53 protein-coding genes, 3 pseudogenes and 2 riboswitches (1 of these 58 running past the window's edge) are annotated in these 57,671 nt (G+C 39.8%); of the genes and pseudogenes, 35 read left to right on the forward strand and 21 right to left on the reverse strand.

Features of this window, described 5'->3' with window-relative positions; genetic code table 11:
- A pseudogene (locus KP78_RS08145) lies at positions 1 to 192 on the reverse strand (iron-containing alcohol dehydrogenase); the annotation flags it as partial.
- A gap of 179 nt (positions 193 to 371) precedes the next feature.
- On the opposite strand from KP78_RS08145, the pseudogene KP78_RS20630 reads away from it, so the two are divergent.
- The 3 genes and pseudogenes from KP78_RS20630 to KP78_RS08155 form a co-directional block, all read left to right on the forward strand.
- Positions 372 to 692, forward strand: a pseudogene (locus KP78_RS20630) (winged helix-turn-helix transcriptional regulator); the annotation flags it as partial.
- Positions 693 to 698: 6 nt separating this feature from the next.
- A complete protein-coding gene (locus tag KP78_RS20635) occupies positions 699 to 1,049 on the forward strand; it encodes a winged helix-turn-helix transcriptional regulator (RefSeq protein WP_041088078.1) in 351 nt (116 codons plus the stop codon).
- Between the two features lie 43 nt (positions 1,050 to 1,092).
- Entirely contained in the window at positions 1,093 to 1,377 is a 285-nt protein-coding gene (locus KP78_RS08155; protein ID WP_041087983.1) for a hypothetical protein, read from the forward strand.
- Positions 1,378 to 1,469: 92 nt separating this feature from the next.
- Here KP78_RS08155 and KP78_RS08160 read toward each other — a convergent pair whose 3' ends face one another.
- The 3 genes from KP78_RS08160 to fdhF all read right to left on the reverse strand — a co-directional run bounded on the left by KP78_RS08160 (position 1,470) and on the right by fdhF (position 6,052).
- Positions 1,470 to 2,534 (reverse strand): P-loop NTPase, encoded by a 1,065-nt coding sequence (locus KP78_RS08160; protein ID WP_041087985.1) that lies wholly within the window; start codon positions 2,532 to 2,534, stop codon positions 1,470 to 1,472.
- 89 nt (positions 2,535 to 2,623) lie between these two features.
- A complete protein-coding gene (locus KP78_RS08165; protein ID WP_041087986.1) occupies positions 2,624 to 3,100 on the reverse strand; it encodes a helical membrane plugin domain-containing protein in 477 nt (158 codons plus the stop codon).
- 15 nt (positions 3,101 to 3,115) lie between these two features.
- Positions 3,116 to 6,052 (reverse strand): formate dehydrogenase subunit alpha, encoded by a 2,937-nt coding sequence (gene fdhF, locus KP78_RS08170; RefSeq protein ID WP_041087988.1) that lies wholly within the window; start codon positions 6,050 to 6,052, stop codon positions 3,116 to 3,118.
- A 321-nt stretch (positions 6,053 to 6,373) separates the two neighbouring features.
- Here fdhF and KP78_RS08175 point away from each other — a divergent pair, with 321 nt between their 5' ends.
- On the forward strand, positions 6,374 to 6,718 hold the full coding sequence (locus KP78_RS08175) for a Na-translocating system protein MpsC family protein (RefSeq protein WP_041088080.1): 345 nt from the start codon (positions 6,374 to 6,376) through the stop codon (positions 6,716 to 6,718).
- 321 nt (positions 6,719 to 7,039) lie between these two features.
- On the forward strand, positions 7,040 to 8,302 hold the full coding sequence (locus tag KP78_RS08180) for an L-lactate MFS transporter (protein WP_041087990.1): 1,263 nt from the start codon (positions 7,040 to 7,042) through the stop codon (positions 8,300 to 8,302).
- Positions 8,303 to 8,733: 431 nt separating this feature from the next.
- On the opposite strand, the gene KP78_RS18590 is transcribed toward KP78_RS08180, so the two are convergent.
- Positions 8,734 to 8,982: a nitrilase-related carbon-nitrogen hydrolase gene (locus KP78_RS18590; protein ID WP_157841472.1), complete on the reverse strand. Its 249-nt coding sequence runs from the start codon at positions 8,980 to 8,982 to the stop codon at positions 8,734 to 8,736.
- Positions 8,983 to 9,015: 33 nt separating this feature from the next.
- Positions 9,016 to 9,933, reverse strand: coding sequence for a PAS domain S-box protein (locus tag KP78_RS18595; protein ID WP_052474708.1), 918 nt, complete (start codon positions 9,931 to 9,933; stop codon positions 9,016 to 9,018).
- 313 nt (positions 9,934 to 10,246) lie between these two features.
- Positions 10,247 to 10,443: riboswitch (cobalamin riboswitch) on the forward strand.
- A 148-nt stretch (positions 10,444 to 10,591) separates the two neighbouring features.
- Here KP78_RS18595 and metE point away from each other — a divergent pair.
- Complete coding sequence (gene metE, locus KP78_RS08195) at positions 10,592 to 12,886, forward strand: 5-methyltetrahydropteroyltriglutamate--homocysteine S-methyltransferase (protein WP_041087992.1); 2,295 nt, start codon at positions 10,592 to 10,594, stop codon at positions 12,884 to 12,886.
- Between the two features lie 105 nt (positions 12,887 to 12,991).
- Here the strand turns inward: metE and KP78_RS08200 are convergent, their stop codons facing one another.
- On the reverse strand, positions 12,992 to 13,537 hold the full coding sequence (locus KP78_RS08200) for a cupin domain-containing protein (protein ID WP_041088084.1): 546 nt from the start codon (positions 13,535 to 13,537) through the stop codon (positions 12,992 to 12,994).
- A gap of 213 nt (positions 13,538 to 13,750) precedes the next feature.
- Here KP78_RS08200 and KP78_RS08205 point away from each other — a divergent pair, with 213 nt between their 5' ends.
- The 9 genes from KP78_RS08205 (at position 13,751) to KP78_RS08245 (ending at position 22,797) form a co-directional block, all read left to right on the forward strand.
- Positions 13,751 to 14,491, forward strand: coding sequence for a GTP cyclohydrolase II (locus KP78_RS08205; protein ID WP_041087994.1), 741 nt, complete (start codon positions 13,751 to 13,753; stop codon positions 14,489 to 14,491).
- Between the two features lie 193 nt (positions 14,492 to 14,684).
- Entirely contained in the window at positions 14,685 to 15,329 is a 645-nt protein-coding gene (locus KP78_RS08210) for an alpha/beta hydrolase (RefSeq protein ID WP_041087996.1), read from the forward strand.
- A 797-nt stretch (positions 15,330 to 16,126) separates the two neighbouring features.
- Positions 16,127 to 16,230, forward strand: a riboswitch (TPP riboswitch).
- Between the two features lie 105 nt (positions 16,231 to 16,335).
- Entirely contained in the window at positions 16,336 to 17,616 is a 1,281-nt protein-coding gene (locus KP78_RS08215; RefSeq protein ID WP_041087997.1) for an acetylornithine deacetylase, read from the forward strand.
- Between the two features lie 219 nt (positions 17,617 to 17,835).
- Positions 17,836 to 18,510: a thiaminase II gene (tenA, locus tag KP78_RS08220; RefSeq protein ID WP_041087999.1), complete on the forward strand. Its 675-nt coding sequence runs from the start codon at positions 17,836 to 17,838 to the stop codon at positions 18,508 to 18,510.
- Positions 18,503 to 19,279 (forward strand): ABC transporter ATP-binding protein, encoded by a 777-nt coding sequence (locus KP78_RS08225; protein WP_041088001.1) that lies wholly within the window; start codon positions 18,503 to 18,505, stop codon positions 19,277 to 19,279. Before tenA ends, KP78_RS08225 begins: the two co-directional genes overlap by 8 nt.
- Positions 19,276 to 20,028, forward strand: a complete 753-nt coding sequence (locus KP78_RS08230; protein ID WP_041088003.1) for an ABC transporter permease — start codon at positions 19,276 to 19,278, stop codon at positions 20,026 to 20,028. Before KP78_RS08225 ends, KP78_RS08230 begins: the two co-directional genes overlap by 4 nt.
- Entirely contained in the window at positions 20,025 to 21,062 is a 1,038-nt protein-coding gene (locus tag KP78_RS08235) for an ABC transporter substrate-binding protein (protein ID WP_041088005.1), read from the forward strand. The genes KP78_RS08230 and KP78_RS08235 overlap by 4 nt, the downstream gene beginning before the upstream one ends.
- A gap of 143 nt (positions 21,063 to 21,205) precedes the next feature.
- Positions 21,206 to 21,547, forward strand: a complete 342-nt coding sequence (locus KP78_RS08240; protein ID WP_041088007.1) for a nuclear transport factor 2 family protein — start codon at positions 21,206 to 21,208, stop codon at positions 21,545 to 21,547.
- 98 nt (positions 21,548 to 21,645) lie between these two features.
- Positions 21,646 to 22,797: a nitric oxide synthase oxygenase gene (locus KP78_RS08245; RefSeq protein ID WP_084219890.1), complete on the forward strand. Its 1,152-nt coding sequence runs from the start codon at positions 21,646 to 21,648 to the stop codon at positions 22,795 to 22,797.
- 126 nt (positions 22,798 to 22,923) lie between these two features.
- On the opposite strand, the gene KP78_RS20280 is transcribed toward KP78_RS08245, so the two are convergent.
- The 8 genes from KP78_RS20280 to KP78_RS08275 all read right to left on the reverse strand — a co-directional run bounded on the left by KP78_RS20280 (position 22,924) and on the right by KP78_RS08275 (position 30,476).
- Positions 22,924 to 23,061: a hypothetical protein gene (locus KP78_RS20280; RefSeq protein WP_162835582.1), complete on the reverse strand. Its 138-nt coding sequence runs from the start codon at positions 23,059 to 23,061 to the stop codon at positions 22,924 to 22,926.
- A 335-nt stretch (positions 23,062 to 23,396) separates the two neighbouring features.
- Positions 23,397 to 23,567, reverse strand: coding sequence for a hypothetical protein (locus KP78_RS20020; RefSeq protein ID WP_157841473.1), 171 nt, complete (start codon positions 23,565 to 23,567; stop codon positions 23,397 to 23,399).
- Between the two features lie 294 nt (positions 23,568 to 23,861).
- A complete protein-coding gene (mreBH, locus tag KP78_RS08255; RefSeq protein ID WP_041088011.1) occupies positions 23,862 to 24,869 on the reverse strand; it encodes a rod-share determining protein MreBH in 1,008 nt (335 codons plus the stop codon).
- A 357-nt stretch (positions 24,870 to 25,226) separates the two neighbouring features.
- Positions 25,227 to 26,897, reverse strand: a complete 1,671-nt coding sequence (locus tag KP78_RS08260) for a methyl-accepting chemotaxis protein (RefSeq protein ID WP_041088013.1) — start codon at positions 26,895 to 26,897, stop codon at positions 25,227 to 25,229.
- Between the two features lie 14 nt (positions 26,898 to 26,911).
- Positions 26,912 to 27,901: a BMP family ABC transporter substrate-binding protein gene (locus KP78_RS08265; protein WP_041088015.1), complete on the reverse strand. Its 990-nt coding sequence runs from the start codon at positions 27,899 to 27,901 to the stop codon at positions 26,912 to 26,914.
- A 347-nt stretch (positions 27,902 to 28,248) separates the two neighbouring features.
- Complete coding sequence (locus KP78_RS08270) at positions 28,249 to 28,758, reverse strand: acyl-CoA thioesterase (protein WP_041088017.1); 510 nt, start codon at positions 28,756 to 28,758, stop codon at positions 28,249 to 28,251.
- A 72-nt stretch (positions 28,759 to 28,830) separates the two neighbouring features.
- Complete coding sequence (locus KP78_RS20955) at positions 28,831 to 28,959, reverse strand: hypothetical protein (RefSeq protein WP_268747514.1); 129 nt, start codon at positions 28,957 to 28,959, stop codon at positions 28,831 to 28,833.
- A 287-nt stretch (positions 28,960 to 29,246) separates the two neighbouring features.
- On the reverse strand, positions 29,247 to 30,476 hold the full coding sequence (locus tag KP78_RS08275) for an aminopeptidase (protein WP_041088018.1): 1,230 nt from the start codon (positions 30,474 to 30,476) through the stop codon (positions 29,247 to 29,249).
- Positions 30,477 to 30,650: 174 nt separating this feature from the next.
- Here KP78_RS08275 and KP78_RS08280 point away from each other — a divergent pair, with 174 nt between their 5' ends.
- From KP78_RS08280 to KP78_RS08320, 9 genes and pseudogenes are all read left to right on the forward strand, one after another.
- The gene (locus tag KP78_RS08280; RefSeq protein WP_041088019.1) at positions 30,651 to 31,463 is read left to right on the forward strand and encodes a response regulator transcription factor; all 813 of its coding nucleotides are present in this window, start codon (positions 30,651 to 30,653) and stop codon (positions 31,461 to 31,463) included.
- Positions 31,464 to 31,603: 140 nt separating this feature from the next.
- A complete protein-coding gene (locus KP78_RS08285) occupies positions 31,604 to 33,139 on the forward strand; it encodes an FAD-binding domain-containing protein (RefSeq protein WP_235420880.1) in 1,536 nt (511 codons plus the stop codon).
- 282 nt (positions 33,140 to 33,421) lie between these two features.
- Positions 33,422 to 34,222 (forward strand): flagellar motor stator protein MotA, encoded by an 801-nt coding sequence (gene motA, locus KP78_RS08290; protein ID WP_041088020.1) that lies wholly within the window; start codon positions 33,422 to 33,424, stop codon positions 34,220 to 34,222.
- The gene (motB, locus tag KP78_RS08295; RefSeq protein ID WP_041088021.1) at positions 34,209 to 35,042 is read left to right on the forward strand and encodes a flagellar motor protein MotB; all 834 of its coding nucleotides are present in this window, start codon (positions 34,209 to 34,211) and stop codon (positions 35,040 to 35,042) included. Before motA ends, motB begins: the two co-directional genes overlap by 14 nt.
- Before the next feature lie 236 nt (positions 35,043 to 35,278).
- A pseudogene (locus KP78_RS08300) lies at positions 35,279 to 35,617 on the forward strand (IS5/IS1182 family transposase); the annotation flags it as partial.
- Between the two features lie 302 nt (positions 35,618 to 35,919).
- Positions 35,920 to 37,293 carry an alanine/glycine:cation symporter family protein gene (locus KP78_RS08305; RefSeq protein WP_041088023.1) on the forward strand — a complete coding sequence of 458 codons (1,374 nt, stop codon included), beginning with the start codon at positions 35,920 to 35,922 and terminating at the stop codon, positions 37,291 to 37,293.
- 134 nt (positions 37,294 to 37,427) lie between these two features.
- Complete coding sequence (locus KP78_RS08310) at positions 37,428 to 38,741, forward strand: FAD-dependent monooxygenase (protein ID WP_041088024.1); 1,314 nt, start codon at positions 37,428 to 37,430, stop codon at positions 38,739 to 38,741.
- Complete coding sequence (locus KP78_RS08315) at positions 38,738 to 39,730, forward strand: class I SAM-dependent methyltransferase (RefSeq protein WP_041088025.1); 993 nt, start codon at positions 38,738 to 38,740, stop codon at positions 39,728 to 39,730. The genes KP78_RS08310 and KP78_RS08315 overlap by 4 nt, the downstream gene beginning before the upstream one ends.
- 70 nt (positions 39,731 to 39,800) lie before the next feature.
- Complete coding sequence (locus KP78_RS08320) at positions 39,801 to 40,310, forward strand: type 1 glutamine amidotransferase domain-containing protein (protein ID WP_041088026.1); 510 nt, start codon at positions 39,801 to 39,803, stop codon at positions 40,308 to 40,310.
- 146 nt (positions 40,311 to 40,456) lie between these two features.
- Here the strand turns inward: KP78_RS08320 and KP78_RS08325 are convergent, their stop codons facing one another.
- Complete coding sequence (locus KP78_RS08325) at positions 40,457 to 40,681, reverse strand: DUF1128 domain-containing protein (protein ID WP_041088090.1); 225 nt, start codon at positions 40,679 to 40,681, stop codon at positions 40,457 to 40,459.
- Between the two features lie 196 nt (positions 40,682 to 40,877).
- Here KP78_RS08325 and KP78_RS08330 point away from each other — a divergent pair, with 196 nt between their 5' ends.
- The 4 genes from KP78_RS08330 (at position 40,878) to KP78_RS08345 (ending at position 43,968) form a co-directional block, all read left to right on the forward strand.
- Positions 40,878 to 41,360: a low molecular weight protein-tyrosine-phosphatase gene (locus KP78_RS08330; RefSeq protein WP_041088027.1), complete on the forward strand. Its 483-nt coding sequence runs from the start codon at positions 40,878 to 40,880 to the stop codon at positions 41,358 to 41,360.
- Positions 41,360 to 41,803 (forward strand): hypothetical protein, encoded by a 444-nt coding sequence (locus KP78_RS08335; protein ID WP_052474710.1) that lies wholly within the window; start codon positions 41,360 to 41,362, stop codon positions 41,801 to 41,803. Before KP78_RS08330 ends, KP78_RS08335 begins: the two co-directional genes overlap by 1 nt.
- A gap of 17 nt (positions 41,804 to 41,820) precedes the next feature.
- On the forward strand, positions 41,821 to 42,774 hold the full coding sequence (locus KP78_RS08340) for a YihY/virulence factor BrkB family protein (RefSeq protein WP_235420881.1): 954 nt from the start codon (positions 41,821 to 41,823) through the stop codon (positions 42,772 to 42,774).
- Positions 42,775 to 43,248: 474 nt separating this feature from the next.
- The gene (locus KP78_RS08345) at positions 43,249 to 43,968 is read left to right on the forward strand and encodes a YebC/PmpR family DNA-binding transcriptional regulator (RefSeq protein ID WP_041088028.1); all 720 of its coding nucleotides are present in this window, start codon (positions 43,249 to 43,251) and stop codon (positions 43,966 to 43,968) included.
- Positions 43,969 to 44,100: 132 nt separating this feature from the next.
- Here the strand turns inward: KP78_RS08345 and KP78_RS08350 are convergent, their stop codons facing one another.
- Complete coding sequence (locus tag KP78_RS08350) at positions 44,101 to 46,023, reverse strand: heavy metal translocating P-type ATPase (RefSeq protein WP_041088029.1); 1,923 nt, start codon at positions 46,021 to 46,023, stop codon at positions 44,101 to 44,103.
- A 247-nt stretch (positions 46,024 to 46,270) separates the two neighbouring features.
- On the reverse strand, positions 46,271 to 47,452 hold the full coding sequence (locus tag KP78_RS08355; protein ID WP_041088030.1) for an MFS transporter: 1,182 nt from the start codon (positions 47,450 to 47,452) through the stop codon (positions 46,271 to 46,273).
- Positions 47,453 to 47,571: 119 nt separating this feature from the next.
- Here KP78_RS08355 and KP78_RS08360 point away from each other — a divergent pair, with 119 nt between their 5' ends.
- Positions 47,572 to 47,952 (forward strand): OsmC family protein, encoded by a 381-nt coding sequence (locus KP78_RS08360; protein WP_041088031.1) that lies wholly within the window; start codon positions 47,572 to 47,574, stop codon positions 47,950 to 47,952.
- 507 nt (positions 47,953 to 48,459) lie between these two features.
- On the opposite strand, the gene KP78_RS08365 is transcribed toward KP78_RS08360, so the two are convergent.
- Positions 48,460 to 48,639: a YjzC family protein gene (locus tag KP78_RS08365; protein WP_041088033.1), complete on the reverse strand. Its 180-nt coding sequence runs from the start codon at positions 48,637 to 48,639 to the stop codon at positions 48,460 to 48,462.
- Positions 48,640 to 48,823: 184 nt separating this feature from the next.
- Positions 48,824 to 49,951: a radical SAM/CxCxxxxC motif protein YfkAB gene (gene yfkAB, locus KP78_RS08370; protein ID WP_041088095.1), complete on the reverse strand. Its 1,128-nt coding sequence runs from the start codon at positions 49,949 to 49,951 to the stop codon at positions 48,824 to 48,826.
- Positions 49,952 to 50,124: 173 nt separating this feature from the next.
- On the opposite strand from yfkAB, the gene KP78_RS08375 reads away from it, so the two are divergent.
- The 6 genes from KP78_RS08375 (at position 50,125) to rlmD (ending at position 56,994) form a co-directional block, all read left to right on the forward strand.
- Positions 50,125 to 50,304 carry an SE1561 family protein gene (locus tag KP78_RS08375; protein ID WP_041088097.1) on the forward strand — a complete coding sequence of 60 codons (180 nt, stop codon included), beginning with the start codon at positions 50,125 to 50,127 and terminating at the stop codon, positions 50,302 to 50,304.
- 454 nt (positions 50,305 to 50,758) lie between these two features.
- Positions 50,759 to 52,303 (forward strand): fumarate hydratase, encoded by a 1,545-nt coding sequence (locus KP78_RS08380; RefSeq protein WP_041088034.1) that lies wholly within the window; start codon positions 50,759 to 50,761, stop codon positions 52,301 to 52,303.
- Positions 52,304 to 52,461: 158 nt separating this feature from the next.
- Entirely contained in the window at positions 52,462 to 53,244 is a 783-nt protein-coding gene (gene pdaA / locus KP78_RS08385; RefSeq protein WP_041088035.1) for a delta-lactam-biosynthetic de-N-acetylase, read from the forward strand.
- A 161-nt stretch (positions 53,245 to 53,405) separates the two neighbouring features.
- Complete coding sequence (locus KP78_RS08390; RefSeq protein WP_041088036.1) at positions 53,406 to 54,614, forward strand: ATP-binding protein; 1,209 nt, start codon at positions 53,406 to 53,408, stop codon at positions 54,612 to 54,614.
- 101 nt (positions 54,615 to 54,715) lie between these two features.
- On the forward strand, positions 54,716 to 55,588 hold the full coding sequence (locus tag KP78_RS08395) for a DNA-3-methyladenine glycosylase family protein (RefSeq protein ID WP_041088099.1): 873 nt from the start codon (positions 54,716 to 54,718) through the stop codon (positions 55,586 to 55,588).
- A complete protein-coding gene (gene rlmD / locus KP78_RS08400; protein WP_052474719.1) occupies positions 55,561 to 56,994 on the forward strand; it encodes a 23S rRNA (uracil(1939)-C(5))-methyltransferase RlmD in 1,434 nt (477 codons plus the stop codon). Before KP78_RS08395 ends, rlmD begins: the two co-directional genes overlap by 28 nt.
- Positions 56,995 to 57,120: 126 nt before the next feature.
- Here the strand turns inward: rlmD and KP78_RS21065 are convergent, their stop codons facing one another.
- Positions 57,121 to 57,671, reverse strand: partial view of a methyl-accepting chemotaxis protein gene (locus tag KP78_RS21065; protein ID WP_084219894.1) — the 3' portion only. Its footprint extends 304 nt past the window's final position; only the last 551 of its 855 coding nucleotides appear in the window; the start codon falls outside the window, past its right edge — the gene reads right to left on this strand; the stop codon is at positions 57,121 to 57,123.

Raw genomic sequence — 57,671 nt, forward strand, 5'->3', positions numbered from 1 at the left:
TTCTACTCCTTCAATCAGCTGAATTTCAAAGCCAGCTTCTTTTAGATTCGATTCAATTTTATTAAGATAGCCTGATTTTTTAATCGATTCTCCTCCGATAACGATCGTAGCTTTTTGACCTTCAAGATCTTTCAGTGCTTCAATCGATCCTTCTCCATAAAATACGTCTCTAGGTATTGTAAAACGATTCATATGTTTAAAACTCCTTTTCTAAAATGTAATAAGTTACTTGTGATTCTTTATAAGTTTCGTGTCTCATATATGTTCAATCAATACAATCTATCATACATACTAGGATTATATTATGTAAGTAGGCACTAATTTTTGTTATAGTATCATAAAGTAGACTAATGGATGAGGAGCGGTTTGGAATGACAACAAAATCATTAACCAAAAAAATAAATAACCCTTATTATGAAAAAGAATTAACCCTTTCTGTCATTGAAGGGAAATATAAATTGATCATTTTATGCAACCTTGGATTAAAGGGAGCAAAACGATTTACTGAGCTGAAAAACCTAATTCCCAATATTACTCAGCAAATGTTAACGAATCAATTAAGAGAGTTTGAGAAAAATGGGCTGGTTCATAGGGAAGTATTTAAGGTGGTGCCGCCGAAAGTGGAATATTCATTAACGGAGCTGGGGAAAAGCCTGTTGCCGGTATTAAAAAAACTGGATGAATGGGGGAAGAATAAACTGACACCAGTAAAAGATAAGACGTTTTATTGTGAAAAAGAACTAACATTATCAGTAATAGAGGGGAAATGGAAGCTCCTCATTTTGTGCCATTTGGGATTAAAGGGGACAAAGCGCTTTTCGGAGCTGAAGAAACTAATCCCGAAGGTTACACAAAAAATGCTGACAAACCAGCTGAGAGAATTAGAGGGCAGCGGATTGGTACACCGCGAAGTTTACCCTGTTATCCCCCCTAAGGTAGAGTATTCTCTTACAGAAACAGGGCAGAGCTTAATGCCCGTCCTAGAACAGCTTGAAGAGTGGGGAAGGAACTATGGAAAGAATATTAAGAAAAAAGAGCAAATCGTATGATAGGGAATAGCAGGATTTAAATAATGGTGAGCAGGTGACGAAAATGGAAGCAAAACTAGATCAATATATTCAACGCTACCAGCATGAGAAGGACAAGGAAGCTCTTCAGTATTTGAAAGAACAGTGCTGGCCAATCGTGGAAGGTCTGATCATAGAATTAACGAAGGAGAAATACCCGGAAAAAGATGATCTGTTGCGGGAAAAAGGAATGAAACGTTTCCCTTTCATCATGAGCAAATATCAGGTAGAGGTTCAACTTCCGATCGAAACCTTTCTGCGAAATACCTACCGATTTTATTTTCAGCAGGTGCTTAGAAAACAAGGATGATTCATGTTTTAACATGCATAATAACTGGTATCCTATCAAAAATAAAAGGCTCAAGCATTGTTCGAACTAAACAATGCTTGAGCCATTTTCATTTATACTTTCTCAGCTTCCATTTTAAATGAGATATCCTCGGCTAATAATGAAAATACTTCGCTAATATATGATTCTTCATCAAACACAGAGGTTACTTTATTTTCCTTAGGTGAAGCAAAGGGAATGGTAGCAATCACTTGGCTATCAAGCTCTGTGGCTAAAGCATCACCGCCGCCTCGACCGAATAGATAGTTCTTTGAGCCGTCCTGTTCCTCGTAAAAGGCCATGTTTTCAACGACGCCTAAAATGGTGTGTTTCGTATGCTTCGCCATTACACCGGCTCTGGAAGCGACGAATGAAGCTACATTATGAGGAGTTGTTACAATAATTTCCTCTGCTTGCGGAATCATAGCCGCAACATCAATCGCTACATCGCCAGTTCCAGGCGGTAAATCAAGAAGAAGGTAATCTAATGGTCCCCAGTGTGTATTCACAAGAAAATTGCGAATCCATTTATTCAGCATAGGACCGCGCCACATAACAGGGTTATTATCGGCTGAGAAAAAGCCCATTGACATAACTTTTACCCCGTTGCTCACGACAGGAATTACCGTTTGATCGATCATCGTCGGTTTTTGTTTAATTTTCATCATAGCTGGAATACTGAAGCCATAAATATCGGCGTCAAGAATACCTACTCTTTTTCCCTGACGTGCAAGTGCCACAGCAAGATTAATCGTCACTGTTGATTTACCTACGCCGCCTTTACCGCTTGTAATAGCAATAAATTTTACGCCTGAATCAGGACGCAGCATATCAGGCATACCAGTATCAGTGGTTGCTTCTTTTTTAAGTGATTTGGTTAATTCAGCGCGCTCTTCCGGTGTCATCGTTCCAAAGGTAAGGGAAACAGATGTGGCTCCCGCATCTATTATGGCTTGCTCGACGTCGTCATGGATTTTTGCTTTCAATGGACAGCCTGAGATGGTTAATACCACTTCTAGTTCAACATTTGTGCCCTCAATAGCAATGTTGCGCACCATGTTTAGTTCCACGACGCTCTTATGCAGTTCAGGATCCTCTACATGTTTTAAAGCCTCTAGTATTTTTTCTTTTGTTAGCATCAAATGACGCCCCTTTCAAAATGATCAGCATAATGATATTCATAAATATATCCTAAAAACCGAAGTTTTTAGGATATATCAGGTGCTTATTATTTTAGTTCTTTACCCATGCCCTTTAGGAAATGAATTCCAAATCCAATGGCACGGTTTGCATCAGGATCCTTCAATACTTTCAAGAGATCCATTACGCCTATTTGTTTCTCGCTTTGTACGAATTCTTCACCATGCTGTAAGCCTGAAACCACACTGCCAACGAGCTTCGTTGTCACTTCGGCATCGACATTCGTTAATATACCAGCGGCGCCCATTAAATTGTTAATCATATTGGTAATCGGTTCACGGCCCACTTGATCAACAGCAATTTTTGCGATTTTTTCCTTTGATTGAAGCATCGAGCTTGCTGCCTCTAAAGCGCCTGAATTATTCAATTCACGAATAATATCAAGTGTCTTCGTTAATGCATCGTCATTTTGAGCTAGAAGAGCGGTTAATTCTTCTAGCTTTTGCTGTTTTATTTGTTCTTCAGTTTGTGCGTTTTTTTTGATCATTGTAATCGGTAATGCCATTGATAGATCCTCCTATCATTTATCCGTTAAATGTACATATCCTGGACGATTCCATTTTCGTTCAACTTCAACCCCGTTTTGCGGGTAGCGTTTTTTGCTGCGCGGACTTGTAGCAGGAATCTTAATTTCACCGTCGACATTAATTAATTCCATACGGACCTTCGTTTGCTTATATGCAGGTGTATTAGTACGTGTATCTACTGCTGGTCCTGTTAAGAAATTAATCGCTTTTTCTCTGTCTACAGAGTTCATAGGAAGGAATAATTCCTTCTCTTTGACGCGATCGGTAACGATAACGTTCAATTTAAGTGCTCCAAAAGGTGAGATGAGGCGGACCAAAGAACCGTCTTTTACACCACGTTCTTTTGCCAATGCTGGTGAAACCTCAACGAATACATCAGGCACCTTTTTTTGAATCCCTTTTGACTTGTTTGTCATATTTCCTTCATGGAAATGCTCCAATATACGGCCATTGTTAATGTTAAGATCGAACTCTTCAGGGAATTCAGCAGGCAGAACCCAATCTGAAAGGGCGAAGCGTGCTTTTTTATCAGCAAAGTTGAATCCATCTTCATAAAGAAGCGGAGTGCTTTTGCCGTCCAAGCTGCCCCAAAGGAAGCTGTTCCAGCCTTCAAGTACTTCATAATTTGCTTCACCAAATATTGGAGAAAGACTCGCCATTTCTGCAAAGATTTCACTTGGATGTGAGTAATTCCAGTCTGCACCCATACGGTTTGCAATATCCTGGACAATTCTCCAGTCAGCTTTTGATTCCCCAGTAGTAGGAAGAGCTTGATACAAACGCTGAACGCGGCGCTCCGTATTGGTAAACGTTCCGTCTTTTTCTAAAGAAGGAGCAGCTGGAAGAATGACATCTGCATATTGGGCTGTCTTCGATAGGAATATATCTTGAACGACAAGGAAGTCAAGGCTTGAAAGAACATCATGAACATGGTTTGCGTTAGAATCAACCAATGCCATATCTTCTCCTACGATGTACATCCCTTTCATCTCACCCTTATCAATGGCATGCAGCATTTGAATATTATCTTTACCAGGCTTGCCGCTGATAGGCACGCCGTATGCTTTTTCAAACTTCGTACGAGCAATGTCATCTGTAATATGCTGATAGCCAGGCAGCCAACCAGGAAGAGATCCCATATCACAAGCGCCTTGCACGTTGTTATGCCCGCGAAGAGGATAGGCACCAGCACCCGGACGGCGATAGTTGCCTGTTGCTAGAAGTAAATTCGAAATAGCAGCAGACGTGTCGCTTCCGCCTGTATTTTGTGTAACACCCATTCCCCAAAGAATACAAGTTCCGTCAGCATCACGGATCATTTTTGCCACTTCAATCATCGTTTCTTTCTTAATACCTGTAATTTCTTCTGCATATTCTAGTGTGTATTTATCTAACACTTGCTTAAAGTCTTCAAGATATAAAACATTTTCATCAATAAATTTTTGATCATGCCAGCCGTTATCGAACATGTATTTCGTAACTGCCATTAACCAAACCTGGTCTGTCCCTTGTTTTGGACTCATGAAAATATCAGAACGCTCGGCCATTTCATTTTTTCGCAAGTCAGAAACAATTAGTTTTTGACCATGCAATTTATGAGCGCGTTTCACGCGAGTAGCAAGTACAGGGTGACCTTCAGCAGGGTTTGCTCCTACAATAATAACGAGACCAGCTGCTGCAATATCTTTAATCGTTCCGGCATCACCGCCCATACCTACTGTACGGAATAAACCGTCTGTTGCAGGGGATTGGCAATAACGGGAACAGTTATCTACATTGTTTGTTCCAAATACTTGACGTGCTAATTTTTGGATCACATAGTTTTCTTCATTCGTAATTTTTGAAGAAGAAATGAAGCCTAGTGCATCGCTGCCGTATTCATTTTTGATCCCGCCCAATTTACTTGCTACTAGATCAAGTGCTTCATCCCATGTAGACTCAATGAATTCTCCATTTTTACGGATTAAAGGCATTGTCAGGCGTTCTTCGCTGTTGACGAAATCCCAGCCGAATTTTCCTTTAACACAAGTAGAGATCGCATTAACTGGACCTTCAGAAGGTTGAACTTTTAAAATTTTTCTTCCTTTTGTCCATACATCGAATGAACAGCCAACACCGCAGAATGTACATACCGTTTTTGTCTTTTTCGTACGGGTCTCACGCATAGCAGCTTCTACTTCAGAGACTGCAAAAATACCGGAGTAGCTTGGCTCTACTTTTTTAACTAGCTCTACCATTGGCTCAAGAAGATCCGGTTTGATCGCCGTCATAAAACCAGCTTCACCCAGCATAGATTTTTCCATCAGTGCATTACATGGGCAAACCGTGACACATTGCCCGCAGCTGACACAAGAGGAATTGTCAATGGAAGTTCCGTCATCCCAGACAACGCGCGGACGATCTGCTTCCCAGTCAATCGAAAGTGTTTCATTTACTTGAAGATTTTGGCATACCTCAACACATTGTCCGCAAGCGATGCATTGATTAGGATCATAGCGATAAAATGGGTGAGACATATCTACTTCTGTAGGATCCACTTTTGGTTTGTATTCGTATTTTTGATGCTCAATTTCCATCATTTCTGCCGTATTATGTACCTTACAATCTCCGTTGTTATTGTCGCAAACGGTACAATAAAGCAGATGGTTTTCTAGTAACCGATCCATTGCTTCTGTTTGTGCTTCTTTTGCGCGAGTGGAAGAGAGGTCAATATTCATATTCTCTATTATCTTCGTCGAGCACGAACGAGTAAGCTTTCCATTTACCTCAACCATACATGTATCACAGGTTTGAATAGGATCAACCTCTGGAACATAGCAAATTTGAGGGTGTGCGATCTCATTTTGATTGATCACTTCCAGGATCGTTGCACCAACCGGAGCTTCATACGATTGTCCATTAATCAGGACATTAACTGTTTTGTTGTCCATTACGATACCTTCCTTTCGAACATAAAAAATCCACCATGCTAACAACCTTTACTATAAAATAGAGAAAGGTGTTTTCATAGTGGAGTAGTTTAATAGCAGTTCTTACTATACGACCAGTCCAATAATTAACGATTCAAAAGTTTATAGAATCACAACAGATAATCACTATTTTGATTCCATCTACTATAACACTCCTATTATAGCGCTTACTTTACAAATAAACAATAAATTCTAAATAACTATTAAGTTAAAATTATAATAATGTTACTATATTTTATGGGATCATTAAGTACGTTAATTTAATTATTGGGGATGATTAGGATATCTGCTAAAATACACGGTTTCAACGACATCATTCGAAAATTGCGAAAAGATTTATTAGGAAAAGGTCCAGAGAGAATTCATACGGTATTTGTAGAAAACATGGCGATTTCCACCTTATATGGAAATTTAACACCGACTGAAAAATTTATCGGGCGAACAAAAGAAGGCAAGGAAATGGTTCACCTGGCAAGGACTAAATTAATTCAGGAAGTATATGCCAACATGCCCCCTGAAGGGTTAGAAGAAATAGTAGAAGCAAAGCTCGTTCATTTGTTTTCTGACTTTAAGGTAGAGGAGGATATCGCTGTTTCTGTATTCGTATTCGACAAACCAATCGAATAAATAATACGGAATGTATTTAAATAAAAGTGTTGCGGTCTTATTTTTCTTTTGATAAAATAGGAATCGCTTACAAGTGAACTTTCTGTGAACATACAGCTAATGAAAAATAGTATTCAAGTCCTGCTCATTTTTCATTTTATAAAACATGATGATTGACGTTCCTGCAACGAAAATGTGGGAAGGTTAAGCAACATTTTAAAGAGCTTATGACAATAGGCTTTTTGAATGTTGCTTTTTTATTTGAAGTTTTTGCAGCTGGATGATATGCCCCGAGCATTGCAGAATGGTTTGAAAAGCAAGATAAAAGGGGGAAGCTATAGTATGAAAAAGGGAAAGAATCGCTGGTTAATCGCTTTATCTGCAGTGGGAATCCATCTTTCAATTGGATCTGTTTATGCATGGAGTAACTTTACGAATCCATTGATTGAGGAATTTGGCTGGTCCAATCAGCAAGTACAGCTAACATTTAGTATCGCTATTTTATTTTTAGGATTATCAGCAGCGTTTTTAGGTCATTTTGTGGAAAAATACGGGCCGAGAAAAGCAGGTTTACTAGCAGCAGCTTTCTTTGGCGCTGGTATTACGGGTGCGGGATTTGCTGTTCAGTTAGGCTCTCTTCCGTTGTTATATTTATCCTATGGAGTGTTAGGTGGAATTGGTCTTGGAGTTGGATACATCGCTCCTGTCTCAACGCTAGTAAAATGGTTTCCAGATCGAAGAGGCTTAGCAACTGGGCTTGCGATCATGGGCTTTGGGTTTGCTGCCGCAATTAGCAGCCCGATTATGGATATGCTGATTAAATCTGTTGGTATTGCGAGTACGTTTTACATACTAGGTATCTCATACTTTATCGTTATGCTATTCTCTTCTCTTTACTTGGCAAAGCCGGAAGAAGGCTGGCTGCCTGAAGGCTTTAAAGATAAAGTGAACAGTGGAAAAGTTAAGTTGAAACAAGATTTAGCGCAATTAACAGCTAATGAGGCGGTCAAAACAAAACGTTTTTATTACCTTTGGATTATGCTTTTCATTAACATTACATGCGGGATTGCCATTTTATCAGCAGCTAAACCGCTTGCTGAAGAAACCATTGGGCTTTCGACAGCTGAAGCTGCTGCTCTAGTTGGTGTTTTAGGGATTTTTAACGGACTTGGACGAATCGGCTGGGCTTCCGTTTCTGATTATATTGGCCGTACAAATACGTACACTACATTCTTTGTCTTGCAAATCGGCTTATTTTTTATGCTTCCACAAACGAGTACAGCACTATTGTTTCAAGTAATGCTAGCTGTTATCTATACATGCTACGGTGGAGGATTTGCTTCAATTCCAGCATTTATTGGAGATATTTTTGGAACAAAGCAGCTTGGCGCCATTCATGGCTATATTTTAACAGCATGGGCAGCTGCAGGGCTTGCAGGTCCTTTGTTTGCCGCTTGGGTTAAAGATACGACAGGTACGTACGCAGCTAGCTTAACCGTATTTGGTGGATTATTTATCGCAGCATTAATTGTCTCAATTTTAATCCGATTCGATATTAAACGCTTGTCGGAAAAACAAAAACAAGAAGAAAAATTAGCGTCGTAATTTTGTTTATAACATTATTAGCATATAAAAGGGGCTGTGCTCATCTGTCAATTAAAAACGATAGATGGAACAGCCCCTTTTATTTATGAATTATTAAAGATGATAATTAACTAATTCCAGCCCCTCTGGATACGAATCACGCCCTGTCGTATCGATGGAGGCTTTTCGTTTTGGGATTAAACCAAAATTAAGTTCTGCATAGAGGATCCCTTCTTCGTCGTATAAAGGACCGGCTAAATATTCTCCACTTGAACCAATAATGGCACTCCCCCAAAAAAGTCCCAGCTTGCAGCATGAAGAGATGATTGTTCACCTTGCTCTTTTGTCACATAGTAGGAAGATGCAATGACAAAGCACTGACCCTCCGATGCGTAGGCTTTACTCGCCGTTTCAATGACTCCTTTATTTGAACGTCCACTTGGGAAGTCCGGCTATCCCGTCCATGAAGCACAATGAATCTGTTCTCCTTGTGAAATCAACGAATATTTAAGAAGTGGCTGCAAATGTTCATAACAGATCAGCCCGCCGACACGTCCACTTGGTGTATCAACAACTTTTAAGGTGCTGGCATCACCTCTAGTGTGAAATGATTTTTCACGATTACTTGGAAATAATTTGCGATGTACATTTAAAATCTCTCCATTAGCACCGATTGTAACAAGTGAGTTATATATTTCCATCATAATGGTCAACAACTTCATTTATCCCCGTTACTACGGTGACCTGAAGGTGTTTGGCAGCCTCACATAAAGAATTAAGGTGACCTTGTCCGGTTGTGTAAGAAAGCTTTTTCCTACACCTTCTTCTCCTTGTATAAAGATAGGTGTATCTGTTGGTAGGACTTTTTCTGCTAGATGTATAACCTTTTTCATTGCTTTACTTCGATGGATTACCTTTTGGTTCATTCCTTTTCTAGTCCGCAGGTTATCAAGTTCTGCCTTATATTCTCCAAGTGAATTTTTTGTAGAACTCAATTCTTGCTGTAAATTTCTAACTTCTGTAATATCAAGAGAAAAATTCACTATTCGTTTGAAATCACCTGAGGCATTATATACTGGAATGCCAGTAATCATTAAACGTTTGCGGGTCTGTGTAGTTTGGAACGAGGTTACCTTTTCTTTCCGTTCAATGACTAACCTGGTCACAGAAGGCTTAAAGACACCATCTTTCTCTAGCTCATACACACTTCTCCCAACTAATTCTTCTGAACGGATCCCCCATATTTCTTTGGCGGAGGAGCTGACACGTACGGTTTTTCCGTTATCATCTGCGATGTAGATGACATCATAAATATTCTCTAAAATCGCTTCCATATCAAGTAAGGTTGAATCCACTGATTGACGATGTGGGTCGGTATTCACACCGTAGATGGCTGTATCTTCAAAATGAAATAATAAATAAAAGGAAAATTGATTCCATGAAAATGTTTCCGGGGGAGATTGAAAGTTAAACTTTGATTTTTGATACCCAATGACAAATTTAATTAAATCCGAAGCATCTACATGTTTACGCTCTAAGAGATCAACCATATGAGGATTATATATAGGGGTGATTCGTTTTCTTGAAAATGAAACTACAGGTGTTTGGATGATCTTCACTATACTTTCTTTTAGATTTGATTCTAACTGCATGACAGTTTCCTCCTAACTATATAACTGTGAATTTTTTATAAGGATAATAATGTTCTTATTTTGTTGTAATTTCTATATTAGGGGAACATTTAATTGGTGAGCAGAGATAAATAATAGAACATGATTTTTGCCCTTGTGCCTTTTAATAATAAAGAAGGTTTTTGCAGTTTTATTTATTTTTTATATCTCACTTTTTGTTTTATAAATGTGTTATTGACGTCCTTACATCCTCATGTTACCCTTATTCGTAATTCAAAAAATATTCTTACAATTTGTGTAATGAACATTTAGAAGAAGCATGATAGTGAAAACTCCATAAAATGTGGAAGTAGGTTCCTTGAATGAATAAGTTCAAGGATTAAAAGGGAAGCTCGGTGTAATTCCGGCACGGTCCCGCCACTGTAAAAGGGGAATTAGTATACAAAAAACCACTGATCCAATTGGGTTGGGAAGGGGTGTAGCTAATATTGATCCTTGAGTCAGGAGACCTGCCTATTTCGACAACACTGTTAAACCTACGGGAGATAGGGAGGTGTTAGAGAAGCGGACCAATCAAGGGTGCAGTGTACCCTTTACTTAGGCATTTCTAACGTTCTTTATGATCGTTGGGAATGCCTTTTTTGTTGTGCCAGTAATACATAAAAATGGAGGTTTTAGAATGAATACGTTAAAAACAAGTTTATTAGGCTATCCGAGAATTGGAGAAAATCGTGAATGGAAGAAAGCACTGGAGGCCCACTGGGCAAAAAAAATTAGTGAAGAAGAGCTTCTGCAGCAAACGGAAGAAATTCGTTTGAAGCATTTACAAAAACAAAAAGATAAAGGGATTGATCTGATTCCCGTAGGTGATTTTACGTTATATGATCACGTCCTGGATACAGCTGTGATGTTTGGGCTTATCCCGGATCGCATCCAAGCTTCTGGAGCAAAAACGTCTCTTGAAACGTATTTTGCGATGGCTAGAGGAAATAAAGAAGCTGCTGCCAGTGAAATGACAAAATGGTTTAATACTAACTATCACTATATTGTTCCTGAGTATTCAAAAGGGAAAATGAGCTTGAACGAAAATAAACCGCTTCAGGCATATCGTGAGGCAAAGGACAAGCTTGGCATTGAAGGGAAGCCAGTTATTGTTGGTCCATATACATTTATAAAATTAGCAAAAGGCTACGAAGACAAGGAACTGCCTCAGTTTATTTTGGAGTTGCTTCCATTATACGAGCAGCTTTTGAAAGAGCTTGAACAGGATGGGGTAAAGTGGGTTCAGATTGATGAGCCGATCCTTGTTACTTCCATCACGCATGATGAAATGAAAACAGTAGAATTTATTTATAAAAAACTGAATGAAGCGGCACCTGATCTCTCCATCATGCTGCAAACGTATTTTGACGCAGTAGAGTGGTACGAAGAGGTTATGAAGCTTCCTGTACAAGGCATTGGTCTTGATTTTGTGCACGGTGGAGAAAAAACATTGGCAAGCCTGAAGGCATATGGATTTCCTAAAGATAAAGTGCTTGCAGCCGGAGTAATCGATGGACGAAATATTTGGCGTGCAGATTTGAAAAAGAAATATGACCTGATTCAAACGATAACAGCCATTGTTCCTAACGAACGCCTATTAGTACAGCCATCGAGCAGTCTGCTTCACGTCCCTGTGAATGTACGTAGTGAATCACATTTGGATTCAACGGTACAGTCTGCCTTAGCGTTTGCAGATGAAAAGATTGAAGAGCTTGTACAGCTTGCTGAATCTGTGAACATAGGTGATCAGGGGAAACACTTATTTGCTGCAAATGAAACCGCCATTCGTACATTAGCGAAATCAGAAGCTAGAAATCGATCAGCTGTTAGAGAAGCAGTAGCCTCGATCACAGAAAAAGAAGCACAGCGTACTTCGGATTTTGATGTAAGAAATGAAAAACAGCAATCAAAATGGGATCTTCCGCTTCTTCCGACCACAACGATCGGAAGCTTTCCGCAGACGAAGGAAGTCAGAAAAGCACGCCTAAGCTATAAAAAAGGCGAGTGGAGTGCAGAGAAGTATGAAGGATTTATTGAAGCTGAAATCGAAAGATGGATTAAACTTCAGGAAGAACTAGGATTAGACGTACTGGTCCATGGAGAATTTGAACGAACTGATATGGTCGAATATTTTGGTGAAAAGCTGAACGGTTTTGCCTTTACGAAAAATGGATGGGTGCAGTCATACGGGTCTCGCTGTGTGAAACCACCGCTGATTTATGGTGATGTTGAATTCGTTGAGCCGATGACGGTAAAGGAAAGCCTCTTTGCACAATCCTTAACAGATAAGCCTGTTAAAGGAATGCTTACAGGACCTGTTACGATTTTAAATTGGTCCTTTGTACGTGATGATATTCCGAGAAGTGAAGTGACCTATCAGCTAGCACTTGCGCTAAGAAAAGAGGTAGAAGCACTTGAAGAATCAGGGATTACGATGATCCAAGTTGATGAACCGGCACTTCGCGAAGGGCTGCCGCTGAAAAAAGAAGCATGGGATCAATATTTGAACTGGGCTGTTGCTTCGTTTAAAATTACTACCTCTTCTGTAGAGGATACAACACAAATTCATACACATATGTGCTACTGTGAATTTCATGATTTCATTGATCCAATCAGAGATTTAGATGCAGATGTCATTTCAATTGAGACATCACGGAGCCATGGTGAGCTTGTATCATCCTTTGAAGATCATGCATATCATAATGATATAGGTTTAGGTGTTTATGATATTCATAGCCCGCGTGTGCCGGATGTTGAAGAGATGGTTCAAATGATTCAACGAGGGTTAAGTGTACTTGGGCCAAAGCAATTTTGGATTAACCCGGATTGCGGTCTGAAAACAAGAGGTGAATCAGAAACCATCGATTCGCTGAAAAACATGGTTGCAGCTACAGCCAAAGTGCGACAAAGTTTAGCGCAAAAACAGGTTTAAATATACCCGATCTGAATGAAAAGAACCTGTTGGAGGCCCTAACAGGTTCTTTTTCAGGTTTAACACGGGAGATCAATTTCGAAATGAAGATTTAATAATGATCGATTATAGTAGATGATCAGATTCAACATCAGTGTAAATTCCAATCAAAACTACTGCAGGTTCATCTCCAATGTTTTTTACATAATGCGGTACACTTGCATTCCAGCTAAAAGAATCTCCTTCTTCCAAAATCACCGAGTCCTCTCCTTGCTCAGCGATGATTCTTCCTTGCAGTACCAAATGACATTCTTCACCCTCATGTGCATGTGCATCGCCAGTTGATGCACCAGGAGGAAATTCAACACGCATCATACGTAAGCCGCCTTTAGAGGATAAATGCTCAATTTTTAAATTTCCTTTGCTTAAAGTTGTACACTTTCGTTCATCTTTTTTGACGACACACATTTGCTGTTTTTTTTCTAGCAGCAAATAGGGCAGCGGAACGCTTAAAAATGATGAAATGGTTTGCAGTGTGCTAATGGAAGGGGAGGTATTATTATTTTCTACATTGCTTATAAAACCTTTTGAAAGCCCGGTTTCTTCGGACATTTGGGCAATTGTGATCTTTTTTCTATTTCTTATTGCACGGATTTTTGAACCGATATCAATGCTCATGATTAACCACCTCTAAAGTTTCTTAATAGAAAACTTATATTCATATTAACGAATTTATTGTTGACAATCAACACCAAAAATTGTTATCTTATAAAAAACAAAGATTCTTATAAGGAATATTTAGTTGAATTTAATATTAAAGGAACGATAGTAAAGATGAGAGTTTAATATATAATGATCGACTAATTCAAAGGAGCGCATGAATCCATGATCAGCACAAAAATAGATAGTAAAGTTTTGTCCATATTGGAAGAGAAAATACAGCTTATTAAATCGGATGTAGGAGCTACTTACCTCGTAGGACCCATTCGATTACCAGTGAACCTGGATGGGGAAACTGTTGTTTTCCAATGGTACAGCTGGCTGCAGTGTGAGGAAGTAGCAGATAGCTTGGAAGGAATTATTGAAAAACTTTCATCCTCTAATCTCGCAGATTTTCAGCAATCCAGTGTACTAGTGTATGGCGATTTTAAAGATGCAGACGAAGCATTGATCCGTATGCATTCCATTTGTCACACAGGTGATATTTTTGGCAGCAAACGATGCGACTGTGGTTTTCAATTAAAGCAATCGATGAGAATGATTGTGGAACACGGTACTGGAGCGCTATTTTATCTTGCCAATCATGAAGGCAGAGGCATTGGTTTGTTCAGTAAAGCAATGGCTTATGTTCTTCAGGAAAATGGCTACGATACAGTAGAGGCTAATTTAAACCTTGGATTTGTTGATGATTCCCGCGACTACAGCGATGCAATTCAAGTATTAAAAGCATTAAGAACCAAGCCGGTAACGCTGATTACCAATAATCCGAAAAAATTAGAGGCCTTACAGAGTTCAGGCATGAATGTAGCTGGGAGAACACCTTTATGGGGAGATATTTCCGAGTTTAATGAGAAATACTTAAAAACGAAAATTGAACGCTCTGGACATATTGGAGAAAGCTCTTAATTGAGGAGCGGGAACGTTGATGTGGCAGCTTTAGAGGGAAGGGAATAAAAGTAGAATTAGATTGAACACAATCTAATTCTACTTTTATATGATAAATTAGTCCCGAAGTGCGGATAAATTTGGGGCGAGCTTCGATAAACTACTTTAGACATATAAAGCTTCAATTTTAACAGGAATGAAGGGTGATGAAACCATGAAAAGTCCGTTGTCGTACAAAATTGTTCTTCCAGCCAAAATGGAGGAAGGAAAAAAGTATCCCGTGATCTATGCCATGCATGGAAAAGGAAGTAATGAGGATGATATGCTCGGTTTAACACAGGAGCTTAAGGATCAATTCATTCTTATTGCTGTACGGGGATCGCTTCCGGAAGGGTTTGGCTATGCTCATTTTACGATAAAAGGGATCGGAAACCCGGACAGAGCATCCTTTGATCAATCAGTAGAGCTTTTACAATCCTTTATTCAGTATACAGGTGAAACGTATCCAATTGACCAGCAGCATCAATATTTATTTGGCTTCAGTCAAGGAGCGATTTTGGCCATGACCCTTGCGTTAACAATGGGCAATCAACTTAAAGGAATCGTTGCGTTAAATGGATATATTCCGGGCTTTGTGAAAGACGAATATCTGATTCAATCAATAGAAGATGTCTCCATTTATATTTCACACGGGGAATTTGATCCTATTTTTCCGTTAACGTTTGGACAAGATAATTACGAGTTCTTTAAAGCACGCAGTCAGAACGTACGATTTACTTCCTATTCTGCCGGACATGAGGTTTCGCGTGAAAACTATGAGGATTTTATTAATTGGCTGTTGGAAGATGCAGCGAATTAAATTAAGGAGAGAATGTTATTAATTTAGCATTCTCTTTTTTAGTTGCTTATATCCGTTTTTTCTAAGAGAATATTTTGTATCATATTTTTTAAGTTGTCTGATGTGATTACCATTCTTTCCTTTTCTTTTCATTTATGGCTTTGTTAAATGTGTGTGTAGATTTCCGCTGCAGACGCTCGCTTCCCGCTTCAGTCCGCAAGAGTCTCGCGCCTTCCGTTCCAATCAACAATATTCTATAACATAGCTTGTTTTTAAAGGGATTTTCCGAATAAAAAGCATCAAAGGACTATTCTTTAAATCTTGTTACAACATGTAGATGATAATGATCCTAGCTCATTAAAGATACCGCCATTTTGAAAAACAGTAATGCCGTCAGGGTTAAACAATCTTTTTATTCCCTTTGAAATGAGAATCGAGACAGGCATCCTATGATTTGCTGTTTCTTTGTCTAGATCCTCTAATTCATTAAAATGCTAATTTGGGGAGAATCAATGTGTGCTCTTCATTAAATGGCTCGTGGTCCAGAACACAACAGACAAAATCATTTTCACATACAACATTTACTGGATATCGTTTGTTGGCTAAACCATAGCCTATGCAGTCTTTCATTTTTTCACCTGCTTTTCTAGGAGATTATTAATTACTACAAGAATTGGTTATAAACTATAAATTTCTTCTAGTCCCAATTCAATAGAGCATTTAGACTATTTCATTGAAAAAAATATTTTAGTATGGTAAAACTAACAGAGTGATCTTGAATAAATAAAAATTTATTCTTTTTAATAAAAATTGAATATTTACTACCCTGGGGGGGCTTGGAAAAGCTGAGAGAGACGTCTAGTCTTGACCCTTATTACTTGATCTAGGTAATGCTAGCGAAAGGAAGAGGTATAGCGACTGATAACAAAATCATATCCCATCAGGATTTCATTCGTTGTTTACAACCACTTCTTCCTACAAAGAAAGTGGTTTTTTGTTGCAAAAAATTATAGGGAAGGGGATCTGGATGGATAAGAATCTATCAATCTTAATTAAACAAGTAGTCGATAGAAAAGAAGAACTTATTGATTTAGTGAAGGATTTAATTTCCTATAAGACACCTGCACCCCCAGCCAGAAATACGAAGGACGCACAGGAATTTGTTGCAGGCTTTATGAAAAATCTCGGTTTTACCATTGATACGTGGGATGTATACCCGAATGATCCAAACGTCGTTGGTGTTTTAGAAGGAACGGACTCAGAGAATTATAAAAGTCTTATCATTAATGGCCATATTGACGTGGCAGAAGTAGATGAAGCTGAGCAGTGGGAAGTCGATCCCTTTACCCCTGTTGTAAAAAACAATGCAATCATAGGGCGTGGAGCTGCAGACATGAAAGGCGGTCTGGCAGGGGCGATGTTTGCTTTTCAGCTATTACATGATGCAGGAGTTAAGCTGCCAGGGGATATCATATTTCAATCAGTCATTGGCGAAGAAGTAGGAGAAGCGGGTACGTGGGAATGCTGCAAACGCGGCTACAAGGCTGATTTTGCGGTCGTCGTCGATACAAGTGACTTACATATTCAGGGACAAGGCGGCGTGATAACCGGGTGGATTACGGTGAAAAGCGAGAAAACCTTCCATGACGCTACGAGAAGAAGCATGATCCATGCTGGTGGAGGACTTTCTGGTGCAAGCGCCATTGAAAAAATGATGAAGGTGATTGAGGGATTGCAGGAACTGGAACGCCATTGGGCTGTGACCAAGAGCTACCCCGGGTTTCTGCCGGGAACCAACACGATTAATCCAGCTGTGATTGAAGGGGGAAGACACGCCGCTTTTATCGCGGATGAATGCCGGCTATGGATCACTGTTCACTATTACCCTGATGAATCACATGAACAGGTGGCAACAGAAATAGAAGAGCATATTCTCGGGATCGCAAAGGCGGATTTGTGGCTGAGAGACAATCTGCCGACATTTGAGTGGGGCGGTACATCAATGATTGAGGATCGCGGTGAGATTTTTCCTTCACTTGAAATTGATCCAAATCATGCAGGTGTTAAGCTATTGGCGAGTACCCATGAGCATATCAGCAAGCAACATGCGATTATTGATGTGTCCCCTACAGTGACAGACGGAGGATGGCTCGGAGAAGCCGGCATTCCAACGGTTATCTACGGTCCGGGTGATTTAAACAACGCTCATGCTGTCAATGAACAAGTATCGATTGAACAGCTGCTGGAGTACACAAAAGTCATATTAGCATTTATTTATGAATGGTCTTTTACAAAGAAAAGTTCATAACTGTACAAGTTTTAATAATAAGCTATGTTAAAGTCCATTGTTAATTTTTACACAGCGTTGATTGGGGCAGATAGGCGAGACTCCTGTGGGCTGAAGCGGGACAAGTGAGACTCAAGCAGGTGCGTTTGCCACCGAGGAGGCTTACTGTCCGCCCCAAGGCAAGCCGTGCTGCATCAACAGACATAGTTAATAAAGCCTAATAAAAAGGAGTGAGAAGCAGTGAAATTCAGTCAACAATTACATGAAAAGCTTCAGCCAATCTGGCGGCAAAATCATCATCATCCTTTTGTGGCAGAAATGGGAGAAGGGACGCTTGATCCTGAGAAATTCCGATTTTTTATGGTTCAGGATTATTTGTACTTAATCGATTATGCTAAATTATTTGCGATCGGAGCAGTGAAGGCGAAGGATATTGAAACGATGGGGAGATTTGCACGATTGCTCGACTCGACAATGAACGAGGAAATGTCACTCCATCGTCAATATGCAAAGAAGTTTGGCATTTCAGAGGAAGAGCTTGAAAATGCAAAGCCATCTCCCACTACTTTGGCCTATACACATTATATGATGGGAGTTGCTCATAATGGATCGATTGCTGATTTAGTAGCAGCCGTTCTACCGTGCATGTGGAGCTATTGGGAAATTGGGAAGGAACTGAATCAGATTCCTGGCGCAAGCGACCATGAGCTTTATGGAGAATGGATTAAAATGTATAGCTCTGACGAATTCGGTCAGCTTGCAGAGTGGTGCATTAAGCTTTTAGATGATCTAACGGCCGGTAAATCAGAAAAAGAGCTTACTGAGTTGGAAGAAATTTTTCTAAACACAACGAGGTTTGAATACATGTTCTGGGATATGTCCTATAAAAAAGAGATGTGGCCGTTCAATGAGTAGGTCTGTTTTACAGCTTCGTGAAGTTTCATTTCATTATGAAGGGGAGCGGGATGAAGAGAAACTTTCGATTTTTCATACTCTTAATTTATCTATCAATAACGGGGAATTTATTAGCATTGTAGGACCGAGCGGATCGGGGAAAAGTACACTCTTTCGTTTAATTACAGGGCTTGAGCAGCCGGCGGGCGGAGATATTTTACTAAATGGTGAGATCAGAAAAGATCGGTTGGGAAGTGTTGGGTATATGCCTCAGCAGGACTTGCTTATGCCATGGCGATCTATCTTGGATAATGCAGCTTTACCGCTTGAGTTAAAAGGAATCAAAAAAGCAATGGCACATAAGCAGGTCATGGAACTGCTTGAAGAATTCGGATTAAAGGGCTCAGAATATCGTTATCCAAGTGAGCTATCCGGGGGAATGAAGCAGCGGGTCTCCTTTATGCGCACTGTTTTAAGCGGCTCTAATCTTATGATATTAGATGAGCCGTTCAGTGCGCTTGATGCGATTACAAGAATGGCCATGCAGGAATGGCTGTTGGAGCAATGGGAAAAGCGGAAAAAAACGATTTTATTTATTACGCACGATGTTAATGAAGCATTATTTTTATCAGACCGCGTTTTCGTCTTTTCAGAAATACCCGTGCGTACTTTGCAAGAGGTAAAAGTACCTCTTGAGCGCCCGCGAAATCTTCGGGACTTAAATAACCCTGATGTCATCAAGCTAAAAGATCATCTGATTGATCAGCTGCGAGTGAAGGTGAAACCATGAAGCAGTGGAGAGAATACCGAGCGGCCTTTATTCTTATATTGATAATGCTCTGCGCATGGGAATTGGCTGCGAGATTGGCTGAGCTGCCTTTTATTTTTCCTTCACCCACAGGAATGCTAATAAGGCTTTGGGAATTAAGAGAGGTTTTATTATTTGACCATCTGCCTGCTACGCTCTCCACAATCATGATCGGACTCGCGATATCAATTGTATTAGGAGCGGGATTAGCTGTTTTGATGAATGTCAGCAGTACAGTTGAGAGAGCATTTTATCCAATTCTGATTTCTTCTCAAACCATTCCGATTATTGCGCTTGCACCTATTTTTGTTCTATGGTTTGGCTATTCCATTTGGAGCAAAGTAGTAGTGACCGTGTTAATTACTTTTTTCCCGATTACCGTCAATACATTTGACGGACTGCGTTCGGGCAACAAGGCATTAAGAGAATTGCTGTTAACAATGGGAGCAAATAAAAGAGAAATTTTTATGAAATTGAGTGTTCCGTCCGCGCTCCCTTACTTCTTCTCAGGATTGAAGGTGGCGGTGACGATGAGTGTGATTGGGGCGGCCATTGGCGAGTGGCTTGGAGCACAGGCGGGCTTAGGCTATTTTAGCCGGAGAATGATGACGCAATTTGACGGTGCTGGCGTCTTTGCTCCAATTGTTTTATTATCTGCTGTTGGTATCGTCCTATTTTTAATTGTTGTGTGGTTAGAAAAAAGATTATTAAAATGGAGGTCAAAGGAATGAAGAAGCAATTACTATTAAGTCTATCGTTGTTAATGATGCTGATCCTTGCAGCTTGTGGAGGAAATGATTCAACAAGCGGTACGGATTCTGGAGCTGAATCAGCTGATGAAGGGTCAAATGAAGAGGAGCTATCAGAGGTTACGGTCATGCTTGACTGGTATCCAAATGCTGTTCATAGCTATCTTTATGTAGCGAAAGAAAATGGTTATTTTGAAGAGGAAGGGGTAGATGTTGAGATTCAGTTCCCAACAAATCCGACAGATCCTCTTAATCTGGCAGCAGCTGGCCAAATTACACTTGGTTTTTACTATCAGCCTGATGTTGTAATGGCACGTGCCAATCAAGATGTCCCAGTTAAAGCGATTGGAGCCATTGTCCGCTCGCCATTAAATCATATTGTGATGCTTGAAGACAGCCCTATTCAATCACCGAAGGATCTAGAAGGAAAGACGGTTGGTTATCCTGGAATTCCGCTGAATGAAGCACTGCTGACATCAATGGTTACCTATGATGGAGGCAATCCTGAGGAGGTAAACATGGTAGATGTAGGATTTGAATTAGGTTCTTCAATTGTAAGCGGTCAGGCAGATGCAGTGATCGGTGCGTATGTAAATCACGAAGTTCCAGTACTAAAGCATAACGGGCATGAAACACGTTATTTTAACCCAACAGATTATGGTGTTCCAAGCTATTATGAGCTGGTTGCAGTAACGAGCGATCAAACGTGGGAACAAGATCAAGAAGCAATCGAAGCCTTCTGGCGCGCTGCAACGAAGGGCTATGAATTTATGACAGCAAACCCTGACGAAGCACTTGAAATTTTATTAGCAAATCAAGAAGAAGCGAACTTCCCGTTAATTAAAGAAGTGGAAGAAGAAAGCTTATCCATTCTAATGCCAAAGATGGAGTCTGAAGAAGGGTTTGGAAGCCAAAGCGAAGAATCCTGGCAGGAAACAACGGATTGGCTGCTAGAATCAGGATTGATTGAAGAAGCACCTCCAGCTGAGGACCTTTTTGTGAATATTGTAGAGTAATATGAAGAGAAAAGCGGAAAAATTCGTTTAATCAATAACGAGTTTTTCCGTTTTTTTCGCATTCTTGATGTGAAAAGGATATGCTTCTATTAAAGCAGTACAAAATACTAGAGAGATAATAGATCCAGTAGGAGGCCGGAAACGTGAAAGGTCTAGCAGCAGAATTGGCACAAAAACAATTAGATGCGTATAACAACAAGGATATTAGAGAATTTTTACAGGTGTACAGTGAGGAAGTGGAGATTATGGAGTTTCCATCCAATAAAATCATGTACACCGGCATCGATAAAATGAGAGAAAGATATTCGAATCTATTTGAAAATAATCCGAACCAGCATGCAGAATTACGTGCTCGGATTGCTCACGATAACATTGTCATTGACCATGAGTTCATAACGGGAAGAGCAAACGGGATCGAAGTAGAAGCGGTTGCGATGTATGAAGTGACAAATGATAAGATTTCTAAGGTATGGTTCATAAAGTGAATTCACTTGTTTGTAACCCTTAAAAGAACATTGTATTCTTTCTGCATGATATGATTTCATTGTGAAGTCATAAAACAGAAACGTTAGAAGGGATAAACATGGATAAAGATATGTTGTGGTTGAAGGCAGAAGCGTTCATCAATCAATTTTATACAGAGCAAAATGCACCTCCAGAAGAACGTAATAGCAGGCTTTTTCAGGTAAAGGAAGAGATTATTCGCAATGGAAGCTATAAGCATTCCTATGAAGAGCTTGAGTTTGGAGCAAGAGCGGCCTGGAGAAACAGCAATCGATGTATTGGACGTTTGTTTTGGAATCATCTCAATGTATTTGATGCAAGGAGTGCATCTACAGCGATTGAAGTACGAGATGCTCTACTTCATCATATTGAATACGCCACGAATAAGGGGAAGATCAGGCCAACGGTTACGTTATTTAAACCAAGGGCACAGGAAATAGACCCGGTTCGAATCTATAATCATCAGCTCATTCGCTATGCTGGCTACAAAAAAGCTGGTAGTGAAATTATTGGAGATCCACATTCTATTGAATTTACTGCCTTTTGTAAAGCAATGGGATGGAGAGGGAAAAGAACCTCTTTTGATGTCCTGCCGCTTGTGATTCAAATCGATGAACAGGCTCCGGAGTACTTTGAGATTCCATCATCTCTTGTCATGGAAGTTCCCATGACTCATCCAGAGCTTGAGTGGTTTAAGAAATTAGAATTAAAGTGGTATGCTGTCCCAATCATATCAGAAATGAAGCTGGAGATTGGCGGAATAGAATATGTCGCTGCCCCTTTTAACGGTTGGTATATGGAAACGGAAATTGGAGCAAGAAATTTTGCTGATGAGACAAGGTACAACCAGCTGCCCGTTGTAGCGGAGAAAATGGGATTAGACACGCGGCTTCAATCAACTCTGTGGAAGGACCGTGCATTGCTTGAGCTGAACGCAGCCGTGCTTTCTTCGTACAAGGAAGCTGGGGTCAGTATAGTTGATCATCATACTGCAGCCAGCCAGTTTAAATTATTTGAGGAGCAGGAGGAAAAAGCAGGACGAGAGGTAACCGGTGATTGGACTTGGCTTATATCACCGCTTTCACCAGCAACCTCACATGTTTTTCATAAAGACTATAACAATGAATGGAAAAGCCCGAATTTCTTTTATCAGCCTCGTTTTTATGAAACGAAAGAAACGAAACATGTTCAGTCGGCTTGTCCTTTTTCTACGACGAAATTAAGTGAATAGTAATTTATGCCGGCTTATTAATAAGAGCAAGAGCCGCTTCTCTCGTTCAGTTTGATGACAAAAAAATTGCTCATTATAAAAAATGGGACTGCGCATTCTTGTGTTGTCTCTGAGGGTTGAATATGTTTAATGATCACAATTTTGAGAATCGACTTTTATAGCATCATTAGGATTCAGACCTGACCTGATAAAGTAAAAAAATACGCCGCCTATCATAACGATACATCCGACAAAACCAACAGTGACAACCCATAAGTAAGCCACAAAACCCCTCCTTTTTTGATGTATATGCTGTATGTAGGAGGGAATAGGACTGTTGTATATAAATAGTTTACGAAGGTGCATAAAAGCATAACTTTGGCCCATAAATCCCATAAACAAGAGGTACTCCTTCTTTTCTGAATCAATTATTCCGCGATGTCATGTTAAAAACGTAAAAAAATCCACCAAGAGAACCCTTTTTGGTGGTTTTATTATAATATTATGATTGTTTATGTGTACGATTGTAAAATTACGGATATACCGGCAGCTAATGCAAAACCGGCCAATATCCAAGTGTAAGGGAGTGCTGCTTCATCTGCCATTCCGGTATTGGGCATTTAAGTCGGCATTTCATTTCTTCCAAAATTCTCAGGAAATTGATCAACAATTGCAGCAGACAATCCTTCAGCAGGCATCGTCATATGAGCGTATGCTTCGCAGATGGAGCGATAAGCAAGTTTCATAATCGAAAAGGCATAAGAGTCAAAAGCCATTAGTAATTGATCCACATGGACGGCTAATCCTTCTTTAAGAGCTGAGTTCCAAATTTCTAGAAACTGAGATCCGCCCTCGTCTCCGTATACAGAAGAGACTGCAGCGGCCTGGTCAAAATCTTCTGGGGAAATTAGATATCTTCATCATACTAGAAGCAAAATATATCACGATTTTCCTTACAAAGCATACGAAGAATTTTCTTTGTTAGATCACTAGTTAAATGAAACATTTAAAAGTAACCAATACGTAGGCTGTTAAACATAAAAAAAACAGCCCATATCCTTTTGGAAATGCGCTGTTAAAGCCTATTATTTCATTGCTTTTTGAAGTTTATGAATCACAGTGAGTGATTTTCCTGTTCCTATGGCTACGGATTCTAACGGGTTTGGGGCAAGATGAACAGGCACAACAATTTCTTCACTCAGCCATTGCTGAACACCATTTAACAATGCACCGCCTCCAGTTAAAACAACGCCTCGATCAACGATATCACCACTTAATTCTGGCGGGCAATTTTCAAGGGTAGCCCGTATTGCTTCTAGGATGCTTAAAAGTGATTCCTGGATAGCATGCTGAATTTCTGTTGAATTAAGTACAATGGTTTTTGGGAGCCCTGTAACGAGGTCGCGTCCTCGGATATCCATTTCCATCGTTTTATGTTCGATCGGCGCGTGCCCGATTTCGATTTTAATTCGTTCCGCAGTTCGTTCACCAATTAAGAGGTTGTAGGACTTGCGAATGTAATGAATAATATCATCGTCCATTTTATCCCCAGCTACACGTATTGTACTGCAGGAAACCACGCCGCCATATGAAATAATGGCTACTTCGGTTGTCCCGCCGCCGATATCAACAACCACATTGGCTACAGGTTCTCCGACTGGCAGATCAGCACCGATCGCAGCTGCAACAGGCTCCTCAATTAAATGGACATGCTTTGCTCCGCTGCTTTTAACAGCATCGTGAATGGCACGTCGTTCAACTGAAGTGGCACCGGAAGGCGTACATACGACAACACTTGGTTTGCGCAATGAAAAGCCTAATTTTTTTGAAATGGCGGCCATTATATGTTTTAGCATTTCTGTCGTAACATCAAAATCAGCGATTACTCCATCTTTTAATGGACGTACAGCAACGATATTTCCAGGTGTTTTACCAATCATATTTTTAGCATCTGTTCCAACTGCCAAAACCTTCCTTGTGTTGACATCGAGTGCAACAACAGAAGGCTCATTCATTATAATACCTTTGTTTTTACTGTAAACTAGTATATTTGCAGTACCCAAATCGATACCTATTTCTGCGTTCGATAGCATAAGTAACTCCTCCGTTGTCATCTATTATTAAACAGGGCATCATTAGCTCCTGTTTGCTATTCCATATGGCATATGTGGCTTAGTGCTCTTCAGCAACATATTCGCCTGATGATTGCCTAGTATACTCTTCCGTGTAGTATAGACTATTTTCAGAGGGAAGAGGAGAGGGGATTATTGGATAGAAATGAATATTACAAGGAAGAGTGAATTGCTACAGAAAGATGACAATAGAAAACATTTGATAAGATAGGGTTTTAAGCGTTAACAAAACAAATATGTAGCTTATAGCTGTAATAAAAGATTAATCAACTTGTAATTTAAAAAGCCAGTTCCATGAAGAGGAACTGGCTTGATTTATTAAGACTTTGACAACGTGAACAGCTCTAGCTGCTGCTGCATTTCATAGGTCATACTATTCAGTGTTTGAATGTTTTGTCTCATATCCTCTAAGGATTTTAACTGTTCATCTGTAGACGCTGAGATTTCTTCAGTCCCAGCCGCCGTTTCTTCCGATACAGCAGAAATATTCTCAATGGCAGAGATAACCTGTTCTGTACGTTTGGCTGATTGCTCCATGCTATCAGCCAGGGTGCCAAGCTGGTTATGAATGAGTTCTACTCGTACAGAGATAGTCTGAAATGATGCCTCTGTCTCAGTCATAGATACAACTTGCTTTTCCGATAATGATTGACCGGTATTAGAAGCTGCCATAATACGATTGATTCCTTGTTGAATATTTTGTACCATTATCGTTATTTTCTCTGTTGCGTTGGCAGAGTCCTCTGCCAGCTTCTTCACTTCATTGGCTACAACAGCGAAGCCCTTTCCTGCTTCTCCAGCACGCGCAGCTTCTATTGCTGCATTCAACGAAAGAAGATTTGTTTGCTCGGCAATTTCTTTAACAAAAATGGCTGCTCCCCGTATTTCTCCTGTATAAGCGGCAAATTGATCAATCGATTCTTTAATTGCTTTTGAAGATGATGCAAGCTCATGAGCATATTGCTGCTGCTGATTAAGCGTGCTCCGTCCGACCTGAACAGACTCAAGCGCTTGAGTTCCTTGAATCGATGCTTCTTCACTAATCTGAACACTTTTTTGAAAGTCTTGATTCATTTGTGCCATTAATTCAGCAGTAGATTGAACATCCTCCGAAATAGATTGACTGCCTTTAGCCAGTTCTTCTGTTGAAGCGGATACCTGAGAGCTGCTCTCAGAGATATTCTCCATTTTATGAGAAACGTCATTTGCAAAGCCTGTTACACGATCACTGATTTTTTCAATTGAAAAGACTGTTTGTCTTAAGTTCAAGATCATGTCATTAAACGATTTATTTAGAAGATCAATCTCGAATTTTGATTTACTCTTCGATTCAGTTGTCATGAGTTCAACGGTTAAATCTCCGCTCGCGACCAGTCTGGCGTTTTTCACCATACGGTTCAGTGGTGCCGTTATTCTTCTTGAAATAAAGTAAGAAACACATAGAGTGACAATAATAATAACGACAATTGCAGTTAAAGAAAATTTAACAATAAAGGATATTCTCTCTTGAGTACCCGCAATACTGGCATTATACCAATCAATTGTTTGGATTTTTAAAAGATGTACATCATTGACGATCCCAGACACTCTTATTGACTGACGATTTGCCTCTGTGTTGTTACCTGTATCCAAAGCTTCTCCAGCATCGAAGGAGAAAGCATCAAATTTAACAGATATTCCTTCCAACTGAGTACGCTGTTCTTCGTTTGCAAGAATAGAAGTTAATTGTTTTAAGCTCTTTTCCGTTTCCAGAATTAAATTTTGTGCGCTTAAACGATTTCCTTCATTTGGATTTAAGGAGAAATTGGCTAATGCTTGCTGGATAATAACGAGGTCACTATTTAATGATTCAACCTCAAGCATGACGTCAACATCCGTTTCTGAAGAGGAGGTCATTGTGACCATTTGATAAATAATAAATGTAACAATGGCTGTCGATAGAATAAGTGGAATAAGCGCTAGTAGAAATAGGTGATTTTGTAGTTTCATTAGGGTGCGCTCCTTTATTCTTTCGTCTCTGGAACAACAATTTCACCAGAGATAATTTTCTTTTGTACATCCTGCAATAAAGCCTGGCCGGTCGCATCTAGTTGTGCCAGTCTTATTTCGGCTAAACCGACTCCATCCTCTGCAAGACCAAGCTCAAATGCAGCTTCGTCAATATTTCCTTGAACAAGAGAAGAAACTAAATCGTAAACGACTACATCGATTTTTTTAAGCATGGAAGTAACGACAGCCTCTTCCGCGATAAAAAACTGGTCACTATCCACTCCTGCTGCAAATACGCCGTGCTCTTGAGCTTTTAAGATGGCACCAACACCAGTGTAGCCTGCAGCTGGATAAATAAAGTCAGCATTCTGATCTATTTGCTGCTGGGCGATATTGCCGCCAAGCGCTGTATCGCCAAAATCACCTGCGTAATTTGAGAGGACCGTGATAGTAGGATTAGCAAATTTGGCTCCTGCAATATAACCTTGTTCAAATCGATGAATAACAGGTGCGTCGACTCCGCCAATAAACCCTATAACACCAGATTCACTTGTTAATGCAGCCACAACGCCGACTAAAAAGCTGCCTTCCTGTTCTTTAAATGTGACGGACACGACATTTGCGACTTCTGAGTAGCCATCAATCAACAAAAATTGTTGTTCTGGATTTTCTAGTGCTACTTTTTCAATTGCTTCTTGAACAGAAAAACCTAGACCGATGATCAGTGTCATATCTTGTTCAACTAATTCGTTCAGCATTTCTTCATAATTCCCCTCGGGTGCTTCACGGTAGTCAAAAACAATATTTAAATCTGTTCGGGCGCGTTCCAAACCTTGAAAAGCAGCATCATTAAAGGAACCATCACCAAGTCCAGTATCAGACAATAAAATACCTATTTTTGCATCGAATTGTGTTCCTTGCGGTTGTTCTTCCGAAAACAAAGAACAGCCAGCCAACATAAATGCCATCATGATCGCGGCTATTAGCGCACTGAGTTTCTTCATCTATTTTTCCCCTCACATTCCATACAGTTTATTAATCTGCAAATCTTCATGATAAAAAAGAACTATAAAATGTAAAACAACATCCTACTAATATACTAATATATCGTATTGGTTTACAATTTATTTATAGAAAACTATGAAATTTCATAAAAAAATTTCTTGATATTTTGTTCGAATTTTCAAAAAGTAAAGGGTTTGAAAAAGGGAAAAGAGGAAAAAATTTTTTAAAACGCAAAATAAAAACGAGCCCAATGACACGATTAAGTACAAACAGTCGCTAGAAAATGAATAACATATGAGCGACAATTTGTGCGTGCAGTGGATTCGTTTTAAGGATCTGAAATGATTTATTGCTGATTTTTCGAAAAAAACGCTGCGAGCTCCATGCTGTGCATCTTACGTGCTTTACGGTGGCTTGAGCGGTTTACAGCAGTTTCATTTAACCATTTTTCTTCTTCTGTTTCTGCAATGATTTGTGGGATTTCAGCAGGTTTTCCATCAGGGCCAAGTGCAACAAAGGTTAGAAAGGAAATGGCGGCAACGGATTGTTCTCCGGTCAGCAGTTTTTCTGTCGTGACACGGACAAATACCTCCATAGAACTGCGTCCAGTGTAGGTAACAAATGATTCTAATGTAACAGCGTCACCAACCCGGATTGGCTGTAAAAAGTCTACAGAATCAGTGGAGGCGGTTACGACTGGCATGCGTGCATGCTTTGTGGCTGAGATTGAAGCCACGTTATCAATATAAGCCATCAATTTCCCTCCAAATAAGGTTCCATAATGATTGGTATCAGGGGGTAGGACGTTGCTCGTTTGAATTGTTCGGGTTTCACTCATCCTTTTTTCTTTTTTCATATCAATCAGCTCCTCATTGCTTCGATTCGGTGTCATCATTTTAAAAAAAGACATCGGCGCATGGCCAATGTCTTATGGTTTTGGATCAATTTTTTCTGCATCCTTGGCGTTAAGTGGGATACGTAAGAAATACATAAGTGCTCCGCCAACAAGTCCGATCAGTGCAACAAATCCTAGTAAAATCACTGTCATTTCAGCCATCGGTGTTAGCCCCCTTTCAGAAAATGACCTATCTTCTTCATTTACCCTAGTATAAATGAAGTTCACCCTAAAATGCGTGTTTTTTTGATAAAACTTTTAAAATTTTGATGCTGTTAACCTGGCCTGTTGATTTCCGTGACAGGCGTTCGCTTTTCTAAGCAGGAGCCTCACACCTTACGCTCCAATCACGTAGTGCCAAAATCAATGATCTCTAACATAGCCAATTTTTTAAAAATAGATTCTGATGAATGAGAATCAAAACATCAGAATCTTTCTTCGGTCACTGATTAAAAAGCCCAATCTCCATCACGGAATACAGGCTCGCTCGTACCGTCTTTATGGATACCGTCAATATTCATTTTGTTAGAGCCGATCATAAAATCGACATGAGTAATACTGCTATTGAGCCCTTTTTCAGCAAGCTCTTCTTGTGACATTGTTTTACCGCCTTCGATGCAAAATGCATAGGCACTGCCAATCGCAAGGTGGTTTGAAGCATTTTCATCAAAAAGAGTGTTGTAAAACAGCACATTTGATTGCGAAATCGGTGATTGGTGAGGGACAAGAGCAACTTCTCCAAGACGGTGAGAACCTTCATCCGTTTCAATTAATTTTCTCAAAATATCTTCGCCTTCATCAGCTTTTATGCCTACAATCCGGCCGTTTTCAAATGTTAATGTAAAGCCATCAATAATATTGCCGCCATAGCTAAGAGGCTTTGTATTCTTAACGTAGCCATTTACACCGTCTTTATGAGGGACTGTAAATACTTCCTCTGTAGGCATATTGGCCATAAATGTATCGCCTTTTTCATTCACACTTCCAGCCCCTGCCCACAGGTGACCTTCTGGAAGATCAATTGTTAAATCAGTGCCTGCAGCAGTGTAGTGAAGCTTGCTGTAGCGTTTATTATTTAGATAAGCAGCTTTTTCATGAAGGGTTTCATCATGCTTTTTCCAAGCTTGAACTGGGTCAGCCTGGTCAACACGTACTGCTTTAAAAATAGCTTCCCAAAGGGCTGTAACAGCTTCTTCTTCTTCAAGGTCAGGAAATACCTTTTGTGCCCAGCCTTTTGATGGAGCCGCAATGACCGTCCAGCTGACTTTGTCAGATTGTATGAACTTGCGGTATTGCTCTAATGCTTTTCCAGCAGCGCGTTGAAAGGAAGATATACGTTCAGGATCTACCCCTTTAAGTAAATCAGGGCTGGAAGACACAATGTTCATAAAGGCTGCCCCTTGCTTAGCAAGTTCTTCGCGCTCAAGTTTTTTCCACTCGGGGAATTCGCTAAATGAATCTGATGGTGCCAGGTCATATCTTAGACGCCCTACTTCATCATCTGACCAATCGACAAATACTTGACGAGCCCCAGCTTCATAGGCTTTCTTGGTTACAAGTCGTACAAACTGTGCATTCTCAATGGTAGCGCCTATGTACAACAATTGATTTGGTTGAATGTTAACGCCAACCTTAACTGCTAAATCAGCATATTTTTCTAAAAGCTCCTGTTGATTCATTTGATTAGCTCCTTTTATATAGGTAATATCACTTTCTATATTTTATCAGGTGGCTGAGAAAAAACCAAAAATTATTAAAATCACTGAAAATGTGGATGTTTTGAATGAAAATACTCTTATTTATCTCGAAATTCATCTATAATTAAAGGAACAGGTTTGAAGGAGTAGGTAAATGTGGACGAACTAGTGCATGGTCAAAATGAAAAATTTATCGAAAACCGCTTATCCTATTTACTAAAGGATCAGGCTTTACTGCATATAGTAAAAATACAGAGAATGGATGATGCATCTAATTCAAAGGTGAGAAATGATCAGTTTTGGGATCGGGTTTCCTACCTATCACCTTATCTTTCGATGTCATTTGTTTTAAATTCTAATTCGAAAGTCGTAATATTTCCAGGGAAATTAAAATTGCTAGTTAAGCCTTTTGTAGAAGAGATTGAGAGAATTTTTGAAGATAAAGTCATTTATCAGATAACCGGCGCTACAATCGAAAAAGGACATGAGAGACTCCTGCCGTATAAGCTTTCTAATCCAGAATGGGTAAGCACGAATACAGTTGAAGTGATAATCCCTCGTGTACAAGAAAATAAATTATTCATAACATTTATTGATAATGATGAAGTGATTCAGCTCTTTTTGCAGGATCATCTTATTGCAAGTGATTGGGATGAAATCGAATTGGACCTTGAATGGTTCAGGGATGCGCAAAGCTTTTTCAACTCTGGCCGTTTGGAAAAGAAGGGGAAGCATCTTGTTATCCTAGATGGTGTGCTGCAAAAGATGGACGGGCTTAAGGTACTCAAATGGATTCGTGAGCGATACGAGCACAATTTGGTAGAGGTTGTGATGATTAGTAAAAGCTTAAGTGATCAGGAAATTGTTCAAGCTTTCGAGATCGGAGCTTTTGATTACATAAAAAAACCGTTCAAAATTGAAGAAGTACTTGCAAGACTGAAACGTACAGCCAAAAGGATGCTAGTATGAATGTTACCTAAAGGAATCATTGCGTCTCATTAGTAATATGATAAAAAGCTTATTACATGAGAATGCAGATGTATTCCATACGTAATAAGCTTTTATCTATTTAGATCATTAAAGCGTTACGAACAACGTATACAGGGGGGATGATCGTGAATATTGTTTGGCTCAAGCGAGATCTTAGACTTCGTGATCACCAACCCGTTCACGAGGCTGTGAAATATGGGGAAACGCTCTTCATCTATGTGGCCGAGCCTTCTATTTGGGGCTCAGGTGAACTCTCTGTTCGTCACTTCCATTTTGTCTTAGAAAGCCTTGCATCTTTGAAAAAGAGAATTGAAGAGCGGGGTGGAAAGCTTCTTTTATTTAAATTTGAAATGGAGCAGGTTTTGCAAAGTCTGCTGGAAACATACGGACCCTTCAAATTGTTTTCACATGAGGAAAACGGAACTTCCGATACTATGGTTCGAGACGAGCGTGTCAGACGATGGATGAAGGAAAAGAATTTAGAAATGATAGAGTTTCAGCATTTTGGTATAACAAGAGGGAAATCTTCGCCAAAACATTTCCAAAAGCAATGGGATGAATTTATGAGTAGTCCTTACCTGCCGCAGCCGAAGAAAATCATGTCCCCTGATCGAGTTCCGGAAGATGCTATTCTAACGATAGACGAGTTGAAAAGCTTTGAGGAAAATCTTCCCGGAACCCCTATTAAATATGGACAAGTAGGTGGGGAAGAGGAAGCAATTGATACGTTAAAATCGTTTTTCACCAATCGTTATCAAAACTATCTTACTCATCTATCAAAACCTTTGCAGAGTACAATTTCTTCAAGCCGGCTGTCTCCTTATTTAGCCTGGGGGAATCTATCCATTAAAACTGTCGTACAGCAGACAAGAAAAGCATTGCTGGAGCCGATGAGCGAAGAAGAAAAACAGCAGCTGCTAGCGTTTAAATCTCGTCTTTATTGGCACTGCCAAATTGTATGGCACCTTGAGGATCATCCAGCAATTCATGAGCAGGCGTTCAATAAGTCTTTTGATGACATTCAGCAAAAAAGAGACGAAGAGCAGATTAACCTGTGGTACCATGCACAAACAGGTATTCCAATGGTTGATGCAGCAATGAGAGCCCTGCATCAAACGGGATGGATCAATTTTGATTTAAGAGCCATGCTTGTTTCCTTTATTTGCAATACGCTGCAGCAGAATTGGCGAGAGCCGGCGAAGCTATTGGCTCAATTATTTTTAGATTACGAGCCTGGCATCCATTGGAGACAAGTGCAAATGCAGACAGGTGCAAGCGGGAAAAAGGCGATTCGCAACTATAATCCAGTCAAAATGGGGAAAGAGCACGATCCAAACGGAGAATTTGTAAAGAGATTTGTTCCTGAATTGAAAAATATTCCTAAAAAAGCAATTCATGAGCCGTGGTTAGATCCTGGTTTTTTTGGATTAAAATATTTTTCTCCAATAGTAGATATTAAAAAAGCGAATATAGAAGCAGCAGCATTACTTGCAAGTATTAGGGTGAATACTGGAAAGAAAGAGTCAGTGCCGTATCAGCCTGAGAAAGATCATAGTCCGGAAGAAGAAAAAAATAGATCACCAAAAGCGTCTAAAAAAAATAAGAAGGAGAGTCATTCAGAACAATTGACCTTATTACTGTTTGAGGATGAATAAGCTGTTCGTTGCAGGAATCGATTTATCCGGTCCATCGAATCATCGGGATACGGTAATGATAAAAAGACCAACTGCCAAAAATTCATCATTGGTGCTCCAGATGAGGATATCTCTGTGACATTAAATAAGATACCCTTTTGGTCTTTGCTGTTAGCTATTCTTTGTGAATAATATGTGTTTGCATTCTCAAAATCTTTTTTTGTTTTCTTAAAACCCTTAAAGTAAAAATGAAAAGCTCCGATATAAAGAGAGTAAGAATTTTGTGAATGTAGGTGAATGAATTTGGATCGCTCCTCGCTGTTTGGTATTTTACTGGCTCTCGTAGCTGTTGGATTAGGAATGGTGTTGAAAGGGGTTGACCCGTCCGCACTTCTTAACGGGCCAGCTTGGATGATTATTATTGGTGGTACAGTTGCTTCTGTTATGATCGCCTTTCCAATGTCTGAATTGAAGCGTGTACCAGCGCTATTCGGAATTTTATTTAAAGAAAGTAAATCAACGGATGTAAAAGAAGTGATAACCATGTTTGGAGAATGGGCCGAACTTGCGAGAAAAGAAGGACTGCTGGCGCTTGAATCGAAAACTGGCGACATTGATGATTCTTTTTTGCGTAATGGACTAGGGTTAGCAATTGATGGGCAAAATGCTGACTACATAAGAGATGTATTGACAGAGGAAATTGATGCAATGGAAGATCGCCATCAATCTGGCGCCTCCATTTTTTCGCAGGCTGGAACATATGCTCCAACACTGGGTGTTTTGGGAGCGGTTGTAGGGCTAATTGCAGCTTTAGGAGATTTAAATGATACTGAGGCATTAGGAAAGGCTATTGCAGCAGCATTTGTTGCTACTCTTCTAGGGATTTTTACAGGCTATGCATTATGGCACCCATTTGCCAATAAGCTTAAACGGAAATCGACAAAAGAAGTAATGGTTAAAAACATGATGATTGAAGGTATTTTATCCGTTTTGGAAGGAGAAGCACCTAGAATAATCGAGCAAAAGCTCGCTTCTTACTTACCTGCTAAAGAGCGTGAAAAGCTTTTGGAAGAAGGCGGGGCGATGAACAATGGCGAGGCGTAGAAAAAAGAAAAAGCATGAAGATCATATCGATGAGTCCTGGCTGCTTCCATATTCCGATTTATTAACACTTCTTCTCGCCCTGTTTATTGTGCTGTTTGCCAGCAGCAGTGTGGATGCAGATAAAATGGAACAAATGTCGAAAGTATTCAGTGATATTTTTACGAGTGGGACAGGTGTGCTCGATTATACGAATATTGTGATTGAAGATGATGCAGGCAGTCAAAATCAAGATGCCATAGACGAGGTGGATAAGGAGTCGACGCTTACACCGGAAGAAGCGCTGCTTCAACAATATATAGCAGAGCAATCGGAGAGAGAGTCGGCTATGGCTCAGGATCAAGAAGAGCTAAGAGAAATCAAAGCTTCAATTGATTCATATATCCAAGAAAACGAGTTAGGCGATCAATATGCTACCCAACTGTTAGACGAGGGACTATTATTAACGATTCGTGACAGTGTTCTGTTCCAATCAGGATCGGCAACTGTTCAGCCTTCCTATCGAGCGATTGGGGATGAGGTTGCACGTTTATTAGAATTCGATCCTCCTAGAAGTGTGATTATTTCCGGCCATACGGACAATGTGCCGATCGGAAGTGCGAATTTTAGCTCAAACTGGGAGCTTAGCGTGATGCGTGCCGTTAACTTTATGAAAATTATTATTGAAAATCCAAATCTTGATCCGCAATGGTTTAGTGCAAAAGGCTTTGGAGAATATCAGCCAATTGCAACAAATGAAACGGAAGCAGGACGGGCTCAAAATAGGCGGGTAGAGGTCCTTATTTTGCCGCGTGTAGCAAATAAAACAAACGATGAACAGTAAGAATAAAAAGAGGGTGTCCCAAAAGTATAAAGCTTTTGGGCACCCTCTTTTTTCCAAGAAAATAGCTCTATAAAGATGGCCTGTTGATTTCCGCTCCAGGGACTCGCTTTCCGCGGGCGGTCCGGGAGCCGCCTCGGCGCATTTGCGCCTGCGGGGTCTCCCGTTGACTCGCTTCTCCCGCAGGAGTCTCGCCCCTTCCACTTCAATCAACAGGGTGCAAGAATCAATATCAGCATAGATATGACCGTCCAAAGCCTAAGTCTGTTATGGCTGATTCTGGTTATGGCAGTGAGGAAAACTACGTCTTCTGTGAAAAGGAAGAAATCAAGGCCTATATTAAGCACAGCACGTTTGATAAAGAATCCACGAAGAAATGGAAAGAGCAATTCGGACGAGTTGATAACATGAGTTACGATGATGAGCTTGATGAATGGATTTGTAAGAATGGCAAGCGTCTAACTTCTCAATATGATTCCCGAAGAAAATCTGACAATGGGTATGAATCAATGAAAAGAACCTATCTCTGTATGGAGTGTCAAGGCTGTCCGTTTCAAACAACCTGTGCTAAAGAAAAAATGGGATGAACATAGACAAAACACAGTTAAGATAGTGAAAGTTTGAGGGGAATATCTCCTCAAATTTTCTATAAATAACCTGAAAACAGAAAAAATGCTTACAAGACAAAAAAACTGATTCAAAAAGAGTCGTCGTTCAACGATCTTTTGAGTCAGCCGCTTTTTTATGTTGCTGGTTTGAATAGCAAAGAAGCTGGATGAAGTTGAGTCGAGTTAGCTGAAAATCAAATCCCGTTTAGCTTCTAAAATTGAGGGAATATGGAAAGCGTATTCTATTTACTCATTTTTTAGGAGGAATTCATTTGGAAGATTTGTTGAGTTGGATTGCGCGTTTTTCCGGATGGCTATGGGGCATTCCATTGATTACAGTGTTATTAGTTTCAGGTATTTATATGACGATTAAGATTGGTTTTGTTCAGTTTCGGTATCCTTTATACATATTTCAACAAACTTTCGGCAGTGTTTTTAAAAAACCAAAAGGGGAAGGAACAGTTACACCATTTCAGGCACTGACGTCTGCTCTTTCTTCTACGGTTGGTGCTGCAAATATTGTGGGAGTCCCTGCAGCTATTATGTTTGGAGGACCGGGGGCTGTTTTTTGGATGTGGGTCATCGCGCTAATTGGAATGGCGCTGAAATTTTCAGAAAGCGCACTTGCTGTTCATTATCGTGAAAAAAATGAAAAAGGCGAATTTGTAGGCGGGCCGATGTATTATATGACAAAAGGTCTTGGGATGAAATGGTTAGGAATCTGGTTTTCCTTTGCTCTTATGCTTGAATTAATTCCAAGTATTATGGTACAGGGGAATTCCCTTGCAAGTACAGTAGAGGAATCATTTAATATTCCAGCTTTATGGACAGGAATCACTGTTGCAGTCTTGGTTGGAATTGTTGTGTTCGGAGGGATTAAGCGAATCGGAAAGGTTACACAGGTATTTGTTCCTTTTATGGCATTTATTTATGTAGGTGGAGCACTTATTATTTTGTTTATGAATTTGAATATGCTTCCTGATTTCTTTTCATTAATTTTTTCCAATGCATTCTCGCCAGCACCTGTCATTGGCGGTTTTGCCGGTGCTGCAATTGTGGATGTAATCCGCTGGGGATTTGCCCGTGGTCTCTACTCGAATGAAGCAGGTTTGGGTACTTCACCAATTGCACATGCTGCAGCACAAACGGATCACCCGATTCGACAAGCGTTTTGGGCGATCATTGGAATTGTTGTGGATACATTGATCATTTGTACGGCGACAGCTTTTGTCGTGCTATCTTCTGGTGTTTGGATGGAAGAGGGAGCGTATGAAAACACTGGAGCGTTAACGACTATTGCCTTTTCTAGCTATTTTGGACAGGCTGGCAGTATTCTTGTTACGCTATCATTAATCTTTTTCGTCCTCTCTACGATTCTGGTCGTGATATTCTACGGATCAAAACAAGCAGAATTTCTGTTTGGATTAAAAGCGGCATATGGGATTCAAATTGTTTATCTTATTGCCATTGTGTTTGGAGCTGTAGGTGCTGCAGAAGTTATTTGGGGTTTACTAGACATCATGCTTGCAGCCATTCTATTGCCAAATATCATCGCAATATTACTTTTAAGTAATAAGGTAAAAGAACTAAATACGGAGTTCTTTACTTCAGATAAATATTATAAGAAGGATGTCGGTAAGAAATAGTAGAGAAGCATTCATATTGCAGCTAATTAGATAAATATTCGCGTTCAGCACATTGCTGGACGTTTTTTTAATGATTTGAGTTTTCTTTTCTGCTGGAAAGGATAGACAAGAAGGAAAAGGTGGTGAGGTTGTGAATGAAGACAAATGTATTTATCAGCGGTGGAGGAATTGGCGGGCTGACCCTTGGTGTCAAATTAGCAAAATGCGGTATTGATGTCATCATAATTGAAAAGCTTCCAGGACCTACACCTGTATATAAGGGAGAGCTCGTCCAGCCGAAGAGTCTAGAGATTATTGAATCATTCGATTTGCTGAATAAAATGCTTGAACATGGACATAAACTTAAAAAAATCGATATAACGGAGCTTGGGGAAAGTCTTCAGCCATTGGATGACTCTGTCATGGACTACGGGATGCTGTCAGGGGAATTTGATTATGCCCTTATGATTCATCATGAAAAATTCAAAGAAATCGTACGTAATTTGGGCAACACGTATAAGCATTTTCATTACATTTCTAATTCAATTTGCAAAGGATATGAGAATGGCAAGGCGGTTGTAGTAGACGGTAAAACGAAGAAAACCCTTTATTATGATGCAGATTTTTTTATTGGGGCTGAAGGACGTGCTTCTGTTACACGTACTTCAATGGGATTAAAAATAAAAGAAGAAACTTATAAACACCACTTTTTAACGGTTACGTTCCCACGACCAAAGTCTTTTGTCAGCGGGAAAATTATCTCCTCCTATAATAAATTTCTAGGATTGTTTCCTCTTCCAAATAATGAAGTACGATCTGTTTACTTAATTCCAGCAGGAGATTTTAAAGAGATTCGAAATAAGCCAATTGAAGAACTGCATCAATTATATCTCGACCTTTGTCCAGAGCTAGACGGGTATATTCAGAGAATTACAGAATGGAAAAAAATTCAGCTCATGATCCCGGTATCTTATCATCTATCAACGTATTTAAAAGGCAATAAAGTTGTTATCGGAGATGCTGCACATGCGGTTCATCCCATGGCTGGGGAAGGAATGAATATGGCTATTCAGGATGCAGATATTTTAGGAGAGCTTCTATGTGATATGTATCGTCAAAATGAGCTCAACCCAAAGCATCTTCATTGGTATCCAAAGGTAAGGCAGCCGCGAGTAAATAATCAAATTAGCTTGAGTCATCTCTCGGCGCTGGCATACTCTTATCATTTTAAGACGGTAAGCTGGTTTCGAAGAAAAACACTTGTGCGTATGGAGAAGGATAAAATTCTCCATTACAAGCAGATGCTGAATATTTCGGGCTTAGGAGAGTGGAAGGAAAACGTGCACGACAGGCTTGTCCAAGGCGGATTTATTCCTTTAAGGAAAAGAGACATTTCTGAAAAAGAAAAAGCAGGATATGTCTATACGGCAGACGATGATTATCCTTGGAAAGAGGAGGGAATCAAATGATCAATGAAGTAGCTAATATGTGGAAAGCAAGGACTTGGATGAAAAACAATGTACCGTTTTTATATAGCTGGCATGCCTACGTCGGCTTCGAGCTTAATCTTTTCGAGGCTTTTAAAAGACCGGTAAGAATAGAGGATGTTTCAGATGCTTATGATCTCGAAATAGAATTATTGGAGCAATGGGTAGAAGTAGGAATAGCATTAAAGCATTTAAAACGTGATGAAAGAAGCCGAGTGAAAATCGTTCGAGCATGGAAGCTCCCAGGGGCTAATAATGGTAGCCCTTCCTCAGGTGATCTACTAAAAGAAATGATGGAGCTGCATATACCGTCGCTGCTTTCGTATCCAGAGCTGATGAAAAATAAAAGCCGCCATCATTTTAACTCGGAAAAACATGCCCCTACTGTTGCAAAAACATCAACACTGCTTGAACTGCTTGCATTTCGCATAATTGATCGAAATGTAAAGCAGCATAAGATTTCCACAATTTTAGATATTGGGTGTGGGGAAGGTGGATATCTAATTAAATTGGCTAAGAAATATAAAGAAATTGATCTCGTTGGGGTAGAAATAAATGAAGACGTTGCACAAAGTGCAGCAGAAGCAGCACAGCCTTACGATAATGTGGAAATTGTCCATTCAGATATAGAAAACTATAAACCTGATCGGTTTTTTGATTACGTAATGGTTAATAATCTTCTTCATTATTTTGATCCAGAAGAAAGAAAAGCTTTTTTCTCTCGGTTACATAATGTGGTCTCTCATAATGGAATCGTAACGATCATCTCACCACTTCAAAAAGCAAAACATGGACAACAATTTTCAAGTGCATTTAATAGTTTCTTTCTTACGTTCGACAATCTTTATCCGGTTCCTTCAGAAAAGGAATTACGAGAGTTAGTTAAGAAAGCAGGCTTCAAGGTAAAGAATGTTTCAGCCATTATTCGAGAAGGCGGCTGGTTTATCGTAAAAATCCAAAAACAAGCATAAAAATGTTTAAAGTAAATAAGTGGTGGTATCATATAAAAGCAATCAATCATATTTAAGGGAGATGTTTTCTTTGGCTAAAATTGCGACACTTGTAACGAATTATTTTGAGGATGTAGAATATACGGATCCTGCAAATTCTTTTAAAGAAGCAGGTCATGAGGTCATCACGATTGATAGCGAAGCAGGAAAACAAGTGACAGGAAAGCAGGGGAATGACACCATCACAATTGATCGTTCAATCGATGATGTCAAGCCCGATGAGTTCGATGCACTGTTTATTCCGGGTGGTTTTTCACCGGATCTGTTAAGAGAAGACGAGCGTTTTGTTTCATTTGCTAAACAATTTATGGATGATAAAAAACCTGTATTTACCATTTGTCATGGTCCTCAGCTGCTTATTACAGCAAAAGCACTTGAAGGAAGAACAGCAACTGGCTATAAATCAATAAAGGTAGATATGGAATATGCAGGTGTAAATTATAAAGATGAAGAGGTTGTTGTATGCGGCAACCAGCTTGTAACAAGCCGTCAACCTGATGATATCCCAGCATTTACACGTGAAGCACTTAAATTACTATAAAAAATAAAGAACCCGCTAGCAGCGGGTTCTTTATTTAAAAGTCGATTCATTCTTCTCGTACAACAAAACCCTTGTATATTACGAAATAAAGTAGCTTTACAAAATTGAAAACAGCTAGCGAAAAGGAAGAATCAAGCTAGCTGTTTTTATGTGCGGCGAAGTTTTCCAAGTTCTTCAGCAATTGCCTGCATCTCGCTAGGGCTGAAGTTTTCCCGTTTCATCACCATCGTATAGAGATCATGCAACTCCTCATACATTTCATCGTCAAAATGAGCAGCTTTTATTGCACCTGCATTAACAATACGAAGTTTGTCTTTAATTCGCTCAATCATATAGGCGGTATTCTCTGTAGATTTAACAGTCAAGTCCATTTTTTGCGTCATTCCCTTCACCATTATCCTATTTATCTTTCCATGCTTTTCCCGATCTGTCAATGCAAAGTGAGGAGTGGACAGAAAAGAGTAGCGCTAAGGTCAATTTTTACAAGCATTATTCTTGAAAAAATGTTTTGCTTTATGAAGTTAAGGTAAAATATAGATTATAACATACACAATAGGAGGGTGCGATGTGATCAAAGTTCTCTTCGTTTGTCTAGGTAATATACGCTCACCTATGGCTGAAGCGATCTTCCATGATATGATTAAGAAGGAAGGCCTAGAACATAGAATTGACATCGATTCTGCAGGTACAGGTCACTGGTATATAGGTAAGGCGCCTCACCGGGGTACACTTGAATTATTGAAAAACAAAGGGATTTCAGGTGAAAACCTAAAGGCACGGCAGCTCGAGCGTAGGGATCTGGAGGAATATGATTACATAATTGCAATGGACCAGAGTAATAGGCAGGACATAGAGAAGCTGGCAAGAGCAGCGGACAAAAAACCTGAATGTCTCCTGTTGCTTGAACTTATTCAAACATACACGACAGACGTTCCTGACCCCTATTACTCAGGGAATTTTGAAGAAGTGTTTGATCTTCTTCAAGAAGGATGTGCCTCTTTGCTTGAACATATAAAGAAAAAACATAAAAATCAATTGGAGGGAATGTAATGTCAAATAATAAATTAACGAAGGGAATTTTAATTGGAGCATTTCTGGGAGGAGCACTTAGCTTAATCGACCGTGAGACACGCCGTCAAACCTTTGAGAATGCGAAAAAAAGCGGACAAGCCATTTCTGATTTTACAAGCAATCCAAAGGAACTGGCGAATCGGGTAAAAGTAAAGGCTGATCAGCTTAGAATTACCGCAGAACAGCTTCAGGAGGATTTTGAATTTCTGTCAACTAAGGTGAATGAAGTGAAAGAAATGACACCGAAAATAAAAAATATTATTAACGAAACGAAAGAGACCTTTGAATCATCTGGAGAAACAGTTAAAAAGGTATTTGAGGACGATGAAGAAAAGACAGCAAGTATCGAAAATTCTCAGCCATCTGCTGCTCTTGAGTCACGAAACATAGGTGATGGAAAAAAGACCTTTCCGAATCCATAATAGGCAGGGGGGAGTTAATGAATAACCAAAAGAAGATGCGATCAGATAATAAGAAGGACCCTTCATTAGAATTGAATAAAGCATCGCTTCCTGATCATTTGAATAAGATGACAATCGCTGTGCATGAAGGAGCGCCAAAGAAGGATTTGAATTCGATTGGCGGTTTTTTTAAGGAATTATTAACCCGGTTCCAAAAAAGTGACACCCCGGGAATGGCTGCTCAGCTCGCTTACTTTTTTCTTCTGTCTTTATTTCCGCTCTTAATCTTTTTAATTACGCTTGTTCCTTATTTGCCGATTAGCCAGGAGGAAATGCTTAGTTTGTTTGAAGAATTTGCTCCTGGTGAAACCATGACTTTAATTGAATCAACTATTTCAGAGGTTGTATCCAGTCAGAGCACTGGCTTATTATCAATCGGGATATTAGGAACATTATGGTCCGCGTCAAATGGAATGAATGCATTAACACGATCCTTTAATCATGCTTATGGAGTGGATGAGACCCGTTCATTTATTGTTGCACGCGGTATGGCGATTGTATGGACGATTGCGATGATCACGGTTGTTATTATCGCGTTGCTTCTTCCCGTTTTTGGAAAACAAATTGGTGAATACTTATTTTCAGCAATTGGCTATTCAGAGGAGTTCATTTCAACCTGGAATGTTTTGAGATTCGCGATCACGCCTTTTGTTCTTTTACTGATATTTATTGGGTTGTATGCATTTGCCCCAAATATAAAAATTCGTTTTATTAGCGTATTACCAGGGGCTGTTTTTGCCGCTCTCGGATGGGCATTGACGTCATTTGCTTTTAGCCTGTATGTTGGAAACTTTGGAAATTACACATCGACCTATGGAAGCATTGGGGGAATAATTGTTCTAATGATTTGGCTCTATCTGTCAGGAATGATTATTATGATAGGCGGGCAAATCAATGCCATTATGGCTGAAAGAAAACGTCAAAATGCATAGGAGAAATAATCGAGAAAGTTAATTTAAAGACTATGTTAAAATCATTGTTGATTTTGGCATGGTGTTGATTGGAGCGTAAAGCGTGAGCCTCCACAGGCGCAAGCACCGAGGAGGCCCTCAGACCGCTCGCGGAAAGCGAACGGTTGGAGTGGAAATCAACAAGCTAGTTTAACAGAGTTTATTTTCAGGGTAGCCAATCTTAAAAGGCCAGTTCAATAAGTCAATGCTGCATTCATTGACTTATGTGGACTGGCTTTTCCTATAGATAAAATCTAACCAAATTTTAAGGGAAGACATATTTAAATACGAATGAAAGGATAGCATCATAATTTTCATTTTACAAACCCATGAAAATGGACTACCTTTTTACTTATTAACTCGTAGCAAATAATGTATAATGTAATGTAGTGAATGGAAGAAGGGTTTTCTAAATTTCATTTTATGTAGATTTAAAGTTGAAAGTGAGTGTTCATAATGGGCCGTAAATGGAACAATATTAAAGAAAAAAAAGCGTCAAAAGATGCCAATACAAGTAATGTATATAATAAATTTGCACGTGAAATTTATGTAGTAGCTAAGCAAGGTGAGCCGGATCCAGAATCCAATCAGGCTTTAAGAGTTGTACTCGAGCGTGCAAAAACATACAACGTACCGAGAACGATTATAGAGCGTGCGATTGAAAAAGCAAAGGGCGGTTCAGAAGAAAACTATGATGAACTTCGTTATGAAGGCTTCGGATCGAATGGATCGATGGTCATTGTAGATGCACTTACTAATAACGTAAACCGTACTGCATCAGAAGTGAGAGCTGCATTTGGGAAAAATGGCGGTAATATGGGAGTAAATGGATCTGTTGCCTATATGTTTGATGCAACAGCTGTAATCGGTCTCGAAGGAAAAACAGCAGATGAAGTGCTTGAAGTATTAATGGAGGCAGATGTAGACGTACGCGATATTCTTGAAGAAGATGAAGCGGTTATCGTTTATGCAGAACCCGATCAGTTCCATACAGTGCAGGAAGCCTTTAAGAATACTGGTGTAACGGAATTTACAGTAGCAGAACTAACCATGCTCCCTCAAAATGAACTAAAACTTCCCGCGGACGCACAAGAACAATTTGAAAAAATGATTGATGCACTGGAAGAGTTAGAAGACGTTCAACAGGTTTATCACAACGTGGATTTTGGTGAATGATTGTCTGTTGCGGATGAACGAATCGTATATAAAGCTTGAATATGCACAAGCTCCTTGTGAGATTGCTTGCTGCATCCCTGATTGGAAAATCCCCCAGAGATTATACGGTCTCTGGGGGATTTGTCTATTTCCTTATGCTCTTAGCAAGCGCAATCCATTTAATATAACAAGAATTGTACTTCCTTCATGCCCAAGTACACCAAGAGGCAAGTCAACGGCCTGCATAAAGTTTGATATAACTAATAGAAAAATAATAGATAGGCTAAAAAGAACATTTTGCTTTACAATTCTTTTCATTCTTCTCGATAGTCGAATCGCTTCAGCAATACGCGGGAGATCATTTTTCATTAAAACAACATCTGCTGTTTCAAGTGCAACGTCCGTTCCTTCACCCATTGCAATTCCTACAGAGGCAGTGGCAAGGGCAGGAGCGTCATTGATTCCATCGCCAACCATCGCGACAGTTCCATATTGTTTCAGCAGTTTTTTAAGCTCGGTTACTTTTGTTTCTGGAAGACACCTTGCAACATAATGGTCAACATTCGTTTCAGCTGCAATCGCTTTTGCCGTTGATTCACTGTCACCAGTTAGCATGATGGTTGTAATGCCTGCTTTTTTAAGCTGCTCGATCGCTTCTTCAGTCTCTTTTCTCACCGTATCTTTTAAGGCGATAAAGCCAATAACAGTCCCATTTTTCTCAATAAAAACAACGGTTTTTCCTTCTTGTGATAAACGGTCGGTCACACTTTCCTGAAAGCTTTCAAGTGTATGTTCTCCGAACCATTCAGCTTTCCCAATTTTCCAATCAGCCCCGTTTAACGTTGATTGTACGCCAAACCCTGGAATATCCTCTACTGCTTCCGGTGAAGTCAGTGCAACGTCATAGTTATTTTTAATGTACATGACAATTGCCTGTGCAAGGGGATGATTGGACTGATTTTCAATAGCAGCTACTGCTGTTAGCACTTCATCCTTACGTTGATCAGAACGAATGACAAGATTGGTGACTTCTGGTTTTCCTTTTGTAAGCGTTCCTGTTTTATCAAACGCGATCGCTTTTACTTTGTGGAGATTCTCTAAATGTACGCCGCCTTTAAATAGGATCCCTTTTCTGGCCCCATTTGAAATACCGGATAATGTTGCCGGCATAATAGATGCGACAAGCGCACAAGGAGAAGCGACAACCAGTAAAACCATCGCCCGGTAGAAGGTTTCCTGCCAATCCCATCCAAGCAAATAATGAGGAAGAAACATCATAAGTCCAACGACTAGAAGTACAGCTTTAACATAGCGTCCTTCAAACCTTTCAATAAAGAGCTGAGATGGAGATTTTTCACTTTGAGCGGTTTGAACAAGCTGAATGATTTTTTGAAACATCGTTTCATCGTTATTTTTGGTCATGCGGATGGTCACAGAGCCTGATAAGTTAACTGTACCTGCAAAGACCTCATCACTTAATGATTTGGAAACAGGGATGGACTCACCTGTAAAGGCTGCTTCATCAATCGTTGTTATTCCTCGAATAATCTCTCCATCTGCCGGCATACGCTCCCCTGGCTTTACGACTAAAAGATCACCTATCTTCAAGGCTTTAATTGATACTCTTTTCTCCTCTCCATCAACCAGCTTCCAAGCTTCTTCGGGCTGAATATCCATCAAGGATGAAATTTCCTTTTGACTCTTATTCATGGTGTATGTCTCAAGTGCTCCGCTGATAGCAAAAATAAAAATTAAAATGGCGCCCTCTACCCAATACCCGATGATGGCAGAACCAACGGCAGCAAAGATCATCAGCATCTCCACGTTCAACTCTTTATCCTCAATTGTTGCCTGAATGCCTTCCTTCGCTTTGGCGAATCCCCCAATGACAAAGGCCAGGAGATAGAGCACGATTGAGAGTGTTTCAGCATGTTGATAGCCTGCATACCATGCAAACAAGATTAATACACCGCTGAATAGAGCCGCAATAAGCTCTGCGTGCGGTTTAATTTGTTGTAGCATTCCCGCTGATTGAGCAGAGGGAAGATAGGGAGCAGCTTTAAGTTGAGATTGCATTTTTCATCACACCTTTCTTTTATGAAAAAACAAATAAATGATAATTGAGTTTTTTAATTGAGAATAATAATCAACGTCAATTCATTGATAAAGAGTAATAATAAGCTGTTCTAACGGACATTAGTGTAATTTATTAATAACACTTATTAATTTATAATAATTATAATTTGATATTATATTATCATGAAAAGGGATGGGTGTATAGAATAATGTACTAAAAAAGTCACAACAAAGTGTTGTGACTTTTCTAAGAAGATAACTCTTTTTTATTATTTTGAATGAAGGAAAAGATCCATAAGCATAAACATATTGTGAGAAGCATGCCGCTAATTAGATAGAAAAAGCTAGATCCTCCGAGCCATTGAATCGTGATTCCACCTAAAAATGGTCCGCTAATGCTGCCGACGCTAAAGGCAATACCGCATAATATGTTTCCGCTCGGTAGAAGATGCTTAGGCAATAAATCGGTCATGTAGCTGATTCCAAGAGAGAATGTTGATCCGACTGCCATTCCAGCAATAAAAAATGTGATAAACAATCCAATTACAGAAGTGCCGGCAATCCCAGAGCCTATAAAGCAAACTGAACCAATAAGCAATACTGTCATCAGAACCCGATGTCGTCCAAGCTTATCACTTAGTATACCGAGGGGGAGCTGAAACACGATGCTGCCAATTGAAAAAGCCGGAAGAATAATCGCGATTGCATTAGCCTCAACACCATTGCGAAGTGCATAGATCGGAAAATTCCCATGTAGTGATGCCTCAAGGAATCCGTAGCACATTGGGGGCAAAAAGGCGACCCAGGCATATTTGGCTACTTGTCCAAAGCGTTTAAAGGTTCCAAATATAGAGGCAGTTCCAATATCACTTTTATCTGGAAAATCATTTTTCAGTAAAAAGACAAAGCCCCAGGTAATTAAGGTCAAAATTCCCGATAGGATAAATGGGAGTGAACGCTCGATTTCTACAAGGGAACTCATTGCAGGACCTGCGGCAAACCCGAGAGAGAAAAATAATCCATATAAGGAAATATTCCGTCCTCGGCGATGCATAGGAGAGAATGAAGTAATCCAGGTCTGAGTAGAAAAATGCAGCATTTGATCACCTACTCCGATCAATAAACGAAGTAAAAACCAAAACCAGAAATGCTGCCACATTGGAAAAGATAATAATGAAAGCCCTACGATAAAGCCGCCAACAAGAATAATTGGCTTATAACCAAATCTTCTTAATGGTGCCTCCATTAACGGCGCCGTAATCAAAATTCCGATATAAATCCCTGTTGCATGAAACCCGTTCAAAGAGGATGAAACGCCATCCTGCTCGAAAATAATGGCAATTAGGGGGAGCAGCATTCCTTGTGAAAAGCCTGAAATGGCAACAACACTAATTAAAATCCAAAAACGAACTGTGCTCGACACGTGCATAACAAAAAACGCTCCTGACTAGGGTGAACCCATAAATGTAAGCATGATCATAGTCATATTCTATGTAAACGTATATAATTTTACTATAGTTTGTTGAATAGGAGAAGGAGTGGGATATGATGGAATTCACCATGCGAGAAGGCGGTTTTTCAACAGAGTTTGCATATGGAAAACTAGATATTTCAGGAAATGAAGAATATGGCTTTCGACCATATCAGCTTTTAGTGTCGTCTGTTGCGGTTTGCAGCGGAGGTGTACTAAGAAAAGTATTAGAAAAAATGAGGCTTTCATTTGAAGATATTAAATTGACTGCTGATGTTGAACGCAATCCAGATGTTGCTGATCGCATCGAAAAAATTCATTTGCATTTTATCATTAAAGCTGAGGATTTGGACGAAGGAAAAGTAAAAAAAGCGTTGGAGCTAACGAGAAAGAATTGCTCAATGGTTCAGTCTGTCATTGGCAGTATTGATGTAACAGAAAGCTTTGAAATCATATAAAGCAGCAACACAAAAACTCGGTCCAATTCTTTCAATGAAAGATTGATCCCGAGTTTTTATGTTTTTAAGTAAATTTGAATGTCATCGTTCATAATACCGCACTATTTCTAAATAAGCGCTCGTCATCACCTCTCCTTTTCTATTGGATTGTTTTTGATTTAATACAACCCTCCTTTGATTAAGCTAATTGAAGTATATCATATAAAATAAGAAGTGTAAATATTCAAAATAAATAAAATTTTGTTTTTTGTTATTTTGGCTGTGTTAAACGTGTTGGTTGATTACAGCACACAGGCGCTCGCGTTCCGCGGGGTGGGCGGTGAGCCTTCCAGGTAGCAGACGCATCTGCTTGAGTCTCAACTCTGTTCCGCTTCAGCGTGCAGAAGTCTTATACACCCGCTCCAATCAACGCTGTGCAAAAATCAACAATGGACTTTAACATAACTATTATTTGAAATAATCAAATGAAAGAAAATATAAAAAGCTGCCATAAAGACAGCAGCATGTTTATGGCTTGCGCTGAGGCATCCAGACGCGATTATGGTTGGTTGTTTCAGGAAATGTATCTCCAGCTGCAAGATGAATTTTTTGAGGTTTATTTACCGTACTGCCAGACTCGCCGATCTCTACATAAAACCCATTGTTTGGCGCCTTTTGCCCCGGTTTAAATTGATGGTTCTGACCCAAGGTGATCCCTCCTTTGTAATAGCTGCATGTTTAGTTTTTCCGTTTTTAATGAGTTTATGAATGATTCTTTTATGACAATAAAAAAGGATAGATGAATGACTCACCTACCCTCTAAAAAGCATTATACAGCTAAAGTCCTTGACGATCTCTAAGCTGCTTAAATTCACGTGTGAGTAAGCCTAAGCTATCTTGAAATAACTGCTTTTCGTGTTGTAAAATCAGCATCTTTGTAATACATATCCTTCACTAGCAGATTTGGCCCCAGACATTGAACCGCTGAACAATGGCAGTTCATGCTTTTCGCTTGTTTGCTTTCGATCCAACGGTCAAATGACTGTTGAAGGTCGTCTGTTTGAATATTTCCAAGTGGAGGTGTGTCCCCAAAATCAGTCACAATAACTTCTCCGCTAAAAATATTAATATTTAAACGTGATCGTCCATCAGGATCATTTCTTACCGTCACATTTTTTGTGGAATACAGGCGTTTTAGCAGCTCCTGATTTTCTTCATTCATATCGCATGCATAAAATGGAATTGTTCCAAACAGCATCCATATATCCGGGTCGCGAATGTCGAGCAAGTGTGAAATGGCTTGTCTTGTTTCAACTAATGAAAGTGTTTTGAGAGAAGAAGCAAAATCACTTGGATACATTGGATGGATTTCATGTCGCGCACACTTCATATCTTCAACAATTTCTCGATGAATATGTTCAATATATGGAAGTGTTTTTTTATTTAGCATGGTCTCAGCGGATACCATTACTCCTGCATCACTTAAGGCACGGCTGTTGTCAATCATTCGATCGAACAATCGCTGGCGCTGCTCGCGGGACGGCTTGCGTTCCATCATTGCAAAACCTGTATCGATAAATTCATCGACCGTTCCCCAGTTATGAGAAATATGGAGGACATCCAAATACGGAATAATCGGATCATAACGATCAAGGTCAACTGTTAAATTAGAGTTAATTTGGGTTCGAATGCCGCGATCATGTGCATACTTTAAAAGAGGAGCAACATATTGCTCAACTGATTTGCGTGACATCATCGGTTCTCCGCCCGTTATGCTGAGTGAACGTAATTGTTCGATTCCGTCCAATCTTTTTAAAATCAATTCAAGCGGTAATGCCTGAGGATCTTTAGGAGACAATGTATATCCAACTGCGCAGTGGGCGCAGCGCATATTACATAAAGTTGTCGTCGTTAATTCTATATTGGACAGAGTCAAATTCCCAAACTGCTTTATATCTTCGTAAGCCTCCCACGGATCATACTGCGGTGTGATCGGGGTTGAGGCATGTGTTGAGGTCATAACGGTATCATACTCCTTCATTCTTTCTGCAACATGCTCATTATCAAGATTAACGTTTGATGTGTCAACAAAAGCCAATCCGATTGCTCAAAATAAGTTAATTCCTACTAGGAGGGTTGCACGTATTGCGAGAATCCGTTACCATAACAGCATGCGTGAAAGGAGCGATAGCAATGGGAAATGCCATACATGATAATGACTCACAAGTGCTGTATTTAAAACAGCGTTTAAATATGTTTCTTGAAGTTCTAGAATCCGTTGATCCAGAAAGCGCGGAATTGGAAGATATAGATCGTATGATTCAAATGGTTGATGATTTGGAATTAAAAGTTCAGCAGTTTAAGAAGTCATAAGCAGAAAGAGATGCCTGATGAAAAGGTATCTCTTTTTATTTTGGCTGTGTTAAATATGTCTGTTTATTGCAGAACTCAGGCGCTCGCTTTCCGCGGGGCGGGCGGTGAGCCTCCCAGGTCGTAGTCGTCGCACCTGTCTTGCTTCAGCCCGCAGGATTATCGCACACCCACTCCAATCAATCAACGCTATGCAAAAATCAACAATGGACTTGAATAAAGCTTTTATTTTATATACGTCTATGTGAGGGTTGAAAATGACAATTTATATTTGCATATGATTATAACAAATGGTATGGACTAAGCTTCTCTCTAGCAAATTCTGTACAAATATAATAGAAACCGTTTTCAAATCATCTTTTTTTCATCTGCTTAAAAAGGTATAATAGAAACGATAAACACTTTACTGCTGTACCTAATCAAATGATTGTGAGGAAATAGGAAGGGGCTAGACTGGATGAATACGAATGTACTGGAAAACAGCTTGTATGAATTAATCGTTGAAACATCAACCAATTTACCAAAGGATGTGCGAAGAGCAATTCGCGCTGCAAAAGCCCGGGAAAATGCAGGAACAAGAGCTGCAATGAGCTTGGCGACCATTACGCAAAATATTCAAATGGCAGATGATAACGTTTCACCGATCTGTCAGGATACAGGTCTGCCTACGTTTAAAATTAAAACACCAGTTGGCGTAAATCAAATGGAAATAAAGAAATCAATACATAGCGCGATGATCCGCGCAACAAAAGACGGCAAGCTTCGTCCAAACTCTGTAGATTCACTTACGGGGGAAAATAGTGGAGATAATCTTGGCCTTGGGGTGCCGGTTATTAAGTTCGAACAATGGGAAAAAGATGATATAGAAGTGCGTTTAATCCTTAAAGGCGGCGGCTGTGAGAACAAAAATATTCAATACAGTCTTCCGTGTGAGTTGGACGGACTCGGCAGAGCAGGCCGTGATTTAGACGGAATTCGTAAGTGTATCATGCATTCGGTTTACCAGGCACAGGGTCAAGGCTGCAGTGCAGGATTTATTGGAGTGGGAATCGGAGGGGACCGTTCTTCAGGCTATGATCTAGCGAAGGAACAGCTTTTCCGCTCAAACGATGATATCAATCCACATGAGGATCTTCGTAAGCTTGAAGAATATATAGTGAATAATGCAAATGAGCTTGGAATCGGAACTATGGGCTTTGGCGGTGAAACCACATTACTTGGCTGTAAAATAGGTGTGATGCACCGTATTCCAGCAAGCTTCTTCGTTTCCGTGGCATATAACTGCTGGGCATTCCGTCGTCTTGGTGTATCACTAAATGCCGAGACAGGTGAAATTGTGGATTGGATGTACCAGGATGGAGAAAAAATCAGTTTTGGTGAAGAAGAACAACAGCCGTCACAAACACCTGAAGAAGCACCAACTGTTGTAACACTGCAAGCGCCGATTTCGGAAGAAGACATTCGTAAGCTAAAAGTGGGAGATGTCGTACAAATTAACGGCATGATGTATACGGGACGCGATGCGATTCATAAGTATTTAAGCACCAATGATTCACCGGTAGATCTTAACGGTCAGGTTATTTACCATTGTGGTCCGGTTATGCTGAAGGATGAAGCAGGGAATTGGCATGTGAAAGCAGCGGGCCCAACGACATCGATTCGGGAAGAGCCTTATCAAGGTGATATTATGAAACGCTTCGGTATTCGTGCAGTAATAGGAAAAGGCGGTATGGGACCGAAAACACTAAAAGCTTTGGAAGAGCATGGCGGTGTTTATTTAAATGCCATTGGTGGAGCGGCTCAATACTACGCTGACCGTATTAAATCTGTCGAAGGCGTAGACTTAATGCAGTTTGGTATCCCTGAAGCCATGTGGCATTTAAAGGTGGAGGGCTTTACTGCTGTTGTGACAATGGACGCACATGGCAACAGCCTTCATAAGGATGTTGATCAGTCCTCTTTAGAAAAGCTTTCCCAGTTTAAAGAGCCTGTATTCAGTTAATTTTTATTACTTATCTGTTCGGGAGCACTCAGATCTTTCTGAGTGCTTTTTTAAACTGATATAACAGCATATGCTATTTAAGGTGCATGTTGCTTGTTGTGCTACCACATAACCGTTCAGAAGTTGAACATCTTATAAATCAAGGGAGGAGTGTGAAGATGTTACAGCATGGTAAGGCTCTTAAATGGATATTTGCTTTTACATTGGCAATAAGCGTAATGTATCCTATTTCAGCACAGGCAGAAACAATGCATTGGGGATTTCAGCGCGGGAAAAATGGAGAACAAGCCAATGCGGGTCCCAAATACGAGGCAATATTAAAAGAAAATGATGCCGTCTATAAGGGTTCCCCCGATGAAAAAGTACTGTATTTAACCTTCGATAATGGATTTGAAAATGGCTATACGGAGAAAATTCTTAATGTATTAAAAGAAGAAAAAGTACCAGCTACGTTCTTTCTTACAGGACATTATTTACAAAGTGCCTCACCTCTTGTAAAAAGAATGGTGAAGGATGGACATATTATCGGAAACCACTCCTGGGGACATCCGGATTTGACCACAATATCAAAAGAACAAATGCTTGAAGAATTCGCAAAGGTAAAGAAGAAAACAGAGGAATTAACCGGTCAAAAGGAAATGATGTTTATTCGTCCGCCAGAAGGCGTTTTTAATGACTTTGTCTTAAAAACGGCAAAAGAAGCAGGGTATACTCATATTTTTTGGTCTGTTGCATTTGTTGATTGGCATGCGGATCGACCAAAGGGTGCTGATTATGCGTACAATGAGATCATGAAGCAAATCCATCCAGGTGCTGTCATTTTGCTTCATACAGTATCACCTGATAACGCTGGAGCACTTCAAAAAGTGATCCAGGATTTAAAAAAGCAAGGATATGAGTTCAAGGACTTGAATCATTTACTCAAGAATCAACCATCGTAGAATATAGACAAGATCATCAAAGCTAAACGCGGAACAAGCTTCTGCAATTTGCGGATGATCTTGTTTTTTTCGTTTAAAAAGATTTGTTCTCTTTAAAAGGTAGTAATTTAACTTAATTTATACTATATTTTGAATAACAGATATTTAAAGAGGGGCATGTAATGACAGAGCTGTCAATGAAGAAGGAATTAGAAGCATTAAAAATTGAAAACCAGTTATTGAAGGAACTACTATCACAATTTCCGCAAGCCATCGATCATTCTTCAATACATTTCAGTCACCAGACAGAAAAAATGATGGAAAATCAATTACATCATAACAACGGGAGGAAAATGGACTTTTCAATCACTTCCGATATGTTTGAGGTAGCAGAAAGTATTCTTTACGAAATCCTTGATCATGTACCACATCATATCGTGTTTACAGATAAAAATGGAATCATCTCCTTATGTAATCTGCAGGCTGCAAGAGATTTAAAGGTTGAACAAAGGGATGTCATAGGCAAGCATATTCGTGAGCTTTTAAAATTACCGGATGAGAAAATCATTATTCTTGAAACGGCTAGAACGGGAACGGAAGTAGTGAATAAAGAAGTTCTTGATCGAAATTACGGGATTATTAATACAAGAATTATTTATGATGCAGACGGTTCAATTAAACGAGTAATAGGAACCTTTCAATTTTTAAACCGCTTTAAGGATGCGGAGAAACAGGCTCTTGCTGGAAGAATCGCAGCAGGAATTGCCCATGAAATCAGAAATCCTCTAACGACTGTCAGGGGGTATTTACAATTTCTGCAGGGGAGTGTAGATAATGAAATCTCCGACCTTTTTGAATCCTTGCTGATCCCTGAAATTGACCGTGCCAATAAAATCATTTCTGATTTTCTAAGAATTGCCAAGCCTACAAAAACAAAAAAGGAATTCTTTCAGGTTGAAAAGTTTTTTAATGACCATCTCGCCAATTTTTTAAATAGTGAAGCACTCCTATACAATGGAAGCATCAACTATGATATTAGTCCAGATTCTGCCAGTCGTTTTCTCGAAGGAGACAGCGATGAACTAATTCAAGTCTTTATTAATTTGTTCAGAAATTCTTTAGAAGCGAATCAGGATCAGCGTTTAAGCATTCAAATTAACGTGAAGCTTGTTGAAAATTGGTTGAGGATTTCATTCAGAGATAATGGTAAAGGAATAAACCCCTCAATTCTTCCCTATATATTTGACCCATTTTTCACAACGAAGGATGAAGGAACAGGACTTGGGTTATCGGTTTCGAGAAAAATCATTGAAAATCATCATGGAATCATGGAAGTGGACAGCAGTAAAGAAGGGACTATTTTTACAATTTTACTTCCTGTGGAAAAATAAAGCGACCAGCTGACTATATAAGCTGTTCGCTTTATTTTAATTGAATTAAGGCTGGTCTCATGATTCATGCTATAATGGCGAAAAAGGTTGGCGGGAATGAAATGTGGCAAGAACGTGTGAAAATTAAGGGACCATATGCTTTTAATCGTGTAATCGAGCGTCTTTTGATTGATCCACTGAACGCTATCGATACTGAACAAATGATGGTGAAGATGCCCTTTGATAGTGGACGGCGTCAGATGATCAGCGTGCAGTCAATTGGAACAAAGGATGACCCGGAATTTATTGTAAGAGGGAGCTTTAAAGAAGATCAAGAAAAGGTGTTAAATTATGTGTTTGAACATTTCCAATGGGACTCTCCATTAAGTGGAATCAATCAACATTTCGCACAGTCTTCTCTTTCTTCCATTTTTGAAGAGCACAGCGGAACGCCTCTTGTATTGGAATCATCTGTTTACAGCAGTCTTATAAAGAGCATCATTCATCAGCAACTAAATATGGCATTTGCGAGCGTGCTTACCTATCGTTTTGTGACAAGTTTTGGTGAACGATTGGAGGATGTTTGGTTTTATCCGACACCTGATGTTGTTGCGTCTCTCAAAGTAGAAGAATTACGAGCATTGCAGTTTAGCCAGCGAAAAGCCGAATATGTCATTGGGGTAGGGGAACGTATTGTACAAGGACTCCTCAATGTAGCTTCTTTTTCTAGTTTAGAGGATGAAGAGATAAAAAAACAGCTCGTAAGCATACGCGGTGTGGGCCCATGGACCGCAGAAAATGTGCTATTATTTGGACTTGGGCGATTAAATGTTTTCCCAATGGCGGATATTGGGATTCAAAATGCCATAAAGAAACAATTTAAAATGGACCGAAAGCCCACCATTCAAGAGATGGAGCTATGGAGTAAGGAATGGAATCCTTATTTGAGCTACGCATCACTCTACTTATGGCGGAGCATAGAAACAGGGAAGTGACACAGTTGAGTGAACAGCAAGGAGATATAAAAATAAAAGAAAAGCAGCAATTCCCTCTGACCATTAAACGTCTTGGGATCAATGGTGAAGGAGTCGGCTATTTTAAACGACAGGTTGTCTTTGTCCCGGGTACTCTGCCTGGTGAGGAAGTCGTGGTTGAAGCAACAAAGGTTCACACTAAATTTGCTGAAGCCAAGGTTATGAAAATCAGAAAAGCTTCACCGCACAGGGTAACTCCTCCGTGTTATGTGTACGAAGCATGCGGTGGGTGTCAGCTGCAGCATTTGGAATACTCTCAGCAGCTGGTTGAGAAAAAGGATCTTTTAATGCAGGCACTTGAACGTCATACAAAATTTCGTTTGGATGATCTCAATATTCGCGGCACCCTTGGCATGGAAACCCCTTGGCATTACCGAAATAAGAGTCAATTCCAGGTTGGCAAGCAAGGCGAAAAAGTCATTGCAGGCTTATACGGACAGAACTCCCATCAGTTAGTTGATATCAAAGAGTGCATTGTGCAGCGCAGTGAAACGAATAAAGTCATTCAGGTCGTAAGAAAACAGCTCGAAAAGCTTTCTATACCTGTCTACAATGAACGAAAAAGAAAAGGCTCTGTACGTACGATCGTGACACGTGTAGGCGTGCAAACGGGAGAAGTTCAAATCGTGATTGTTACGGCAACGAATGATTTGCCAAAGAAAGAACAACTGATCAAAGCTCTGCAGAATAAACTTCCAGAAGTGAAGTCAATCATGCAAAACATTAACCCTTTATCAACTTCTTTAATCTTTGGTGAAAAAACAATTCTTCTGGCTGGGAAAAAAACAATCGAGGAAAAGCTGGATGGATACAGCTATCATCTATCAGCGCGAGCATTCTTTCAGCTTAACCCGCTTCAAACGGAAAAGCTGTACAATGAAATTAAAAAAGCCGCGGATCTAACCGGCACAGAAAAACTCGTGGATGCATACTGCGGATCCGGAACAATTGGTCTGTGGTTATCTGAGGGGGCTGGGGAAATTAGAGGAATGGATGTCATTAAGGAATCCATTGAAGATGCAAGAATCAATGCTAATAGCTATCATCTTAAAAATACCCGCTATGAAGTCGGTACTGCAGAGGAATGGATGCTGAAATGGAAGCAGGAAGGCTGGAGACCAGATGTTGTTGTGGTGGATCCTCCCCGTACAGGCTGTGACCCATCGCTGCTTAAAACCATTTTAGCTGTAAAGCCAAAGAAGTTTGTCTATGCGTCATGTAATCCATCAACACTTGCCAAGGACCTGATGATGCTATCAACCCATTATAAAATAGAGTACATTCAGCCGATTGATATGTTTCCACAAACTAGTCATGTGGAAAGCGTTACGAAGCTGGTGTTAAAAGAACAAGCAGGGAGCCGATAGGGCCCCTGCTTGTTTCATGTGAAATAAAGTTAAAAATGAGAATGTAGTCTTGCAGCTATGAGTGAGAAAAAGCATGGGAAATGGAATACATAAACGACTAACTGTAATAGTATCGATGATGTTTGATTATAGCTCTGTTGCGTATTTGTTCAATTCCTTACTCATTTTTTCAATCTCGTCAATAAACGAGGAAATTTCATCTGTTGAAGATGCCTGATCGCGTCCAACAGCCACAACTTTTTCGATTGATGCTGTGATTTCATTGATTGACTGCTGCATATTTAATAATGTGTTTTGAATTTTTTCCGTTGAGGAAACGGTCTCATTAGACAATTTACGTATTTCTTTTGCCACTACATCAAAGCCTTTTCCCATTTCACCTGCACGAGCTGCTTCAATAGAAGCATTTAACCCTAGCAGATTGGTTTGATTGGCAATTTTTTTAATAAAGGTAATGACCTCATCTGTATTCTTCATTTCATTAGATGCGTGTGTGGACTGCTCAAGAAGTGTAGAACTAATTTCAGCTAGCCCTTCAGAACCCTTCGCTATATTTGTAATTCTTTCATTTGCATTTGTGATCGATGAGACAATCTGGTCAGAGATATTTAGCAGTTTCTTTTCGTTTTGTCTTTGTATTTGAATCGCAAGCGCTCCTACAACCTTATTGCCATCCA

Source organism: Jeotgalibacillus soli (genome assembly GCF_000829435.1).
GTDB lineage: Bacteria > Bacillota > Bacilli > Bacillales > Jeotgalibacillaceae > Jeotgalibacillus > Jeotgalibacillus soli.

Excerpts from the sequence above, each read along its gene's own strand:
- KP78_RS08260 (WP_041088013.1), bottom strand. The coding sequence starts at position 26,897 with ATGAAACTACAAAATCACCTATTTCTACTAGCGCTTATTCCACTTATT.
- KP78_RS08205 (WP_041087994.1), top strand. The coding sequence starts at position 13,751 with ATGATCAGCACAAAAATAGATAGTAAAGTTTTGTCCATATTGGAAGAG.
- pdaA (WP_041088035.1), top strand. The coding sequence starts at position 52,462 with ATGTTACAGCATGGTAAGGCTCTTAAATGGATATTTGCTTTTACATTG.
- KP78_RS08210 (WP_041087996.1), top strand. The coding sequence starts at position 14,685 with ATGAAAAGTCCGTTGTCGTACAAAATTGTTCTTCCAGCCAAAATGGAG.
- KP78_RS08155 (WP_041087983.1), top strand. The coding sequence starts at position 1,093 with ATGGAAGCAAAACTAGATCAATATATTCAACGCTACCAGCATGAGAAG.
- KP78_RS08350 (WP_041088029.1), bottom strand. The coding sequence starts at position 46,023 with ATGCAATCTCAACTTAAAGCTGCTCCCTATCTTCCCTCTGCTCAATCA.
- KP78_RS08160 (WP_041087985.1), bottom strand. The coding sequence starts at position 2,534 with ATGCTAACAAAAGAAAAAATACTAGAGGCTTTAAAACATGTAGAGGAT.
- KP78_RS08230 (WP_041088003.1), top strand. The coding sequence starts at position 19,276 with ATGAAGCAGTGGAGAGAATACCGAGCGGCCTTTATTCTTATATTGATA.
- KP78_RS08340 (WP_235420881.1), top strand. The coding sequence starts at position 41,821 with ATGAATAACCAAAAGAAGATGCGATCAGATAATAAGAAGGACCCTTCA.
- KP78_RS08285 (WP_235420880.1), top strand. The coding sequence starts at position 31,604 with ATGATCGTGAATATTGTTTGGCTCAAGCGAGATCTTAGACTTCGTGAT.
- KP78_RS08335 (WP_052474710.1), top strand. The coding sequence starts at position 41,360 with ATGTCAAATAATAAATTAACGAAGGGAATTTTAATTGGAGCATTTCTG.
- KP78_RS08345 (WP_041088028.1), top strand. The coding sequence starts at position 43,249 with ATGGGCCGTAAATGGAACAATATTAAAGAAAAAAAAGCGTCAAAAGAT.
- KP78_RS18590 (WP_157841472.1), bottom strand. The coding sequence starts at position 8,982 with ATGGAAATATATAACTCACTTGTTACAATCGGTGCTAATGGAGAGATT.
- KP78_RS08225 (WP_041088001.1), top strand. The coding sequence starts at position 18,503 with ATGAGTAGGTCTGTTTTACAGCTTCGTGAAGTTTCATTTCATTATGAA.
- KP78_RS08395 (WP_041088099.1), top strand. The coding sequence starts at position 54,716 with ATGTGGCAAGAACGTGTGAAAATTAAGGGACCATATGCTTTTAATCGT.
- KP78_RS08215 (WP_041087997.1), top strand. The coding sequence starts at position 16,336 with ATGGATAAGAATCTATCAATCTTAATTAAACAAGTAGTCGATAGAAAA.
- KP78_RS08235 (WP_041088005.1), top strand. The coding sequence starts at position 20,025 with ATGAAGAAGCAATTACTATTAAGTCTATCGTTGTTAATGATGCTGATC.
- KP78_RS08315 (WP_041088025.1), top strand. The coding sequence starts at position 38,738 with ATGATCAATGAAGTAGCTAATATGTGGAAAGCAAGGACTTGGATGAAA.
- fdhF (WP_041087988.1), bottom strand. The coding sequence starts at position 6,052 with ATGGACAACAAAACAGTTAATGTCCTGATTAATGGACAATCGTATGAA.
- KP78_RS18595 (WP_052474708.1), bottom strand. The coding sequence starts at position 9,933 with ATGCAGTTAGAATCAAATCTAAAAGAAAGTATAGTGAAGATCATCCAA.
- KP78_RS08245 (WP_084219890.1), top strand. The coding sequence starts at position 21,646 with ATGGATAAAGATATGTTGTGGTTGAAGGCAGAAGCGTTCATCAATCAA.
- KP78_RS08165 (WP_041087986.1), bottom strand. The coding sequence starts at position 3,100 with ATGGCATTACCGATTACAATGATCAAAAAAAACGCACAAACTGAAGAA.
- metE (WP_041087992.1), top strand. The coding sequence starts at position 10,592 with ATGAATACGTTAAAAACAAGTTTATTAGGCTATCCGAGAATTGGAGAA.
- KP78_RS08390 (WP_041088036.1), top strand. The coding sequence starts at position 53,406 with ATGACAGAGCTGTCAATGAAGAAGGAATTAGAAGCATTAAAAATTGAA.
- motB (WP_041088021.1), top strand. The coding sequence starts at position 34,209 with ATGGCGAGGCGTAGAAAAAAGAAAAAGCATGAAGATCATATCGATGAG.
- mreBH (WP_041088011.1), bottom strand. The coding sequence starts at position 24,869 with ATGCTATCGAACGCAGAAATAGGTATCGATTTGGGTACTGCAAATATA.
- KP78_RS08275 (WP_041088018.1), bottom strand. The coding sequence starts at position 30,476 with ATGAATCAACAGGAGCTTTTAGAAAAATATGCTGATTTAGCAGTTAAG.
- KP78_RS08380 (WP_041088034.1), top strand. The coding sequence starts at position 50,759 with ATGAATACGAATGTACTGGAAAACAGCTTGTATGAATTAATCGTTGAA.
- KP78_RS08265 (WP_041088015.1), bottom strand. The coding sequence starts at position 27,901 with ATGAAGAAACTCAGTGCGCTAATAGCCGCGATCATGATGGCATTTATG.
- KP78_RS08325 (WP_041088090.1), bottom strand. The coding sequence starts at position 40,681 with ATGGACTTGACTGTTAAATCTACAGAGAATACCGCCTATATGATTGAG.
- KP78_RS08360 (WP_041088031.1), top strand. The coding sequence starts at position 47,572 with ATGGAATTCACCATGCGAGAAGGCGGTTTTTCAACAGAGTTTGCATAT.
- KP78_RS08270 (WP_041088017.1), bottom strand. The coding sequence starts at position 28,758 with ATGAAAAAAGAAAAAAGGATGAGTGAAACCCGAACAATTCAAACGAGC.
- rlmD (WP_052474719.1), top strand. The coding sequence starts at position 55,561 with ATGGCGGAGCATAGAAACAGGGAAGTGACACAGTTGAGTGAACAGCAA.
- KP78_RS08310 (WP_041088024.1), top strand. The coding sequence starts at position 37,428 with ATGAAGACAAATGTATTTATCAGCGGTGGAGGAATTGGCGGGCTGACC.
- KP78_RS08180 (WP_041087990.1), top strand. The coding sequence starts at position 7,040 with ATGAAAAAGGGAAAGAATCGCTGGTTAATCGCTTTATCTGCAGTGGGA.
- KP78_RS08375 (WP_041088097.1), top strand. The coding sequence starts at position 50,125 with ATGGGAAATGCCATACATGATAATGACTCACAAGTGCTGTATTTAAAA.
- KP78_RS08355 (WP_041088030.1), bottom strand. The coding sequence starts at position 47,452 with ATGCACGTGTCGAGCACAGTTCGTTTTTGGATTTTAATTAGTGTTGTT.
- KP78_RS20955 (WP_268747514.1), bottom strand. The coding sequence starts at position 28,959 with ATGGCTGAAATGACAGTGATTTTACTAGGATTTGTTGCACTGATCGGA.
- yfkAB (WP_041088095.1), bottom strand. The coding sequence starts at position 49,951 with ATGACCTCAACACATGCCTCAACCCCGATCACACCGCAGTATGATCCG.